This window comes from Methanobacterium sp. (assembly GCA_012838205.1).
Lineage (GTDB): Archaea > Methanobacteriota > Methanobacteria > Methanobacteriales > Methanobacteriaceae > Methanobacterium.
Genome location: DUPR01000033.1, coordinates 1 through 57671, shown reverse-complemented (window position 1 = coordinate 57671; position 57671 = coordinate 1). Strand labels below are relative to the sequence as shown.

General features: G+C 35.9%; 53 protein-coding genes (1 of these 53 running past the window's edge). 30 read left to right on the top strand and 23 right to left on the bottom strand.

Going from position 1 to position 57671, the window contains the following annotated elements; all coding sequences use genetic code 11:
* Nucleotides 1–165, top strand: partial view of a HEAT repeat domain-containing protein gene (locus GXZ72_05215; protein HHT18941.1) — the end only. The gene continues 414 nt to the left of window position 1, outside the view; the window shows 165 of its 579 coding nt (coding positions 415–579); its start codon lies beyond the left edge, outside the window; it ends in the stop codon at nt 163–165.
* A gap of 6 nt (nt 166–171) precedes the next feature.
* On the opposite strand, the gene GXZ72_05210 is transcribed toward GXZ72_05215, so the two are convergent.
* Nucleotides 172–1008 carry a carbon-nitrogen hydrolase family protein gene (locus GXZ72_05210; GenBank protein HHT18940.1) on the bottom strand — a complete coding sequence of 279 codons (837 nt, stop codon included), beginning with the start codon at nt 1006–1008 and terminating at the stop codon, nt 172–174.
* Between the two features lie 362 nt (nt 1009–1370).
* Entirely contained in the window at nt 1371–1967 is a 597-nt protein-coding gene (locus tag GXZ72_05205) for a deacylase (protein ID HHT18939.1), read from the bottom strand.
* An 85-nt stretch (nt 1968–2052) separates the two neighbouring features.
* Between GXZ72_05205 and GXZ72_05200 the strand changes: the two genes are divergently transcribed.
* The 3 genes from GXZ72_05200 (at nt 2053) to GXZ72_05190 (ending at nt 5184) form a co-directional block, all read left to right on the top strand.
* Nucleotides 2053–2325 (top strand): hypothetical protein, encoded by a 273-nt coding sequence (locus GXZ72_05200; protein ID HHT18938.1) that lies wholly within the window; start codon nt 2053–2055, stop codon nt 2323–2325.
* 258 nt (nt 2326–2583) lie between these two features.
* Complete coding sequence (locus tag GXZ72_05195) at nt 2584–2991, top strand: hypothetical protein (GenBank protein HHT18937.1); 408 nt, start codon at nt 2584–2586, stop codon at nt 2989–2991.
* A 231-nt stretch (nt 2992–3222) separates the two neighbouring features.
* Nucleotides 3223–5184 carry a cell surface protein gene (locus GXZ72_05190; protein HHT18936.1) on the top strand — a complete coding sequence of 654 codons (1962 nt, stop codon included), beginning with the start codon at nt 3223–3225 and terminating at the stop codon, nt 5182–5184.
* Nucleotides 5185–5251: 67 nt separating this feature from the next.
* Here GXZ72_05190 and GXZ72_05185 read toward each other — a convergent pair whose 3' ends face one another.
* Both GXZ72_05185 and GXZ72_05180 read right to left on the bottom strand, forming a co-directional pair.
* Nucleotides 5252–5446 carry a hypothetical protein gene (locus GXZ72_05185; protein HHT18935.1) on the bottom strand — a complete coding sequence of 65 codons (195 nt, stop codon included), beginning with the start codon at nt 5444–5446 and terminating at the stop codon, nt 5252–5254.
* A gap of 439 nt (nt 5447–5885) precedes the next feature.
* Nucleotides 5886–6731 (bottom strand): hypothetical protein, encoded by an 846-nt coding sequence (locus tag GXZ72_05180; GenBank protein HHT18934.1) that lies wholly within the window; start codon nt 6729–6731, stop codon nt 5886–5888.
* Between the two features lie 378 nt (nt 6732–7109).
* Here GXZ72_05180 and GXZ72_05175 point away from each other — a divergent pair, with 378 nt between their 5' ends.
* Both GXZ72_05175 and GXZ72_05170 read left to right on the top strand, forming a co-directional pair.
* On the top strand, nt 7110–7985 hold the full coding sequence (locus tag GXZ72_05175) for a MoxR family ATPase (GenBank protein ID HHT18933.1): 876 nt from the start codon (nt 7110–7112) through the stop codon (nt 7983–7985).
* Between the two features lie 61 nt (nt 7986–8046).
* Complete coding sequence (locus tag GXZ72_05170; protein HHT18932.1) at nt 8047–9198, top strand: VWA domain-containing protein; 1152 nt, start codon at nt 8047–8049, stop codon at nt 9196–9198.
* Nucleotides 9199–9472: 274 nt separating this feature from the next.
* Here the strand turns inward: GXZ72_05170 and nucS are convergent, their stop codons facing one another.
* Nucleotides 9473–10240: an endonuclease NucS gene (nucS, locus tag GXZ72_05165; protein ID HHT18931.1), complete on the bottom strand. Its 768-nt coding sequence runs from the start codon at nt 10238–10240 to the stop codon at nt 9473–9475.
* A gap of 292 nt (nt 10241–10532) precedes the next feature.
* Here nucS and GXZ72_05160 point away from each other — a divergent pair, with 292 nt between their 5' ends.
* Nucleotides 10533–11975, top strand: coding sequence for a M48 family metalloprotease (locus tag GXZ72_05160; GenBank protein HHT18930.1), 1443 nt, complete (start codon nt 10533–10535; stop codon nt 11973–11975).
* 94 nt (nt 11976–12069) lie between these two features.
* Nucleotides 12070–12336, top strand: coding sequence for a hypothetical protein (locus GXZ72_05155; protein HHT18929.1), 267 nt, complete (start codon nt 12070–12072; stop codon nt 12334–12336).
* 107 nt (nt 12337–12443) lie between these two features.
* Here the strand turns inward: GXZ72_05155 and GXZ72_05150 are convergent, their stop codons facing one another.
* Nucleotides 12444–12911, bottom strand: coding sequence for a hypothetical protein (locus GXZ72_05150; GenBank protein ID HHT18928.1), 468 nt, complete (start codon nt 12909–12911; stop codon nt 12444–12446).
* A gap of 141 nt (nt 12912–13052) precedes the next feature.
* Complete coding sequence (locus tag GXZ72_05145; GenBank protein HHT18927.1) at nt 13053–14477, bottom strand: MFS transporter; 1425 nt, start codon at nt 14475–14477, stop codon at nt 13053–13055.
* 146 nt (nt 14478–14623) lie between these two features.
* On the opposite strand from GXZ72_05145, the gene GXZ72_05140 reads away from it, so the two are divergent.
* Both GXZ72_05140 and GXZ72_05135 read left to right on the top strand, forming a co-directional pair.
* Nucleotides 14624–15370: a ZIP family metal transporter gene (locus GXZ72_05140; GenBank protein ID HHT18926.1), complete on the top strand. Its 747-nt coding sequence runs from the start codon at nt 14624–14626 to the stop codon at nt 15368–15370.
* Between the two features lie 118 nt (nt 15371–15488).
* Entirely contained in the window at nt 15489–15947 is a 459-nt protein-coding gene (locus tag GXZ72_05135; protein ID HHT18925.1) for an HIT family protein, read from the top strand.
* Nucleotides 15948–16038: 91 nt separating this feature from the next.
* Here the strand turns inward: GXZ72_05135 and GXZ72_05130 are convergent, their stop codons facing one another.
* Both GXZ72_05130 and GXZ72_05125 read right to left on the bottom strand, forming a co-directional pair.
* On the bottom strand, nt 16039–16752 hold the full coding sequence (locus GXZ72_05130; GenBank protein HHT18924.1) for a HEAT repeat domain-containing protein: 714 nt from the start codon (nt 16750–16752) through the stop codon (nt 16039–16041).
* Nucleotides 16753–16808: 56 nt separating this feature from the next.
* Nucleotides 16809–17246: a metal-dependent transcriptional regulator gene (locus tag GXZ72_05125; GenBank protein HHT18923.1), complete on the bottom strand. Its 438-nt coding sequence runs from the start codon at nt 17244–17246 to the stop codon at nt 16809–16811.
* 188 nt (nt 17247–17434) lie between these two features.
* On the opposite strand from GXZ72_05125, the gene GXZ72_05120 reads away from it, so the two are divergent.
* Nucleotides 17435–17911, top strand: coding sequence for a hypothetical protein (locus GXZ72_05120; GenBank protein ID HHT18922.1), 477 nt, complete (start codon nt 17435–17437; stop codon nt 17909–17911).
* A 24-nt stretch (nt 17912–17935) separates the two neighbouring features.
* Complete coding sequence (locus GXZ72_05115) at nt 17936–19138, top strand: GMC family oxidoreductase (GenBank protein HHT18921.1); 1203 nt, start codon at nt 17936–17938, stop codon at nt 19136–19138.
* Nucleotides 19139–19505: 367 nt separating this feature from the next.
* Here GXZ72_05115 and GXZ72_05110 read toward each other — a convergent pair whose 3' ends face one another.
* From GXZ72_05110 to GXZ72_05090, 5 genes are all read right to left on the bottom strand, one after another.
* On the bottom strand, nt 19506–20084 hold the full coding sequence (locus GXZ72_05110; GenBank protein HHT18920.1) for an acetate uptake transporter: 579 nt from the start codon (nt 20082–20084) through the stop codon (nt 19506–19508).
* Nucleotides 20085–20167: 83 nt separating this feature from the next.
* The gene (acs, locus tag GXZ72_05105; protein HHT18919.1) at nt 20168–22072 is read right to left on the bottom strand and encodes an acetate--CoA ligase; all 1905 of its coding nucleotides are present in this window, start codon (nt 22070–22072) and stop codon (nt 20168–20170) included.
* Nucleotides 22073–22234: 162 nt separating this feature from the next.
* Nucleotides 22235–24259 (bottom strand): ferrous iron transport protein B, encoded by a 2025-nt coding sequence (gene feoB / locus GXZ72_05100; protein ID HHT18918.1) that lies wholly within the window; start codon nt 24257–24259, stop codon nt 22235–22237.
* Nucleotides 24252–25025 carry a metal-dependent transcriptional regulator gene (locus GXZ72_05095; GenBank protein ID HHT18917.1) on the bottom strand — a complete coding sequence of 258 codons (774 nt, stop codon included), beginning with the start codon at nt 25023–25025 and terminating at the stop codon, nt 24252–24254. Before GXZ72_05095 ends, feoB begins: the two co-directional genes overlap by 8 nt.
* A 226-nt stretch (nt 25026–25251) precedes the next feature.
* The gene (locus tag GXZ72_05090) at nt 25252–26901 is read right to left on the bottom strand and encodes a thermosome subunit (GenBank protein HHT18916.1); all 1650 of its coding nucleotides are present in this window, start codon (nt 26899–26901) and stop codon (nt 25252–25254) included.
* Nucleotides 26902–27140: 239 nt separating this feature from the next.
* Here GXZ72_05090 and GXZ72_05085 point away from each other — a divergent pair, with 239 nt between their 5' ends.
* Nucleotides 27141–27359: a DUF2188 domain-containing protein gene (locus GXZ72_05085; GenBank protein ID HHT18915.1), complete on the top strand. Its 219-nt coding sequence runs from the start codon at nt 27141–27143 to the stop codon at nt 27357–27359.
* Nucleotides 27360–27488: 129 nt separating this feature from the next.
* Here the strand turns inward: GXZ72_05085 and GXZ72_05080 are convergent, their stop codons facing one another.
* The 3 genes from GXZ72_05080 to GXZ72_05070 all read right to left on the bottom strand — a co-directional run bounded on the left by GXZ72_05080 (nt 27489) and on the right by GXZ72_05070 (nt 29864).
* On the bottom strand, nt 27489–28040 hold the full coding sequence (locus GXZ72_05080) for a hypothetical protein (GenBank protein ID HHT18914.1): 552 nt from the start codon (nt 28038–28040) through the stop codon (nt 27489–27491).
* A 100-nt stretch (nt 28041–28140) separates the two neighbouring features.
* A complete protein-coding gene (locus GXZ72_05075; protein HHT18913.1) occupies nt 28141–29517 on the bottom strand; it encodes a 2,3-diphosphoglycerate synthetase in 1377 nt (458 codons plus the stop codon).
* 23 nt (nt 29518–29540) lie between these two features.
* The gene (locus GXZ72_05070; GenBank protein ID HHT18912.1) at nt 29541–29864 is read right to left on the bottom strand and encodes a UPF0058 family protein; all 324 of its coding nucleotides are present in this window, start codon (nt 29862–29864) and stop codon (nt 29541–29543) included.
* Between the two features lie 258 nt (nt 29865–30122).
* On the opposite strand from GXZ72_05070, the gene hisD reads away from it, so the two are divergent.
* The 3 genes from hisD to GXZ72_05055 all read left to right on the top strand — a co-directional run bounded on the left by hisD (nt 30123) and on the right by GXZ72_05055 (nt 34352).
* Nucleotides 30123–31400: a histidinol dehydrogenase gene (hisD, locus tag GXZ72_05065; GenBank protein HHT18911.1), complete on the top strand. Its 1278-nt coding sequence runs from the start codon at nt 30123–30125 to the stop codon at nt 31398–31400.
* Between the two features lie 232 nt (nt 31401–31632).
* On the top strand, nt 31633–32952 hold the full coding sequence (aspS, locus tag GXZ72_05060; protein ID HHT18910.1) for an aspartate--tRNA(Asn) ligase: 1320 nt from the start codon (nt 31633–31635) through the stop codon (nt 32950–32952).
* Nucleotides 32953–33101: 149 nt separating this feature from the next.
* On the top strand, nt 33102–34352 hold the full coding sequence (locus GXZ72_05055; GenBank protein HHT18909.1) for an NAD(P)/FAD-dependent oxidoreductase: 1251 nt from the start codon (nt 33102–33104) through the stop codon (nt 34350–34352).
* Nucleotides 34353–34394: 42 nt separating this feature from the next.
* Here the strand turns inward: GXZ72_05055 and GXZ72_05050 are convergent, their stop codons facing one another.
* On the bottom strand, nt 34395–35015 hold the full coding sequence (locus GXZ72_05050; GenBank protein HHT18908.1) for a hypothetical protein: 621 nt from the start codon (nt 35013–35015) through the stop codon (nt 34395–34397).
* Nucleotides 35016–35270: 255 nt separating this feature from the next.
* Here GXZ72_05050 and GXZ72_05045 point away from each other — a divergent pair, with 255 nt between their 5' ends.
* From GXZ72_05045 to cca, 5 genes are all read left to right on the top strand, one after another.
* A complete protein-coding gene (locus GXZ72_05045) occupies nt 35271–35810 on the top strand; it encodes a class I SAM-dependent methyltransferase (protein ID HHT18907.1) in 540 nt (179 codons plus the stop codon).
* A 14-nt stretch (nt 35811–35824) separates the two neighbouring features.
* The gene (locus GXZ72_05040) at nt 35825–36619 is read left to right on the top strand and encodes a class I fructose-bisphosphate aldolase family protein (protein HHT18906.1); all 795 of its coding nucleotides are present in this window, start codon (nt 35825–35827) and stop codon (nt 36617–36619) included.
* Nucleotides 36620–36815: 196 nt separating this feature from the next.
* Nucleotides 36816–37940 carry a 3-dehydroquinate synthase II gene (locus GXZ72_05035; GenBank protein HHT18905.1) on the top strand — a complete coding sequence of 375 codons (1125 nt, stop codon included), beginning with the start codon at nt 36816–36818 and terminating at the stop codon, nt 37938–37940.
* Between the two features lie 562 nt (nt 37941–38502).
* Entirely contained in the window at nt 38503–39051 is a 549-nt protein-coding gene (thpR, locus tag GXZ72_05030) for an RNA 2',3'-cyclic phosphodiesterase (protein HHT18904.1), read from the top strand.
* A 123-nt stretch (nt 39052–39174) separates the two neighbouring features.
* Nucleotides 39175–40578, top strand: a complete 1404-nt coding sequence (cca, locus tag GXZ72_05025) for a CCA tRNA nucleotidyltransferase (protein HHT18903.1) — start codon at nt 39175–39177, stop codon at nt 40576–40578.
* 122 nt (nt 40579–40700) lie between these two features.
* Here cca and priS read toward each other — a convergent pair whose 3' ends face one another.
* The 3 genes from priS to GXZ72_05010 form a co-directional block, all read right to left on the bottom strand.
* The gene (priS, locus tag GXZ72_05020) at nt 40701–41666 is read right to left on the bottom strand and encodes a DNA primase catalytic subunit PriS (protein HHT18902.1); all 966 of its coding nucleotides are present in this window, start codon (nt 41664–41666) and stop codon (nt 40701–40703) included.
* A gap of 2 nt (nt 41667–41668) precedes the next feature.
* Nucleotides 41669–43111 carry a DNA primase gene (locus GXZ72_05015; protein ID HHT18901.1) on the bottom strand — a complete coding sequence of 481 codons (1443 nt, stop codon included), beginning with the start codon at nt 43109–43111 and terminating at the stop codon, nt 41669–41671.
* 159 nt (nt 43112–43270) lie between these two features.
* The gene (locus tag GXZ72_05010) at nt 43271–46270 is read right to left on the bottom strand and encodes a PAS domain S-box protein (protein HHT18900.1); all 3000 of its coding nucleotides are present in this window, start codon (nt 46268–46270) and stop codon (nt 43271–43273) included.
* Between the two features lie 327 nt (nt 46271–46597).
* Here GXZ72_05010 and metG point away from each other — a divergent pair, with 327 nt between their 5' ends.
* From metG to GXZ72_04990, 4 genes are read left to right on the top strand one after another with little or no spacing between them, the layout of a single operon-like run.
* Complete coding sequence (gene metG / locus GXZ72_05005; GenBank protein ID HHT18899.1) at nt 46598–48625, top strand: methionine--tRNA ligase; 2028 nt, start codon at nt 46598–46600, stop codon at nt 48623–48625.
* A complete protein-coding gene (locus tag GXZ72_05000) occupies nt 48622–50187 on the top strand; it encodes a DUF530 family protein (protein ID HHT18898.1) in 1566 nt (521 codons plus the stop codon). Before metG ends, GXZ72_05000 begins: the two co-directional genes overlap by 4 nt.
* A 21-nt stretch (nt 50188–50208) precedes the next feature.
* The gene (locus GXZ72_04995) at nt 50209–50667 is read left to right on the top strand and encodes a helix-turn-helix domain-containing protein (GenBank protein ID HHT18897.1); all 459 of its coding nucleotides are present in this window, start codon (nt 50209–50211) and stop codon (nt 50665–50667) included.
* A gap of 6 nt (nt 50668–50673) precedes the next feature.
* On the top strand, nt 50674–51645 hold the full coding sequence (locus tag GXZ72_04990) for a multidrug transporter (GenBank protein ID HHT18896.1): 972 nt from the start codon (nt 50674–50676) through the stop codon (nt 51643–51645).
* Nucleotides 51646–51778: 133 nt separating this feature from the next.
* Here the strand turns inward: GXZ72_04990 and GXZ72_04985 are convergent, their stop codons facing one another.
* Nucleotides 51779–52294 (bottom strand): hypothetical protein, encoded by a 516-nt coding sequence (locus GXZ72_04985; GenBank protein ID HHT18895.1) that lies wholly within the window; start codon nt 52292–52294, stop codon nt 51779–51781.
* 84 nt (nt 52295–52378) lie between these two features.
* Nucleotides 52379–52834: a hypothetical protein gene (locus GXZ72_04980; protein ID HHT18894.1), complete on the bottom strand. Its 456-nt coding sequence runs from the start codon at nt 52832–52834 to the stop codon at nt 52379–52381.
* Nucleotides 52835–52894: 60 nt separating this feature from the next.
* Here GXZ72_04980 and GXZ72_04975 point away from each other — a divergent pair, with 60 nt between their 5' ends.
* From GXZ72_04975 to GXZ72_04955, 5 genes are all read left to right on the top strand, one after another.
* On the top strand, nt 52895–53461 hold the full coding sequence (locus tag GXZ72_04975) for an RNA-binding protein (protein HHT18893.1): 567 nt from the start codon (nt 52895–52897) through the stop codon (nt 53459–53461).
* A 249-nt stretch (nt 53462–53710) separates the two neighbouring features.
* A complete protein-coding gene (locus tag GXZ72_04970; protein ID HHT18892.1) occupies nt 53711–54205 on the top strand; it encodes a methyl CoM reductase subunit C in 495 nt (164 codons plus the stop codon).
* A gap of 122 nt (nt 54206–54327) precedes the next feature.
* On the top strand, nt 54328–54597 hold the full coding sequence (locus GXZ72_04965) for a TIGR00304 family protein (GenBank protein HHT18891.1): 270 nt from the start codon (nt 54328–54330) through the stop codon (nt 54595–54597).
* A gap of 98 nt (nt 54598–54695) precedes the next feature.
* On the top strand, nt 54696–56339 hold the full coding sequence (locus tag GXZ72_04960; GenBank protein ID HHT18890.1) for a hypothetical protein: 1644 nt from the start codon (nt 54696–54698) through the stop codon (nt 56337–56339).
* Nucleotides 56340–56483: 144 nt separating this feature from the next.
* Nucleotides 56484–57602, top strand: coding sequence for a glycosyltransferase family 2 protein (locus GXZ72_04955; protein HHT18889.1), 1119 nt, complete (start codon nt 56484–56486; stop codon nt 57600–57602).
* The last annotated feature ends 69 nt before the right edge of the window (nt 57603–57671 follow it).

Here is a 57671-nt window from a genome sequence, read left to right as displayed (position 1 = left end):
ACTGATGAAGATTGGGGTGTAAGGGTGGCGGCTGTTAAAGCCCTGGGAGATATTGGGGATGAAAAGGGAATCGATCCTATTAAAAAAGCTCGTAGGGCTGCTACTGGTGATAAAGAATTTAAAAAAGCATGCAACAAGGCTTTAAAGAAGATTCAGAAAAAATAATCTGAATCATTTTCCTATTTTTTTATCTAGATGATAAATTTCTTCTCGCCGGTTTTTTAAAAGAGGAAGTTCAACCCTTACTTTTCTAATAAATGAATAATCAATAGTAGCGTATATTATTTCTTCACCAGACCCTGCCTCATTGGTTACTTTCCCCCAAGGATCTGCAACCATTGAATGACCATATGCCACATAGTGTGATTTATCATTTCGTGCTGGTGAAACAGCAGCCACATAAAGCTGGTTATCGACTGCACGAATTTTTATGAGAGGTTTCCAATGAACAGGTCCTGTGGTCATGTTAAATGCTCCTGGAATAATGATTAACTTGGCACCTCGAAGCGCCATTAAACGCAAGAGTTCTGGAAAACGCATATCATAACAGATGCATATCCCGATTTTTCCAAGTTCTGTGTCCACAACAGTGATCTTGTTACCTGCAGTTAGGGTTTGTGACTCTTTGAAGCTGACTGCGTCTGGCACATCAATATCAAATAGATGGATTTTGCGATGCACCCCTATTATCTCACCTTCTGGGTTGAAAAAGAAGCTTGAGTTATAGGTTTTGCCGTTGTGTTTTTCAGGGATAGAACCAGCAACAATATAGGTTTTTTCACTTTTAGCAGCTTGGCTAATTGCCTTAAGAGAGGGGCTGTTTTCTTTTTCTTCAGCATATATTGGGAAAAGTTCAGTTTGATAAGGGCAGTTCCACATCTCTGGTAATATAACTAAATCAGAGTTGGAGGATGCTTCTTTAATCATCTTTAGGGCGTTGGCAATGTTCTTTTTTTTATCATCAACCACTTGCATTTGACACATTGCTAGATTAAAGATATCTTTCATTTAAATAGCCCCTGATAAGATGTTAAAATATAATGAAATATTTGAGTTATTGTTTTAATACATTTAACGCTTTTCAGAGGGTTCTTATGAAATGTTCTTCACGATATATGAAAGAGGTTATTATGATGGATATCTTCATCTTTGAAAGAGGTTATTATGATGGATATCTTCATCTTATAAGCTGTTGAAAACAGGAATAATTGGATGAACCGTTGGTAAAATAGTGGGATAAAAAAATATTGATAAATCTGTTGTTTTCTGGAATTTTAGCTCCAGGATGATGGTTAGAATAAATATTTGATAGATAAATTATAAAAAAGGATGCTTTCCCTTCTATAATTTCTTTTAATTATGTCCATCATTCACTTATTTTTCTTATTGTTTTTACTGTAAACACCTGCGTAGTTTAAAAAGGCTATCATATATTGGTAGGTGAGTTTATCACTACCTGGATGAATTTGATTGTGAGGAGATAATACTTCACAAGTAACTGAAGTGATATTATTACTGTTGCATACTGTAGAAAGAACACCTGAATAATTACCAACTTTGATCAGGGGTGATTTGGTATTATTATAAATATAAAGAGCTAGTTTGAGGCTTTTGGGATTCTTGGGATCGTAGATTATGCAATTTTTCCCTGGAATATCATGGGGCTTGGTGGAATGGCAATCCATAAGTAGTGTGACTTTTTCATTTTTTGCGGTTTGGCTGATTTTGTTAACTGCAGTTCCGGGTATATCAGCCACTCTATTGGGATCCGTGTTATTGTGAATCCTGGTACTGGTTGCTGTATCACGGGGGATTGCGAAGGGAATTATGTAAATTGTACCATTAAATTTTGTACACGTCAAGTGATTTATCAAGTTGGATGCAGCGATTTGTGATGGTAGTTCAGCCCCGTGAACACCAGCAACGATCATGACTCTTGGTTGACTCCCATTGCCCAATCTAATCATTGGGGTTCCATTCTGAGATGCTTGTAATAACTCAGATATTACGGGTGTTTTGTTGATATTATCCATTAAAAGGGTGTTGTTAGTTATGTTTCCACCTGTTGAGTTGTCTATAATGGATATCTTATATTCAAATGAGGCCAATGCAAGAGATTTTTTAAATTGGGGCGTGATTGTAGATTCTGTGTTTCCTGATTTTGTGAAATTTACAAAGAAAAAAATTCCAACAATTAATAGAATCAAGATTATTCCGACCAAAAATCCTCTTTTCATAACTATAATTTTGGGACCAGTCTTTGTTCTTTTTTTAGTACGTAAAGATGGCGGTTTTTTGGTTGAAAAAACAATTCCTCCTACATAATGTAAACCTTTAAACATACACCAGTGTAAATATATGGCACCAAGTATTATAAATTCGATGAACCAACAACCATCAAATTGTCATTTATGTAGTATATTACAATATTAATTCTTACAATATTAATTCAATACTACTACTAATTTGAATGAAAAATTCTATAAATGTATTTCTGTAAAAATCTATTTTTAGGAGAATTGAATTAATAATAACATAAATGATTTTAAATTTAATTGATTACCAGAACAGAAGGGAATTAACATGCTTGAAGATGATCATTTCAACGATTTGAAGAAGTATAATCTGTTTATTAGCCATAATGGTGAAGGAAACGAAGAATATCTTGAATTTATCAGAAGACTTGTGGAAGCACGTGACTTTCAGTGGAAAGATCATGGAATTCCTGGCAAAAACAGTCCTGATGATCTCCGTCAGCAGATGGATAAGGCAGATGTTGTGATCATACTCAGTGGTCTTTATTCCAAACACTATGATTTAATAAAAAATCAGGTGGATTTAGCCTGTCAGTTGAACAAACCAATAATTCTTATACGGCCTTATGGTCTAGAAGAAGTTCCTGCGGAGTTAGAGAAATTGGCAAAAGGTGTAGTTGGATGGAATAAGGTGTGTATTGTAGAACAGATTGAGGAGTCTTTTGTTGATAAATAAATCCATAAATTTTTTTTTCAACACTGATTAGTTTAAACTATTATCATTTTCTCAATTTAGATTTTTTTTAGCCCATATTTTTACATTTTAATTTGTGTAATAACTAATAGAAAGATATATTAGTTTTTTTCTAATATAATAACATATCAGAGTTTTAGATGAATTGGAGGCGAAGGTGACTGTATGGAGAGTAAACTCAAATTATTGTCTTTAAAGATTTTATTGGTAGTTCTGATTTTATTTTTAAATATATGTTGTGTGTCAGCAGCCCAATGGGAAGTTGGAGTTGGACAGACCTATAATAACATTCAAACAGCTATTGATAATGTAAACACAGTTGACGGTGATGTTATCAATGTGCACAGTGGAGTTTATTTTGAAGATGTTACAGTAAATAAAAAACTCACCTTAAAAGCCCACTCTGGCGATAATGTTCATTTACAACCAGTTAATACTGGTTTTACTGTGGTATCCGGAGGTAGTGGAAGCTCCATTGACGGTTTTCACTTAGATAATAGTCCACAGGGAACTGGTATCAATATCAGTGCCAATGGCTGCACAGTTAAAAATAACAATATAAATGGGGGTTCAACTGGAATTAGAGTTTATGGTGCTAACACCACCATATTTAGCAATGCACTCTCCGGACAATCAAAAATAGGCATTATGGCAAATCTCACCGGAGGTTTCTTTGACATCTCTAAAAATAGCGTCACCAATATTAAAGGCTTGGGAACATTGAATGGTATCCTGATAAGTACTAATGGCAGCGTAACTAACGTTAATATCATTAAAAACACTTTTTCACAAATTAACGCATTGGGAATAAACAGTAGTGTCTTTGTAATTCAATTGGGAAAAAGTAAAGGTGCTGATGGTAATCCAGAAGTGGCTGATATCGCTAATTTAAAGGTTACTAAAAATTTAATTATTGATATCAATGCTGCTAGCGCTATTATGGGAATGGAAATAGTTACAAGTAGTGTAGATGCCCTAATTTCAGAAAATAAAATTTCTAATCTTATAGGAACTCTTGGCAGTTCGGTTTATGCGCTTGAAGCAGCAATAGTAGGTAATGGAATTGTTTTGGTTTCAAAAAATAATATATCGGGGATAAGTGCCAGTGAACAAGCTGTGGGAATTGTAACTGTTGCTTTAGGTGATTTAGTATTGATGGATAACCAAGTTTCAAATATTAACAAGGCTAATGCTAGTGCAGGAATCATAGGCCTTGGATTGCTTAATAATGCAAAACTGAAAAATAACATTGTCTTTGATATCACTTCCCCCAGTATAGCTGCTGGAATTGTAGGCACAGCAATGTCACATCTAGATGTTTTATTTAATGATGTGAAGAGAGTGGTTGGAGCTAATGATGTGTCACTGGTTACTGCTGGTTTTAACACCACAACTGTTCAGGGAAACAACATAGAAGGTGATGGATCTGGAATAGGCATTGTGATATGCTCCCCTAATGGAATGATTAATTATAATCGGATTGTAAATTATGATTTTTACATTCAAAACTTCCTATTCTCCTCCTTCGGACCAACTATAGATGAAATGCTCAAACCCATTGATGATGCCATTAAAAAGAACCCCGAATTGGAGCCAATTTTAAAACCCATCAGGGATGAACTAGATAAGCTTTTTCATGAACTCGAAAATAGCAAAACCACTGCAAGCTTCAACTGGTATGGGAATAATAACCCTGATTCTGGCAAATTTTTCATTGGAAATGGAACCCTAATTTATTCCCCGTGGCTTATTTTAACCATTAAAGCAATCCCCTCCACTATATATCAGGGTCAACATTCAATGATCACTGCCGATGTTTACACTGATGTAGCTGGTGGTTATCATCGAGCGGATGCAGATATGTACTTTAGTGGATCCTCGGTTACATTCACCACTAATTTAGGTAGTGTGGGAAGTAAAACTGTCCTTGTCCCATGGCTTAAAGGCCTTGCTAAAGCAATTTTAAGAGCGGATGAAGGCCCTGGCATTGCAACCATTACCGCATCAGATTATGAAACTGTTAAATGTTTTGTAACCATCCTTGGAGCGTCAGTCACCCCCACTTCACTTTATACAGTGCCAATGCAAGAAACTGGAACACCATTAGAAGGATTAGCACTAGCCCTTTTAATCTTATTTAACGGATTCATCTGCACTATAAAAAATAATAAATAAGGGAATGGTGGGCATCCCCCCCCCTTTTTTTGGTCAATGCAGCTTTTTGACTGTCCACTCTTATTGCCTATTTTTTCCTGATAGGTGTGTTAATAAGTACTGCGCAGTTTTTACACTGTTTAGTGGCAATAAAATCGTTTGATGATTTGTGGCTTATATCAGTTGAACCACAATTGGGGCAAGATCTTTCAGAATGCTTGTCATTAACAATAACGACTGGACCGGTAATTGAACAATTTAAAACCAAAAATTTTCCAATCATTTTTACATCCTCCGGTTAATGAAAATATTTTTACTTATTAACAAAAATTATTCTATTTTCACATCCATTTAAACGTTATAGTGAAAACAAGAACAATAAAGAAAAATGTTGGATAATCATTAAAAAAATCATGATTATTCATCAGGCTAAACTTATTATAATGAATTAAACAAGTGTTATTTTTTGTGAAAAATGTGAATTTACTAGTGAAAACAAAAATTCGGCCTAATTGTCATTTTTTTGGAATTGGATTTAAAAAAAAACCATTAAAGTTTTAATAATTTACTAATTTAATAATTTGAAGGCCAATTTAATAAATTCGAGAATCATCAAGATTAAAATAAAAAATAAAAACATTACAAACAATTGTGTAATTTTATCCAGTTTCTTTAAAATTAGTGTCGCCTCCAAAGTCGATCTTCATAATAAACATGTTATTTTAAATTTCCAGGAAACAATTTGAAATAAGTTTTTTACTCTCATCATAGGCTTGAGTGTAAGTAGCCCACTCTGGCATTTCATATACCAATGTAGGAATCCCTAACTTTGCCAAAGGGTAAGAAACCGTGAAAGTGGATGATCCGTGTTCAGAATAAGCAGTGGCCCGGTAGTATATGAATTCTGGTATATTTTTTTCTATTTTCTCAGCCAATGCAACAGAAGGAGTGTCCATTTTTGGAGTAGCAATAAAATATCCTTTACCGTAACCTGGAGCATGGTCATGGCATATTATTACCGCGTCAATATTGGATTTTTTGATATCCGGAATTATGTAGGTTGCTACCAATCCTTCCCCATTAGTACGGCCAACATGAAAATTGTTGGGATTGTTGGTAACGTTAACTCGGTAGTGGATGATTTCGTTATTGGCAGATAAACTGTATTGATGGATTACATCATTCACAGTTTGTATTGAAAGTTTTTCACGGGGATGCATTCCAGTGATAATGGCAATAGTTTTCTTAGCTGATGAAGAAGTATCAGAAGCTGCGAAAACTTCTTTACTAACTGATCCACGATAATCTGAGGCTAATTTTAAGGGTGATCCAGAATCTCCACCAAAATCTGGCATGGTAAATGAAATAAATGCTATAACCACTATCACTGCAGTGAAGAAAAAAGAAACCCAGGCGAATCCTTTTTTACTGCGACGTTTAGGAGTTTGATCAATAGAGTAGGAATAGACCAAATCCCCTCCACATCTACAAGTATCAAAGTCATCAGGGGATTCATCTTCTTCCAGCTTGTAGTAGCCACCACATCTTTGACAAATCAAGTAAGGCATAATAATCAATATATTCTAGGATGAAAGAGTTATTTAAGCTTTTTCCCCATTTGATGATTTAAATCAAGAAAAGAAGGTGTTGAATTTCCATAACAAATTTCCCAGACAGTAATATGAGTTAAATTATTATTTTTTAATTTTATTACAAGTAAATATTATTACTTATATTTATTTTTAAGATTTCAATAATTGTGTTATTTCTAACTTTTATTTCCATTCTTGTGAATTCATGGATGAAACTTTATCCATATAATACAGTATACGAACAGTTCTGGATACAATTTTTAAAGCATTACCACGAAATATATTACTAGAAATAGGTTATGTTAAAGATTAGTACTGGAGTGTTTAACTATCAACCCTAATAAATCGGAGTCTATTAAAAAAGAACACATCGATAAAGAAGAACTAGAACAAGCCTTAATTGAAGCAAATTACATCCCAGATGATAATATATTAATAACCCTTTTTTTATCACTTCAACTGGGAAAACCCATCTTGGTTGAGGGACCACCTGGAACAGGGAAAACAGAACTATCTAAATCTGTTTCCCGAGCGTTGAAGAGGGATTTTTTCCGTGTGCAATGCTATGAAGGAATTACCTTCGAGCAAATGGTGGGTGAATGGAATTACCAGAAACAATTATTGCATTTGGAGATGTCCCGCCTCAAAGAAACAAAAATAGCTAATAACACTGATACTGATGTTTTCAGTGAAAAATTTTTTATAAAAAGACCATTACTCCAAGCGTTCATTAACCCTTCCCCAGCAGTAATGCTTATTGATGAACTTGACAAGGCGGATGAAGAAGTGGAAAGCTTCCTTCTCCAAGCGTTAGGAGAAAAAGAAATAACTGTCAATGACCTTGGAACTTTCAAGCTAAAAAATGACTTACTAGTAGTTTTAACCTCAAATTCTCAGAGGATGCTCCTTGATGAAACTAGAGATCGGTGTCTTTTCCTTTATATTGATTATCCAACACTTGAAAGAGAAATTGAAATTGTGAAATCACTGCTTCCTGAGGCACCTCATCTCTTAGTTGAGAAGGTGGTGGGATTTATACAGAAAATCAGAAAACTTGATCTTCTAAAAAAACCATCTATCAGGGCAACGGTTGACTGGATTAGAACTCTTATAGCCACTGGAGATATGGAAGCTAGCGATGAATCGCTTAAAAGAACAGTTCAAGTGGTCTTAAAGTCTGAAGAAGATCGTAACAAAGTCCAATCCACAATATTCAAATCATCCAAATAAAGATCCAAGTTGTAATTTCACAATAATCATTTATGGGTCATTAAACATGTATGGGAAAAATATGGACAAAATAGTCAACTTTTCCGGTTTATTACGCAAAAATGGGATCCCTGTAAGCATTAGAAGCACTTGCACCAGCCAACAAGTTCTAGAATTAATTGGTGAGAAGGATCCTCACTTTAAGGATGCTCTGGCTTCGGTGTATATCAAAGAAAACAAAGATAGAAACACCTTTAATCGTCTTTATGATGAATTTTTTCAGGACCATCCTGATAATGATGGAAATGAAACTGACAACGAGGAATCCTCAAAAACGTCAACCAAGAGTGTTTGGTCTGCAAAAAGCCAAAAAAAATGGAAAATTTCCTTCCAAGAAGATGAATCTGACTATAAAGCACACGAAATCAAGTCAGATGAGATCAACTACCATCCACCCCTTGACGATTATAGTAAAACTCCAAATGAGGCTGAACTTCTCTCCAGAGATATTAATACCTTAAATTCCTTCGAACCAGAACTTTTCCTATTATGCCAGAAGATGGGTAAAAAGATTGCCATGGTGCGCAGCAGACGCCAGAGACAGGCTCGCATCATGCGCCCTGATATACGCAGAACCATACGTAAGAATCTTCAATACGGTGGTGCTCTGATTGACTTGGTTAAAAGCAAACCAAAGATTAAAAAGAATCATCACTTTTTTTTAAACGATGTCAGTGGTTCCTGTGACTGGATCAGTAACTGGTTTTTCTGCTTGGTATACGCAGCTCAAAATTCTTTCAGAAGAGTGAGAGTTTTCGATTATGATAATAAATCAGTTGAAACAACTGTGGCTATGGATGAACCCAATATGATGGATGCTTTCATCAAAGTAAGAGATATAAGGCAGAAGAATTTGATGATCCATGGTACCAGTAACATGTACCAAGCTTTTGAATCCTTTTTAGATAAGGTACAGCTTAACCACCGAACCACTCTAATGATACTTTCGGATTGTCGGGATTGGGCTGGTCCTAAAGATGATGGGAAGCCCCGGAGTGCTGAGTTAATTGAAAACATGGCCATTAAATGCCGTAAGGTTATGATTTTCAATCCAGAGGATGAGAAAAAATGGGATGTTGTGGATAGTTGTGTTTCAGATTACCGGGATGCTGGGGCAGAGGTCCATGAAGTGAAAAATCTCAACCAATTGGCCATTATGGTGAGGGATATTTAATCATGTACAGACTCGACCCACCCCCTCCTTATTGTGGTGATAACAACTGCAAAAATACTATGCCTTAATTAAATTACCATGTCCTGCAATATTTCAACGAAGTTTTGAAGGTGCTAGTTGTTTCTGTGTGGGTTTCTTTGAAGTAAGTTAAACTAGTGTAGTGCTAATCCATGCTGAAATAATCCCTGACCAAATATTATACTATCACATTCACCAATTTTTTTTTTGAGAATAATTAATTGTTTTTTTTTTGGTTTTATTGTTATCCAAATATTCATGAACTACTGTGGCCTAGAAAGTTTTCCAGTGTGACAATTTTCTGATTTCCTAATTCCCTGGGAGGTTCAAGAGCCTTAAACTCCATTCCCTGTTCTTCCAATAACTCCATTGCATCATCAGTGATTGAAGGTGCAATTAATAATCCCCTTACCTTTTCTTTGTGGTCACAGAAACAGTCTACATAGCGTCTTAACTGTTTAACAGCGTTAGTACCTGCTTTTCTGCTTTTTAACTCTAAAATTGTGATATTTCCATCTAGGTCTTTGCCTAATATATCAATGAATCCTTGAGGTGTATGGTATTCCCTTGATGTTGGTCTGAACCCTTTTTCAATAACCTCCGGATCCTTGAATATGAGATCTCCCATATCTGCCTCATAACCTGCCAGTTGGAGACTTTCTGAATCTTCTCCTATGAAATAAGAAATCATATGAGTTTGTAGTATTTCCACTTCCAATGATTCAGAGGGGGTTCTCCTTACTCCTCTTACTTTAACCATTCCTTGATGAATTCTAGCAGTGACCTTAGTCTTAGGTGGTTGCCAGTTTACTGGTTCCAGGTTGCGATCCTGGTGGATGATAAAAGATCCATCAGATTTTATTATGATAACTCTATCTCCTAATTCCAGACGACTGGTTGCTCTACCATCATAATAAACCCGACAAGACGCCAGAATTGTTATAAAAGCCCTTTTTGATAATCCTTCCGTTAAAATTTCCAATACCCGTTCGGTATCTGGATTTTTTTCTTCAACTAATTTCATAATATGAATTTCAGAGATAACAATAAAAATAATTGACGATTATCATAATTTAAGAACTATATTTAATAATAAACATATGATGGAGGGTGTTTTTACAATTTAGCAGACAGTCCACCTAAAATTTTTTATTTACAAATAGATATTTGCAGAAAAATAATATCAAAAGGCCATAGGAGGATTTAAAGATATAAAATTCTGTTTTTTCTTTGTGGATTAATTTCATTAATTATGGTTTACAAAATATATGTTGAGAACGTTTATTTTTTTCATTATGCCAATATTGGGGAATAAAATGTTACCAAAATATTACACCATAACCACTGAGCTTTCAGATATACATTTGGAGGAAGCTTTAAATTTTATTGAAGAATATTTCCTTAAGCCTCAAGGAAAATACTATCATAATACTAAAAAGACCTTTAAAAATAGTGTGGCACATCTTAATTTCACAGCAATAAATGAAACAGAGAAATGGGAAGTTTTGGTGGAAGTTCAAGCAACAAACCCCTTCAAAGTGAAGATGACACCTGTTAATTGTCCCCATAATATCAATATCACCAAAAAGATGGACTTAATTAAAGAAAAACTCCTCATTACTGTACAATTTTACGAAGACACAATACGCCAAGCCACACTTTACTTTGCTTGGGTTGAAGGGGAAAAAATCATCCCAGAATCACCTCCAACTCGTAGGAAAAAATTTTCATTTCGTATTTTTGGAAGTAACATGATCTTGATCTACATCCTATTTTTCGCGGTTAACATTACACTATTTCTTTCATTAGGAATTGTAATGGGTATTATTGGGATATTAACCATTCAATTAGTTATTATGCTCTTTTCAGACCAGATTTTGTTAGGTACTAGTGATTGGAAGATCACCCCTGAAAACCCCCGGGTTCATATCTTGGAGTACCAACTCCCATTGGAAGAATTTCTTAAATTTCAGGAAAAATTTGGTAAAGATATGATCATTAAGATGAAAGAAAAAATTTACAAAAAAAGCCTTGCTGTGGGCCGGGAACCTACTTGTGAGCTAGGTGAAGATGTTTTCGCAGAATATGGTTTCAAATGCAATGCAAAAATTCGTGTTTCCAAAGTTGTTGATGTTTACAGCATAGTTAAGGAAGCTTCTAACAAATTCAATATTAAGATGCCTAAAGTTGCATTAAGTAATACAATGATTGCCAATGCCGCTGCAACTGGTCCCAGCCCCAACAGGGGTTTGGTGCTTATCACCACCGGGCTTTTAGTTCAGTTGGAAGAAAATGAAATATTGTCAGTTATTGGTCATGAAATGGGCCACTTATCAGGAAGAGATCCTTTCATACTTTTCAGCATCATTTCATTGGAATTCATACTCCGATTTACCATCCTATATCCGATTGTAGTCTTATCTCCTTTGGTATATCTGATTTTGGTAATGGGGCTTATATTTTTCATAGCCAAATTCTTTGAAACCAGGGCAGATCTTCTATCGGCCATGAAAATTGGCGAACCCCATGTTCTGGCCGAGGCACTGCGAAAAATTGGTTATAACCGCCTCCTGGCTGAAAGGATTGCACCAACCCGCTTCCCTAAGTGGATAAATTTCGATCCTCACCCTCCAATATACTTCCGAATCGATCGTCTGGAAAAAATGAAAACTCCCATAAAAGTAAAAAATCCCCTCTTAAGATCAGTTAAAGATGTTTTTCAAGGGTTTAAACGTTCACTAAAAATTAATAAGCCTTAAAAATTCGGTTGAAACAAAATTTGATGATTAAATTGTTGAAACCAAAAATGTCAGTGAAAGCAAGTATTTTTTGGATTGTTATGGAGAAGTTAAGATGCAAATAAATGTTGATTTAGTAAAAGAAATAAATAATGGATGGGAAGTACGCCTTATTGTTAAATTATCTTTGGAAGAACGTTCTAGGCTAAATCAGAACTTAATAAATAATTTTGAAGATTATGACGTTAATTTTGACGGTTCTAACATTTATTTCAACGTTTTTGTAAATACAGAAGAACCGTGGGAAGATGAATCAATAGAAGAACTAATTAATGCTATCAAAATCGAAGCTGAATACCATACTCAATCATTTTTAGAATAAAAACTATTTTTTTTTACAAATATGTATCCATCAAATTTTATGCTGTATTATGTTTATTTTAATCGATTTTAATAGGGATTTTTAGAAAATTAAATAGGGAGTGGAGGTCATTGCCTAGTGATGTTTACAATGAGTTTAAGAACTTCAACTAGACTGGTTATTACTAATACGACCATCGCTCCGAGAAGAATCATTTTAACGATGATGACGTAGGCTGTTTGGCTAAAAATGAATGGAAATATGGTATATAAGGAGTAACAGACATAAAAAGACAGTGCATTTAAAACTATCTGTGTAATGCTGCGGAACCATCCTGGATGATAAGCTAAGAAAATGATATTAACAATAATTGTTGCACCTATTGAAATGTTGAAAATCCATAAAACATCTTGGAAAGAAGATGCGATGAAGCTGATATTCCAAGATAACAAGTTATTTACAATGTAGAGTAGGATTATACTAACGATTATATCCCCTATAAATTCAGATTTCTTGGCCTTTTTTTCTTCAAAAATTTTTTTCAAAAATTTTTTAATCTTCTCCTGATTAACACTGCATCCATTATTTTCAGTCATATTCTCCACCACAATCTTAATCTAAGTTATATAATGTCATTTATTAATTTTGGTTGTATATTCCATTTTTGATTTATTTTTTTATGTATTAAAAACGAGTATAATAGAACTCCGGCCAATTTAGGATTCGATACCATTTTTTTATTTTTTTAATAAAGATTGTGCTTGAAATTTCATTTTTTCTCGAACTATCAGTGAAACCACCACTCCAATAGCACAAGTTGCTGCGAATATTAAAAATGAAAATTGCAATCCTTCCATAAAAACAGGATAAACAGGAGGTAATAATTGAACTGTACCCATATACCTAGTTAATATTGAAAGTAGAACGCCTAAACTAACTGTTTGACCTATAAAAACCATGGTAGACATAGTTGCTGAACCAACACCATAATATTTGCTGGATATGGACTGGAGGAAATTTCGATTGGTAGGGGCGGTGAATAAGCCCATACCACTACCAACCATTAATAAACCAATGGCTAGTTGAATTAAAGATGATTTCTCACCTAAAAATGAAAGTGTGAAAAGACCAGCAGTGGATATGATGGCTCCAATAATATTCACTGCTTTATTATTATTGACATCCACCATACGCCCCACCAATGGTGATAAAACAGCCACTGCTAGTGGTTGTACTGCTAAAATAAGTGCGGTAGTCAGGGGATTCAGTCCCCTTAGTTCTTGTAAGTAGAGGCTGATTAAAGTCCACATGGCGGAAGTGGAAACTGTGACCAGGAAAAGGGCCACCCCAGAAAAACTGGTTATCCTGTTTTTAAATATATTCAAAGGAATTATTGGATTTGAAGAACGTTTTTCAATGATTAAAAAGAGTATGATGCTGGCAAACCCTAGGATGAGAAATGCTTTCCCTAAAACCTCATTCATGGTTGAAATACCATACATTAAAACTGAAAGGGAAAATATATAAATCAGTGAGCCTAACCGGTCGAATTTTTCCCCATCAGCACTTTTCCATTCCCCTCGAAACTTAGTCAGGATTAATGATAACAAGAAAAGGCCAATAGGAACATTGGCCAAGAATATGCTCATCCAACCCAAATTATGTGCCAAGAAGCCCCCTAGAAGAGGGCCTAAAAACAATCCAATATAAACTGCGGTAAGGTAAATTCCTAGAACTTCGCCTCTATGTTTTTTGGGGAAAATGGAAATAAGAAGAGCAACTCCAGTGGCAAAAATCATTGCACAACCCACTCCTTGCAAGAAGCTGAAAAAAATAAGCATCAACCCCGTACTAGAAAAAACAGCTAAAAATGATGCAAGGGTGTAGATGGTTATTCCAAAGGTGAAAACTTTCTTGCGACCGTGAATATCTGCCAATCTACCGAAGGGTAAGACCAGTGCAGCGTTAGCAAGTGTGAATGCTGTGGGAATCCATCCCAGTACTAAAATATCAACAGCAAGATCGTTCTGGATAAGTGGAAGAGCAATGCTAAGGGATGATCCCATGAAAGGAATTAAAAATGAACTGACAGCCACTAAAAACAGACTCAATTTTTGGAGTGATCTAGTTGATGCTGCTGTTTTGACTGTTCCAGTTACCATATTATTCTCCCATCTAATGCTATCCGATGCCTTCACTTAGATATAATTATTTGTTCCAGAAATATAGTATTTGCTGGGAATGAACCAATATTGTTGTTGGTACAATAATACTATACAAGGCAAAATTAAAAAGTTCAAGTGATCTTATGTTTTCGGGTATGTTAATGGCTGCTATATGGGGATGTGTTGCTGGTTCTGCCCTGCTTTTGGGAGCCTTATTAGGCTATTTTATCAAGTTGCCTCAACGCTTGGTAGCCTCAATTATGGCCTTTGGAGCTGGTGTTCTCATGTCTGCTGTGTCTTTCGAACTTTTAGACGATGCTTATACTCTCGGTGGACCAATACATTTAGTGACTGGATTCTTTTTAGGTGCCACTATTTTCACAATTGCCAACATCTACTTGGCACGTAAAGGTGCCAAACACCGTAAAAGATCTGATAAACCTGAAGATGATAATGAAAATAGTAATGCAGTGGCCATAGCTGTTGGTTCAGTTATTGATGGTGTTCCCGAGTCCATAGCTATAGGTTTAACCATGATCAGTGGGGGAATGGTCAGTATAGCGACAGTAATAGCTATATTCCTTTCTAACATACCTGAAGGACTTTCCAGTACAAAGGGAATGAAAAAAACTGGATGGAAACCTATTAAAATCTTTTCGTTATGGTTTTCTATAGTGGTTATAACATCTTTATCTTCACTGGTGGGTTTTTCTGTTTTCAGTCATTTACCAGTGGAATTAACAGCAATAACCTTAGCCGTGGCTGCAGGGGGAATCCTGGCCATGTTAGTGGATACCATGATTCCTGAAGCATTCTCAAAAACCCATAACTTGGCGGGAATGGTTACGGTCATTGGCTTTGCCATCTCTTTCATACTTTCCAAATTATAGGAAATTCAAAAATACGGAATTAAATGAAATAAATGTAGAATGGTACGTTTTTTAAACAAAACTTTGACCATTATTCCAGTAACATCCATTTTACTAATGATTCATGGGAGAAATGATTATGACTATTGAATGTCCTTACTGTGAAAAATTAGAAGATTATAACTTCGGAGACCCAATCTTCCAGACTGAACACTGGATAGTGTATCTGGCCCCCAATCAGAGCAATTTGGCAACATGTGTGGTTGCGTTAAATCGGGACAAAAAGACTTTGTCCGGTCTTAAAGATTCTGAATGGCAAGATTTCATACAACTTCTTGAGCGGATGGAAAAAGCAGTGACAACAGCATTTGATGCTACATTATTTAACTGGGGTTGCCTCATGAATACATTTTACTTGGAAGATACTTTGGATCCTCACTTGCATTGGCATTTTATTCCCAGATACAATCATCCAGTGAAATTTGCTGGTCACACTTTTGAGGATCCTCATTTTGGTTACATGCGCCCCCGTCCACCTAAAAATATATCTGAAGATGTGCGAAATAAAATTGCTGAAAAAATTAGAGAATTTCTTTGAACACATCATGATTAATAATAAAGATAATAGGGAAATTTAAGATTAAACCGCCATCATAATCATTTAAGAAGAGTATAAAAAAATCTAGATCTTATTCCTTTTTTAAACGTTCATTAAGCTCTTGTAAGGCCTCTTCTACTTGCAAGCGAACGTACCATTTTTCATCATCCATAGCTGCTAGGAGAGGCTTAATAGCCCTTTTATCACCAATTTTACCCAGCGCCCCTGCAGCATGCCTTCTAACGCTAACATTATCATCTTGTAATGCCTCAATAAGAGCAGGAACTGCCTTTTCATCGCCAATCATCCCTAGTGCTTCTTCAGCAGCGCTTCGGAAACTGAAGTCTTCATCATTGAGTGATTCCAGTAATTGATCAACTGCTCGATTATCCCCTAAATTGCCAAGTGCAATTGCTACATTGTTTCTAATTTTTTTATCCTTTAATGAATTTAAAAGAGGTAGTAACGCAGTTTCATCACCAATTTCACCCAGTGCCTCGGCAGCATGTTGACGTACATACCATTTTTCATCATGAAGTGTCTTTAGAAGGAATGGTGTAGCCTCAACTGTCCCGATTTTTCCAAGAGAAGTAGCAGAGTTCCATCGAACATCAGGATCTCCATCTTCCAATGCATCAGTTAAGGCTTGACATACCTTTTTTTCCTTGAATCTTCCCAATGCCCTGGCTGCTAAGGCCCGATTTTTCTTATTGCCTTTTTTCAGGGTCTTGATCAGTCCATCAATATCATGTTCAAGTGCGAGTTTATCTACGTCTGGGTTAAAACTTCTATCAAAAATACGCATATACCCCCCTCCACCATTTTTTTTAGCCTACTAAATCAAACAAACCCCATATTTTCTCATTTTTTGGAATATTCTCGATATTGTTCTATGAAATCATAAGCATCGGTATGGGCATCAGTGAATTCAATGAATTTTTTAAACTTATTCAGAGTGGAAACATCCATGACATGTTCCATGGAACAAGCATCCTTTTCAGCAACTTCCTCATCCACTCCCAACAGCATCAGAAAATCTTTAAGAAGTTGATGTCTGCCACTGATAATCTCTCCAATCCTAAATCCCTCATCTTTTAATTTTATGGTACCGTAACGTTCATACGAAACCATGTTCATCTGGGATAGTTTTTTAACTGCTTCAACAACACTGGGCGGTTTGATTCCCAAGTTTTGGGCCACATCTTTCACCCGGATGGTGCCCTTTTCTTGCTCCAGTGAATACATTGTTTCCAAGTAATCTTCCACACTACGAGTGATTTTTGGTGAATTAACAGTCATCATATTATTTCTGGTTTTTTTATTCTATTAAATTTTGTCTTTACAACTAAAATGATAAATCACATTATAATTAATAGTTACAAATGGGATCTATGGAAAATCCTTATAAAGTCTAATATAAATAGAAAACATAAGATTAGTGATTATTGGATAAAATATTGAAAAGTTTCTAGTGAGGAATGTGTTAGATGCCTAACTTTGATGTTGAGCTAGCTGTTTTTTGCAGCATAATTCTTGGTCTCATCTTAGCATTTCTAAATTTTGGAGGAATATTTGCCCTAGTTTTAGTTGGCTTTGTGGCGACATATCTAACCAATGATGAAGATGCAAATTATAAGGTAGGAACAATGGCTGCAGCTGCACTGTACCTCATTTATTTTGTAATATCCATATTCACAACTCCTAATATCCCATACCAACTTCCCAGTCCATTAGTAATCGGTTTAGGCTATGCTATTGAAGGTTTATTCACCCTCATCTTGGGTTTTTTTTTAGGTTTGATGATTTATGGATTGATGGGTGCCATTGGGGGATATTTAGCAGATAAACTTTTTAAACTGCAAGACAAGCCAAAACGACCAAAATCTCGCAAACGCCGTGAAAAAATTGTTAAACGAAAAACCAAACCCCAAAGAAGAACACTTCATAGAAGAAACCTTCAATGAGGGTTAGGTAATGGCTTGAGAAAAATGAAAAATGTGATTGTGGCAGGTTCAGGTGCTGGAGGAGCAACTGTTGCCAGAGAACTTGCATTTAGTGGAATTAATGTAACATTACTGGAAAAAGGAAGTTCTATTCTAACAGAAAATGCTCATCAGTGTTACGACAACGTTGATGCAGGTGTTGAACTCCTGAAAACTACTTGCTTAGGGGGCACTACACTGGTGACTGCAGGTAATGCTGTGAGAACTTGTCAGGATGAGTTGAGATCATTAGGTATTGACTTGGAAAATGAATTTCAGGAACTTGAAAATGAATTAAATGTTGGGCCCCTTCCTGACTCACATTTTGGTGAAGGTACATTAAAAATTATGGATGCTGCCTCTACAATTGGTTTATCCATGGACAAAATGCCTAAATTTATCAACTCACACAAATGCATCCCCTGTGGTAAATGTACTTTTGGATGTCCTAGAAATGCCAAGTGGAGTTCACTTAACTATTTAAATGAGGCTAAAAATTTCGGAGCAGAGATAATAGAAAATTCACCAGTTACCAAAATTGTGACAACTGATGGGGAGATTAGTGGTGTGATAAGCCATGACCAAAAATATATGGCAGATATAGTGATACTGTGTGCTGGTGCTATTGAAACACCACGATTACTCCGTACTGCTGGTTTAGTGGCAGGTGAGCAACTTTTTGTTGATACTTTTGTCACTGTATGTGGAATTCTTCAGGATATCAACTTTCACAAAGAAGTAGCCATGAATGCATTGTATAAAGGGGATGGATTTATATTATCCCCGCACTATTCTGGTTTAATCAATTCTCGGATGAGAAAAAGTGGTTTCCATGAAAAGGACATTCTGGGTCTGATGGTGAAGATTAAAGATGAAACATCAGGTTGTGTTAAAGACAAAAAGGTAATAAAAAATAACACACCTCGTGATATGGGCCTAATTGCGGAAGGATCATCCCTTGCTGGGACCATACTAACCGAAGCCGGAGTTGATCCTAGTAGTCTAGTTTCCACCCCATCTAGGGGTGCTCATCCAGGGGGAACTGCTGCTATTGGTGAAGTTGTAGATGATAACTTGGAAACAGAAATTGATGGTCTTTTTGTTTGTGATGCTAGTGTTCTTCCAAGTGCACCTGGTGCTCCTCCAGTTTTAACTATCTTATCTTTGGCAAAGAGACTTGGAAAATATATAAGCACTAATTTTTCATAAAATATTTCCTCAAATAAAATATTTGGCTGTTTCACCTACTTATTAAATTAAAATGAAATGGACAGTAGCTATAAAATGTTTGCTTGTTAAAATTGAAATTAGAAGAGAAAGAAGTGCAGAATATGAAAAAACCATTTAAAAGGGAGTTCTTGGGTTTTTAATAGATGTTTAATTTACTATCTTTCTTTTGTTACATTAATATAACATGACTATTTGATGAGTATCATCTACGATTATTGGATTATAACAATTGAAAAAAAAGAAAAATAGACTTCCCCCAACATTTGCCAGGAGAAGGATATTATTATTTAAATAGCCTTTTGGGAGGCGGTGCGCTATTTAAATAAATTTGATAACTGATTTCTATTTAGGTGGGTAACACATCCTTGCCATAGGTTTCGTTGAGGACCTGAGCCAGTCCAACATAAACTGCAGCAAATCCAGTGAATATTCCTTCATAACCTGCAATCAAAGCTATGGTGGCATTGCCAGTTACATCACCTATTGCCAAGAGGAAGAATAAAATTGCAAGTGCTCCAAAGATTACTTGCAGTCCCCGGCTGAGTTTTAGTGTTCCAATGAACATTACCAGAGTAAACAATCCCCACATAGTAAGATATGATGCGACTGCCAGATTATCAGGGGCAGCAGCTAAGTTCATTTTGGGAAGTACCAAGAGGAGTACAAAACTCCACCAGAACAGCCCGTATGATCCAAAGGCCACAGTTCCGAAAGTGTTACCTTTTTTATATTCCATGGCACAAGCCATAATCTGAGCAATACCCCCATAGGCTATTCCCATTGCCAGTATCATACTATTCATTGGGAAAAGCCCAGCATTATGTATGTTTAACAACACGGTAGTTAAACCAAACCCTAATAGTCCAAGAGGTGCTGGGTTAGCTGTTAAATCCTCTATTGTGACTAATTTTTTATTTTCTTCCATAATATCATACCCCAAAGGGTTTTATTTACCTCAACTTTACTATATCACTCCTATTTATTCATATTCTAATGGTAGTGTTTTAATTATTCTTCCAGAGTGGATGTGTCACCCAGATCCTCACCCATCTCCTGGGCTCGGAGTATCCTTCTCATGATCTTACCACTCCTAGTTTTAGGGAGTTTATCAACTTGTACTATTTCCCCCAAGACTGCTACTGGTCCCAGTTCATAACGTACATGTTTTTTAAGATCCTCAATGAGTTGGGTCTTGAGTTCATATCCTTCTTTGACGATAATGAAGGCCTTTATGACTTCACCTTTAATTGGATCAGATTTCCCAATTACTGCTGCTTCAGCCACAGCTGGGTGCCCTACAAAGGCAGATTCAACTTCTGCAGAGCCTATACGGTGTCCGGCAATCTTTAAGACATCGTCACTTCGACCCTGTATCCAGAAATATCCGTCTTCATCTTGACGAACCATGTCTCCTGCTTTGTAGATGCAACCAGGGAATTCATTCCAATATGCATCTTTATAGCGTTGTTCGTCTTTGTATAATGTACGGAACATGCCAGGCCATGGTTTTTTGATTACTAAGTATCCTCCTTTGCCTTCAGGTACTGGGTTTCCGTCTTCATCAACCACATCAGCTTCAATTCCAGGGAGTGCTCGGGTTGCAGATCCTGGTTTTAAAGGTGCTACCGGTAGTGGTGATATTAAGTGCATGCCAGTTTCAGTTTGCCACCAAGTATCCATTATCGGGCATCTTTCTTTGCCAACATTTTTGTAATACCACATCCAAGCTTCGGGGTTAATTGGTTCTCCAACTGTTCCCAGGATTCGGAGCGAGTCCAGATTATAAAGGTTTGTGTATCGTGTTCCGAATCGCATGAGGTGACGGATGGCTGTAGGTGCTGTGTAAAATTTGGTAACCCCATATTTTTCTACAATCTTCCACCAGACACCTGGATCAGGATAGTCTGGTGCTCCTTCATAGACTACAGTGGTGGTTCCCAATAAGAGTGGCCCATACAGAACATAACTGTGTCCTGTTATCCAACCTATGTCACCAGTACACCACCAGAGATCATCACTGTGAATGTCAAATACATCTCGGAGGGTGGTAGCCGCACCCACCATGTAACCTGCAGTGGTGTGCATGACTCCTTTGGGTTTTCCCGTACTTCCTGAAGTGTATAGTAGGAATAAAGGATCTTCTGCATCCATTTGTTCAGGTTCACAATATGATGGTTCACCATCCAAAAGTCTATCATAGAATATTTCCCTACCAGATAATTCAGAAATTTCAATTGGTGTTCCAGTGTGATTCACCACAATTATTGTTTCAACAGTAGGACACTGTAATATGGCTTCATCTGCGATTGGTTTTAAATCGATGATTTTACCTCTTCGATAAGTTCCATCAGCAGTGAAGAGTACTTTAGCTTTAGCATCATTGATACGTTCCACAAAGGCCCCTACACTAAGTCCAGAATATATAACACTGTGCACAGCACCGATCTTAATACAAGCTAGTAGAGCTATTAAAAGTTCTGGGCACATTGGCATGTATGTAGAGACAGTGTCTCCTTTTTTAACCCCTAAATTTTTAAGGGCGTTAGCCAGTTTGTTCACTTGGACAAATAGTTCATAATATGTTATTTTTTCCTCTTCCCCTCTTTCATTGATGTAGAGAATTGCTACTTGATTTCTTTTTTCGGTTTTTATCCAACGATCTACAGCATTGTAGGTAAGATTAATCTTCCCCCCTACGAACCATTTGTAAAATGGCTTGTTGGATTCATCTACTACTTGGTCCCATTTTTTGAACCATTCAAACTGTTCTGCTTTCTCAGCCCAGTATTTTTCCACATTTTTGCCCTTTTCGATTTCAGCTTCCCAATCTTTAACATTGGCTCTTTTTTTAATTTCTTCACTTGGTTCGAAAATCCGTCTTTCGTCAAGAAGGACTGTGGTATCACGTACCATTCTTCTCCCGCCTTTTTTAACTATCTAAATTGGTTTTTAATTGTGATGATTACTAAGTACTTCTTAGTATATATATATTACTATTATTAATCATTATAAATTATGATTAATCATTATAAATAGTTTGGTCAATTAAGTAATAATAAAAAAATTAAATTGGATTTATAAGAAAAACCATAATATTTGAGCCACGATCCCCCCAACCAGAAAGGCTGTGAACAAGTTGGCTATAGAAATCACACTGGCTGCCTTTAATCCAAATTCCCTTATTAATATACTAAGAGTAGATAAGCAAGGCAGATACAACATGCCCACCAATGCCAAAACAATAAACTGTGCTGAATTTAGTGCCAAGGAAAGATCAGTACCCACAAAAGATACCAAAGTAACTAAAACAAATTCTTTACGTACAATTCCCACTATAAGTAGCACCCCTGCAAATAGGGGAAGTTTTAACCAACCAACAGTTAAAGGAGCCATGAAATTACTGAGTGGTTCTAATAATCCTAACACGTAAAAAAACTGGATCAAAGCACTTCCTGCAATAAAAACAGGGAAGACCATGTAAGCTAATGATTTAGTGCGGTTCCAAGTGTCTTTAAGAATTACAGAAGATGAAGGAATCCTTAAAGAGTGCATTTCCATAATCAGGCCAGGAGCCTCACCAGGCATGGTCTTAAGAGCAATCTTACCCATTATAAAAATTATTATTAAATCCAAGACATAAAGTGCCAGCGCCCACCAAATACTGACGAACACTGCTACTAAACTCAATATAATTATGGTTCGAGCAGCACATGGAGCAAATGTTATGGCAAAAGCAGCTAATAATCTTTCTCTTTTAGTTTCAAGAATTCTTGTACTGTCAATAGCAGGAACACTACAACCATACCCTAATATAAGGGGAATCAGTGCTTTACCATGCAAACCTATCTTTTGCATAAAACTATCCATCATAAAAGCCACTCTGGTTAAAAGACCGGAGTTTTGGATGTATGCTAATAATATGTAGAATGGAATAACAAATGGAACTATTAAAGTTAAACCAGCAACTAAACCCCCAAAGGCACCATTCCACAATACAGCAGTCACTGGACCTGATAATACAGGATCAACTGGTTGGAAAAAATTCATTGCATTGGTAATTAAATCTGAGATGAAATTTCCTAGAACAAAAGTCCACACTAACAATCCAACTATAACCAAGGCAGAAGTAAAATAGCCATAGATAGGGTGGATGAGAATTTTATCTAATCTTTCCGAAGGAGTCATTTTAAACTTCTTCTGCTTTTGAGCACCAGCTGCGATTTTACTGGCCAATGCATATCTTTCTGAGGCTATTATTGCAAAGGACGGTTCATCATGAATTTTTTCCAATTCATGGGCTAGATGATTGGCATACTGTATAGCTCGGACAGACTCAGATTGTACCATTGAATTGATTTCAGGATCATTTTCCAGGAGTTTAATAGCCACCCATCTAGCGGAATAACCAATATCTATCTTTTCAGATTCAAGAAAAGTTGAAAGGTTTCCAATTGTTTTTTCAACTTCACCCCCATACTCTAAATAAAAATCACGCTTTTTTTGTGTTTTGGCAACTTCAATTGCCTTTCGCACGAGTTTATGTAACCCTTTTCCTGTGACTGCAACAGTAGGAACCACTGGAACACCCAGTGCTTTTTCTAACTTATTGGCGTAAATATGGAAACCTTTCTGTTGGGCAATGTCCATCTGATTAAGGCACACCACCATTGGTACATCCATTTCCATTAACTGTAATGTAAAAAAAAGATTTCTCTCCAGTACTGAGGCATCCAGAACATTAATAACTACATCTGGTTGATCATGAGCTATATATTCTCTAGATACGATTTCTTCCATGGAAAAGGTTGAAAAAGAGTATATTCCGGGCAGATCAATAACGTGGATTTTCTGGCCATGATGATAAAGATTTCCTTCAGCTCGTTTAACCGTTTTTCCAGGCCAATTACCGATTACCTGATCAGAACCAGTTATATGGTTAAAAATAACACTTTTTCCCACGTTTGCATTGCCTGCTAGTGCTATAGTAATATCACAAGTTTCAGAAGAAATTGTCTCATCACATTCTTTCTGAGATGGTATTTTTTCTGAAAGGCTTTTTTCATATTCTTCTTTTTCAATACAAGTTGGAAACCTAACCATATGATAGAACTCCCGTATTTTCAGGGGTATCATCCCTCATGATCTCTACAAACACATTTTTTGCGATGTCTCTTCCTAATGCAAGATTGGATCCACGAACCAGGAGTTTTACCGGCCCATTAAATGGTGCCAGTTCAAGTACACTTATCTGTACTCCAATGGTGATTCCCATGTCCATTAATCGGCGAATAACTTTATAATCCCCTCTAATGAAAGAAACTTTCCCTTTTTCATTTCGTTTCATGTCAATAATAGATACTAAATTCTTATCACGTTTACCAACCTCGTTAACTTCTTCTTGTCTTCTTTTTAGACATTCCTCACAAGATTCGAACTTAAAGTCACAGACTGGTATCAGTTCCTGGTCATCAGGACATTCATCTGGTTGTTCCAGAAGTTGGCATATTGCCCTTTCTGCGTCATCAGAAAGTGCATGTTCCATTTCACAAGCTTGATCATGGACATTTTCCTTTTTTATGTGAAGTACATCATGAAGAAACCTTTCCAGAAGACGATGCTTCCTGGTGATATTCGAAGCAATTGAATAACCTTCTTCAGTGAGAGTGACTCCTTTATAGGGAGAATATTCGAGATAACCTTTGCTTTCAAGTTTTTTTATCATTTGTGTTGCGCTTGCAGGGGTTACGCCTAGTTTTTTAGCTATTTTTGTTGTTTTCACTGGTCGCTCTTTCAGTGATAGTTTGTATAGAACTTCAAGGTATTCTTCTGCGTTTTCGCTTAATGATGTTTCATTTTTAGATGACATTTAGGTTCACCTAAAACTATGTTAATATTATTGGTATTTAAAAGTTAGGCTCCCTGAGATTATATTACCAGATTAGAAAAGAAAATAAGAAGGATTTGAATAAATATTCATAATTAATTGATTATTCGCTTAATTGAATAATTATTTGCAAAATAGAATAATTTCTATAAAAAAAATAGAAGCTAAAAATTAAAATAAAAAAAAAAGATTGTTGTAAGTCAATGACTTACATTGGTGGCATTCCACCAGGCATTCCACCCATTCCTTCCATACCACCCATGTCAGGTTCAGAAGATCCGGTGGAAGCAATCATATCATCAATTCGCAGAATCATCTCAGCGGCTTCAGCTGCTGATAGAATAGCTTGTTTTTTGACCCTGTGTGGCTCTATAACATTAGCATCTTTCATATCAGTAACTTCACCTTCAAAGACATCCAGTCCCATGTAAAAATTACTTTCATGGGCTGCCCGGAGATCTACCAAGGCATCAATCTGGTCAAGTCCAGCATTTTCAGCAAGAGTTTTAGGAACAATTTCCAATGCTTCGGCAAAGGCATTTATTGCCAGTTGTTCTCTGCCACTGATAGTGTCAGCATATTCTTTTAATCCTTTGGCAATGGCTATTTCAGGTGCTCCACCGCCTGCAACAACTTTTCCATCTTCAACCGTTGAAGCAACCACACCGATAGCGTCTTCAACTGCTCTTTCAATTTCTTCGGCTACGTGTCTGGTACTTCCACGGAGAATAAGAGACACTGCTTTTGGTTGGTGGCATTCTTCAACGAAGATCAGTATTTCATCGAAGATTTTCTTCTCATAAACCTTACCGGCTAGTCCAAGGTCTTCTGAGGATAATTCATCAATGTTTGTTACAAGTTGCCCGCCTGTAGCTTTGCCTAAGCGTTCCATATCAGATTTTCTAACCCTTTTAACAGCAATGATTCCTTCACGTGCTAAAAGGTGTAATGCCAAATCATCAATACCTTTCTGGCAGAAAAGAACATTGGCACCGCTTTGGACGATTTTATCAACCATTTCTTTAACCATCTGCTCTTCCTGTTCAATGAAGGCTTGCATTTGAGTTGGGTCGGTGAGTTTGATCTTGGCATCAGTTTCTAGATCTTTAACTTCTATTGGGTACTTCAACAGTGCGATTTTAGCGTTTTCAATGTTTTTTGGCATGGAATTATCAGCCCTGCCCTTGTCAATAACAACCCCATTAACTATCTTGGAGTCGTTGATTGTTGCTCCTTGTATTCTGTGGATATTTATATGATCTTTCTCTACTTTACCATCGTCTTCCACTTGCATCACTGCATTTACCACCAGTTCAGCAAGGGGTTCGCGAGCTTTTTCGGTTCCTTTGCCAGTCATAGCAGTCATAGCAACCATTTTAAGAGTTTCACTATCGTTAGAATCCATGGCAATTTCATTTAAAATTTCATGTGCCTTTGCAGCTGCTCTGCGGTATCCCATTACCAGTGTGGTTGGGTGTATTTCCTGTTCAAGGAGTTCTTCTGCCTTTTTAAGTAGTTCGCCTGAAATTATTACTGCGGTGGTTGTTCCATCTCCCACTTCATCTTCTTGGGTTTTGGCTACTTCCACCAGCATTTTCGCTGCTGGGTGTTCGATGTCCATTTCTTTGAGAATGGTTGCACCGTCATTGGTCACTACAATATCTCCCATACCATCCACTAACATCTTGTCCATTCCTTTAGGACCAAGAGTAGTTCTGATAGTCTCAGCGAGAATCTTTCCAGCCATAATGTTCATTCTTTGAGCATCTCTTCCTAATACTCTTGAAGAACCTTCAGGCATTATAATAATAGGTTGTCCTTGTCCACCTTGTCCGCCTAATTGTGCCACATTAATCATCTCCTTTTTTTTCTCATTTGGTAATTTATCAGTGGGTTAGAGGTTATATAAATATCTTGCTATATCTTAGTTTAAACAACTGATATTGGGAAAAAAATCAATCCGAAAAAATACATGTAATGTTATATAGGCTTCCACAATTGCCAATCAACTCTATAATATTTTAGCAACACTTATTAATTATTAAGTACACTTAATACATATTTCAGTTAAATTATTAAATAAAGGAATGTGATAAAATGGCTGCCAATATCCATGTAATTACAAGTGAACAAGGCGGATGGGATGTTAAAAGAGATGGAGCTATAATAGCCTCTGCAAACTTTGAAAATAAAAAAGATGCAATTGAATATGCAGAAAAAGAAGGAAAACGCTACAATGTTGAAGTGTTCATCCATGGAAAAGATGGTAAAATCCAAAGAAGAGAAGTTTTTGGAACAAAATTAAATCCACTATAAAAACATACCCAATTAAGGGTTTTTTTTAAGATAACATTAAACTAAGCAGTAAATTAACACACAACCAAAGAGTTGCAAGTAAATTTTTAACATTATTCGAAATATTCTTTTATCTGTAAAAATTAATAGTCAATATTCTAGATTGTATTTAAATTCCCAGATAAACTTACCCGTGTGTTCACAACCCGTAAGGTGCTCTATTTCATGAGAAACCCCATATGCTGCTGATCCTTCAAAGTTAATGGGTCCATTTATTCTTTTAAGAGTTATGACCATTGCCTTTGGGTTTAACTCTGCTTGAATAATGTTTTCTGCGTCAAGCTTAACATAAAAGGGTCTTTCCACTAGCTCACGTTCGTTTTTACTACCACATTTTTCCAGTCTCAAGACTTTGCCCTTTGTGGATATAACCTGAGGATTAACAAATAGAGTAACTCTCTCCAGAGTATAACCCTCACATTTTTCCTCATTGTAACGAGTAATTTTCTCCTTAACAGCCATAGCAGCTAAATCTCTCGTTTTAAAACTCCAATCACCCCCAAACTTAAGTGAAAACAAAACAGGGATGAATGCGTCGGGTTGGATGTTTAGCTCTTTAATAACCTTTTTCTCAGCCAAGTTAAATGAAAGCTGTTTTTTTAGTTTATCATAATCAAATTTTTTGTAATCTGAATTTTCCAATAATAATCACCACTTACACCCATAATCATAACTAATTCAACCAAATGAAAAATAGAATAAAAAGAGAATAAGTAAAAAAAAAATAAAATCTTAAAACTATTTATTTACTTTGGAAGTCTAAAATAGCCTTATCCACCACATCAATGATGGCAGGATCAAGTTTATCTTCATCCCTGATTACTAGAGGTATGTTATCACAGTAAACAACTTCTAAACCGGCATTTAATGCATCCTTAGTAGCTACATCAACAGCTGCAGCTTTGAGTTCTGTGAGCATCACATCGGCATCATCAATATATTTTTGGATGTCTTTCTGTAGTAATGGTCGATTGGACAAGTATGGTGTGGTTCCAACAACAGTGCAATTATGTTCTTCTTCCAAATGTTTAATTAAAACATCTTTAATGGAATCCGGTGCCGTGGTTGCAAATAAAACACGTTTACCATCCACAGAATCTAGTGGTTTAGGGCGGAAAACTGTTGGGATTACTGTTGCTTCAGGGTTGACATCTTTAATATATTCTTCGATGCGTTTAACTTTCTCTGGGCTAGCCATGGGTTCTTCGCACATGGTAATAATGGCCAGATCTGCCAGTTTTATTCTGTATGGTCCGAAAAACTTTTCAATATTAATTATGGGCTGGTTTGCCCCTATAAGCACGATATGTCGATTAGTTTTTATAGGAGGTATGGCAGCTCCACTACCTTCCATTATCACAAAATCCGAATCCACTTCGTTGGCTTTCAAAGCACCTTGTTTCATGTTTGTGATAAATACTTGGCCTAACATTCCTCCACCACAACGTCGACATCCAATGGTAAGTATCCGACTCATCAGGGCATCTTCCCAATGGTCGCTGGCAGCATGAACTCCCTTTTCAGATTGTTCCATCAAATACTGGGGTGTGATCTCAATCTGGTCACCTCGAACAATTTCCGGTTCTTCTGGTCCACCACGGCCCATGGCTACTACACATGGATTGTATTGTTTCTGGTGTATGAGACGTGCAGCATATGCAGATACAGCAGTTTTACCAATACGTTTACCTGTTCCCAATATTTTTAGTGAAGGTTTTTCTAAAATATCATGTTGATCCAGAGGTTGGAATGAAAAATCAGGCCCCTCATAACATATTCCCTGCTCCAGAACCAATGATGCTATCTTAAAACGTTGAGAATAATCTACTACTGGTTCATCACTGAGATCCATAACCACATCGGCTTGGTGATCCACAGCAACTTTCACAATAAGATCGTAAGGAATTTTATCATGATCCGTTTCAAAATAAACTTTCAATCCAAGTTGATCACCTAATGATTCAGGTGTAGCATCTCGTAGCTTTTCTGTGCCGCCAATAAAAACAGCAGCAACCAGTTCAATATGTTCAAGACTGTCAAGAGTGTTCAATGCTGATTTAGTAACAGGAAGATAATGTTCACCATCAATTAAACATAGCATCTTCAATAAGGAAGTCATTCTAATCACCAGCCAAGGGATGTTTACATCTTAATTTTTTGTATAGCTAAAGTATCTTCGTTTTGGAACCGTATTAGTTCTTTTTTGGACCTTTTTACTAATTCTGAGAGACCATTAGAAATATTAGAAGAACTTCCCCCATTGTTAGTGGCAATTATCTCAGAAATAGAATTTGACAATACAAAAATAGCATATTTATGTTCGGCTTTGGTGCGGTGAATGTGATGTGGACTTATGTTGAGGCACAAATAATCCTTACATTCGTCCTTCACCTCATATTCATGGTCCAAATGCTTTAAAACGTATACCAAAAATTGGTGTAACTGTATAAGCTCATCTTTGTACATATCTACCAGACACCTACAATTATTTTAACAAACTAATTCGACCAACAGCAATATATAAACTTATGTACTAAAATCTATACCCATGCAACCATAAGCACTAGATATTAAGTATTAATCGAATGCTTGGCATAGTGGGTAAATTAATCTATGCCCGTTGTGGCAAATAAAGGTTTTGACTGATCCACGCTGAAAAAGAAATATCATACTAAAAAAATTATCCCCTTAAATTTAGACAAAATAAAAAATACCGGTAATACAATGAAAATTCTCCAATTAAAAAATCAAAATAGAATAAAATTATTAAAACGTTCCCAAATTGATTCGAACTCAGTTTTAGAGACTGTGCGAGATATTGTTAGTGATGTGGAAAAAAATCAGGACAATGCACTCCGTAAATACACAAAAAAATTCGATGGTGTTGCTTTAAATGATTTTCAAGTAAATGAAGGCGATTTTAAAGAGAGTGTAAAAAAAGTTGACCCAGAATTAATGAGCAGTATAAAAAAGGCAACACTAAACATTAGAAAATTCCATCAAGCCCAATTACCCAATGACTGGTCAATGGATGTGGATAATGGAGTTAATGCTGGGCAGATTGTGCGTCCACTGGAAAAAGTGGGATGTTATATACCTGGAGGAAGAGCCGCATATCCTTCAAGTATTTTGATGACCGTAATCCCAGCCAAAGTAGCGGGAGTGGATGAAATAATCTGTTGCACACCACCGGATAAAAATGGTGGTGTGGATGATGTAATCCTGGCAACAGCATATCTTGCCGGTGCAGATAAAGTGTACAAAGTTGGAGGAGCGCAAGCCATTGCCGCCATGGCTTACGGTACTGAAACCATTGCAAAAGTTGATAAAATTGTTGGACCAGGAAATATCTTCGTAACAGCCGCTAAAAAGATGGTTTACGGACAAGTAGATATTGACTTCCCTGCAGGACCTTCTGAAGTCCTGATTATAGCTGATGAAACTGGAAATCCCCATTATATCGCAATTGATCTGTTGGCTCAAGCAGAACACGACCCTCAATCAGCCTCCGTACTGGTAACCACATCCTCTGAATTAGCAGAAAAAGTTAAACTTAACATTCAGTCAGAACTCCCCCTTATGAAAAGAAAAGACATTATCCGAGAATCTCTTGATAATAATGGCTTAATAGTAGTAGTTGATGATATTCAAGAAGCTATAGATTTTTCTAATGATTATGCCCCAGAACACCTTATGATCATGACATCACATCCTGAAAAAATAGTTCCCGAGATCAGAAATGCTGCTTCAATATTCTTGGGAGATTTAACACCTGTTGCAGCTGGTGATTATGGTTCTGGAACAAACCATGTCTTACCCACCGCTTTCTGCGCCAAGATGTACTCTGGATTATCAACAGAATCTTTCCTGAAAAAACCGACAATACAAAAAATAACAAAGGATGGTTTGAACAGCCTTAAAGATGTTGTGATTCCTTTAGCAGAATATGAAGGATTATACGCCCATGCTGAATCATTCAGAAGACGTTTGGATCACGATTGAATAATTCTATAACAATTTTCATTGGCCCATATTAGGGAATAGTTAATTATATAATAATTATATTAGAATAGTAGTTAGAGCAATTTATTATATTTAATATCAGTTAATTAGGTATGTGTGAATAGAATTTTTGAAAAATTAATGCTTTTCTCACATTACTACTAAATTTTTAGTTTGTAACGTAAAAACTGTAAATAACGAATAAACAATATTTTTTTGAGGAGATTGTAATATGACCGATTCATTAGGAAACTGGAGAAGAACACATTACTCAAAAGAACTAGACGATACAATAGAAGGTGAATCAGTAACTCTCATGGGTTGGGTTCATGAAATACGTGACTTGGGAGGAATTATTTTTGTACTACTCCGGGATAGGGATGGACTAATTCAGATCACTGCACCCAGCAAAAAAATTTCACCAGAACTACTTAATGATATCCGTAAACTAAGAAAAGAATCTGTTCTGGGAGTTAAAGGAATTGTACAAGGTTCATCGAAAGCTCCTGGTGGTGTTGAAGTAATTCCAGAAGAAATTAAGTTGCTTAATAACTCAGAACAACCCTTGCCTCTGGATCCCACTGAAAAGGTAAAAGCAGAAATTGATACTAGACTTGACTCCAGATACATGGATCTCAGGAAACACTCTGTTAGCGCCATTTTCAAGATAAAAAGTACCATGTTACATTCAGTGCGAGTTTACTTGGAAGAAAACGGATTTCTGGAGATTAACACACCTAAACTTGTTGGTTCAGCAACTGAAGGTGGTACCGAACTATTCCCCATCACTTACTTTGAAAGGGAAGCCTTCCTGGGTCAGAGCCCCCAACTTTACAAGCAGATGATGATGGCCACTGGATTGGATAAAGTTTTCGAAATTGCACCTATATTCCGGGCAGAGGAACATGATACTCTACGCCACCTGAACGAAGTAATATCAATTGATGTTGAGGTGGCATTTGCTGATAATGAGGATGTGATGAGCATCTTGGAAAAACTGGTACATAATACCATTAAAGAAGTTAAGAAAAAATGTAAAGCAGAACTGGAAGATATTGATGTTCAGTTAGAAGTTCCAGAACTCCCTTTCCCTCGTCTTGAATACGATGAAGTGATTGATATGGTTAACTCCAAAGGAGTTACTCTCCGTCATGGAGATGACCTTTCTCGAGCAGCTGAAAAGGTACTGGGAGAAATCATGGATGGTTACTACTTTATTACCAATTGGCCCAGTGATATCAAACCATTTTATGTCATGCCCCATCCAGAAGAGCCTGAAAAGAGTTATGCTTTTGACTTGATGTATAAAGATCTGGAGATCTCATCTGGGGCAACTAGAGTCCACCAACACGACCTCTTAGTTGAAAGGATAAAAAAACAGGGACTAAATCCGGATTCATTCCAACGTTACCTTGCTTCATTCGTATACGGGATGCCACCACATGCTGGGTGGGGTTTGGGTGCTGAAAGGTTTACCATGTGCCTCACTGGAATGAAAAATATCCGTGAAACTGTTTTATTCCCAAGGGACAGGCGAAGGTTGGCCCCATAATCCACCTTTTTTAAAAAAAAATAATATATATAAAACGCCTGGTTATTTATAAACAATTTTAAAAAAAAAAGTATTCAAAGATTTTCTTTGGAATCTAATCCGTTCCAACTTCGCTTAAATTTTATTTTTTCTTATGGGAATTGGTATTAATGAAAAAATATGACATTGCTGTGGTCGGAGCCGGACCAGCAGGATGTATGGCAGCCATTCAAGGAGCGCAGCAGGGAAATAAAGTAATCGTCCTGGAAAGAAATGATATGATTGGACGTAAACTCCTTTTAACAGGAAATGGAAGATGTAATCTTACTAATTCCTCATCATTAGAAGTTTTTATTGAGAAATTCGGGAAAAATGGTTCTTTTTTTCGGGATGTCTTCAGTGAATTTTCCAATCAGGATTTGATGAATTTTTTCGAAAAATATGGTCTAAAACTAAAAGAAGAAAAAGATGGACGTGTGTTCCCAGTCACTGAAAAATCCAAATCAGTAGTGGATGTTCTATTAAATGTTTTGAATGAGTATGATGTGGATGTATGCTTCAATTATCGTCTTGAACATCTTCAAAAGGTATCTGATATCTTTAAACTTATATCAACAAAAAAAGAAGTGGTCGCTGCACAATCAGTTATTTTAGCCACTGGTGGAGTTACTTACAAATTTACGGGTTCTACTGGGGATGGTTTTAGAATTGCTGAAACATTCCAACACCAAGTGACCAGTCTGCAACCGGGGGGTGTTCCTTTGCGTGTGGGTGAAGCATGGGTGCATGATCTAAAAGGTGTTACCTTGGAAAATGTTGGGCTGAGCATAGGCTATGGCAATAAAAAGAAATTTTTATCCAGTGGAAACCTTCTTTTAACACATTTTGGTGTTTCAGGACCAGTTATTCTTGATAATAGTAACATGATTGTGGAACTGATTGGCGTGCACGGTGATCTTCAGTTATATATTGATTTTGTACCTGAAATCAGTCTGGAAGCTTTGGGTGTCTGTTTGGTTGAAGACTTCCAGAAACAGAGCAAGAAGAGTTTGAAAACTTACCTGACCAATCACCTCCCTAACAGTATGATCGATCCCATATTAAATAACATGTCCATTGATCCCAAAAAAAAGTTGAACCAAGTAACGAAAAAAGAGAGATTGAGTTTACTGGAAATATTAAAAGGCCTGCCTTTAACACTATGTGGATATCTTTCCATTGATAAAGCCATGGTCACATGTGGTGGAGTATCTCAAAGGGAAATAAATCCCCGGACAATGGAGTCAAAACTTGTTGGGAATTTATTCTTTGCTGGTGAAATAATTGCGGGATGTGGTGGTAGCGGGGGATATAATTTGCAACAAGCATTTTCGACTGGTTATGTTGCTGGAAATAGTGCAGTGAAGTTGAAAAAAAATTAAACGTATGGAAAATCTTTAGTTCCCCAAAAATAACTATCCTAGTTATTCCTTATTCACTTTTTTTATATACTCTTCAATGGGACGGGTGGAGAAGTAAAGCACAATTACGGCACCAATTAACCATGTGAAATTGTTTACAATATGTTGTGCAGAAGTTCCTGATGATGGTTCAATGATTTCGAAGGCAAAAAGGGGAACTAAGGCAAGATAAACTATTATAAGAGATACGGTTATGGCCTTTCTGATTTCGCCAGTGTTGAAGGGTGAAGTTCCGGACATGTAATTAGTAATGAGCATTATGCCGAAAAATGTCACCAGCCCCAAGGAGACAAATAACCATTGCAATGGTATTCCCAGCAAGGTGATTAGTAGTGGAATAACTGCCAGGTCCAGAACACCTAAAACGGAAATCATTTTTAGTGCATTTTTCCAGTTCTTCTCATTGGAATGACGAACCTTTCGAACAAGGTTATCTCTTTCTTTAATTGCTTTTATTCTCTCTTTGTCCATCCAGTCAGATCTTTTTTCAAGTTCTTCGTTTATAGTCTCTAATTTTTGAATTTTAACAAGATTTAGTTGGTTGATATCTTTTTCTAGATTAAGTTTTTCCTGTTGAAGTTCGTGAACGAAATTCTCTAAATCGTTTTTTTCTTCCACTGTCATGATAAAATTCTCCGTGAGGAATAAGATTCAATGGGATTATAATCACCATTATATGTATAAGATATTATTAGTTGATTAATATATTAAATTTTTATATGAAAAAAGATAGTTAAACGGTCATGATTTTTTTTGGTGTTAAATAAGACAAAGAAACATTAAAAAATTTTACGAGAAATAGTTAAACCTATTGCTATGCCTATGAATGATGCTTTCCAATTTCTATTATTAGATGATTAAAAACTAGTGTGAGATTATATGATAAAAATCGTTTACGATATCAAAGTTTATAGGGAAGGTCTAAGAGATATTGTTAAAGAAGATGATGTTGTAGTGGAGTTGGGATGTCATGTGGGAAATTCAACTCGCATAATATCCCAGATGGCACCATATGGTAGAATTATATCTCTTGATAAAAGTTCCCAGTCAGAGGAGAAGATGCAAGAACTTACAAAAGAAGAGGGAAGTTTAATAGAATTTATTAAGGGTGATGTTCGACTCCATGAAGTTTTGGAGGAAGTAGCTGAAAAAGTTAATAAAATAGGGGGTTGTGATGTCCTATCAATTGATCTGGGTGGGGGTTACCATCCGGACACTGCATTTAAAGTTTTCTTCATTTGGTCATCAACTTTAAAACCTCGTGAAACCATAATTAGAAATAGAGGCCTTTTAGATTTCATTCACTCGTCAACAAGCTCTGAGATTATCAATTCCAACTATGGGTGGTTAGAGTCATGTGGCGATGATGGTATCCCCACTAGATTAAAAGAATTAAAACTCTGGTCCCCTAAACTTTAAAAAGGAGGGTGTTCATGATAGGGAAAAAAATCAGGATTGAAAGAATAATCAACCGAAAAACTGGTAGATGTGTTATTGTTCCAATGGACCATGGAGTTTCCGTTGGACCTGTGGAAGGAATAGTAAAAATGGCTGAAACCATTGATGAAGCTGCCAGTGGCGGGGCCAATGCAGTTATAATGCATAAGGGAATGGTTGGTAGTGGTCACCGTGGTTACGGGAGAGATATTGGATTAATTATTCACCTATCTGCCAGCACTGCCCTGGGTCCAGATCCTGATCATAAAGTACTGGTGACTTCTGTTGAGAAAGCAATTCAGATGGGTGCAGATGCAGTATCAGTTCACGTAAACGTGGGATCAGAGATGGAACCTGACATGTTAATGCATCTAGGTAGTATTTCTGAAATCTGTGATGATTGGGGCATGCCCCTAATTGCCATGATGTATCCCAGAGGTAAAAAAATCGATGATGAACACCACCCCGATGTGGTGAAACTAGCATCCCGTGCCGGTGCAGAACTGGGCGCAGATATTATCAAAACAAATTACACTGGAGACCCTGATACATTCAAAGAAGTGATTGATGGATGTCCTGTTCCACTGGTAATTGCAGGAGGACCTCGCGTGGAAACTGACCGTGAGCTTCTGGAAATGGTGAAAAATGCAGTTGATGTTGGTGGAGCTGGAGTAGCAATAGGCAGGAACATTTTCCAAGCACCATCCCCCCATAAAACTACTAAAGCCATTGTTGAGATTGTTCACAATAATTTGGACGTGGACGAAGCACTTAAAATTCTAAATGGATAAATCAATACCATGAAATTACACTATTTAATTCCATTGAACTATAATATTCCCAATTGAATGAATAGAACATAAGGGCTGTTATTATATCAGAATACTCCGTGACTTAATCAAAACAATGATATGACGGCATGATGAATCTGATGAAATAAGTTAATGGAATGATATTATTTAAAATTATGATTAGAAGGTTATAGTTATGAAATTTGCATGGGTAATGGCTGAAGGTAATGTTTGGGATAAAAAAAAGCAATTTATCACCACTGCATTAGAATCAGGTGTAGACCACATCGTAGACTTCACAGATGTGGATAACATACGAAGATTAGGTAATGTGAAAATGATTTCTGACACTGACGGTTCGGACATTGTAATGGTGGGCCGTAACAGTGAAGGAGATGGCACCCTTAAAATACCTGATGATTTATCTGAATCAAAAGATCTTGCTGCTGTGAAAAGATTAAAAAGAATGGATAAAAAGGTATCAGCCTATGTTGAGATCACCAGTAAAAAACATGAACAACTAGCCAGAATATTGGGGCAATATGCTGATTATCTCATTTTGATGGGTCGAGACTGGAAAGTTATTCCCTTAGAAAACATAATAGCCGATCTACAGGGAGAAAAAGTGAAAATTATTGCAGCAGTATCTGACTATGATGAAGCTAAAGTGGCCCTGGAAACTCTGGAACATGGGACTGACGGAGTTTTGCTATGTCCACAAGAAATTAGTCAGATAAAAAAGGTAGCTGAGTTAATTGGGAAATTGCAGAGTGAAAGTTACCAGATGAAAATAGCCACCATTACCCGGGTTGAACCAGTTGGTATCGGTGACCGAGTTTGTGTGGACACATGCTCTATGATGCATTTAGGAGAAGGTATGCTAGTAGGTTCATACTCACAGGGACTGTTCCTGGTGCACAGTGAATCGATGGAAAGTGAATACGTTGCATCACGACCTTTCCGGGTTAACGCTGGGCCAGTTCATGCCTATGTTATGACTCCTGGTAACAAAACCAAATACCTTTCTGAACTGGAAACTGGAGATGAAGTGCTCACCGTGGATCAGGAAGGTACCACCAAAATTGCCATAGTGGGTCGAGTTAAAATTGAGAAAAGGCCACTAATGCTGGTGGAAGCCGAATATGATGGAGTCATCCTGCGCACCTTGCTCCAGAATGCTGAAACCATCCGTCTGGTAACCGAAGATGGCCAACCAAAATCAGTGGCAGAACTAAAATTAGGAGACAAAGTAATGGTCTACTTGGATCCCAATGCACGGCACTTTGGAATGGCCATCAAAGAGAGTATTATTGAAAAATAATAAAAGAAAACCTTTTATATATTTTTTCAACCTTTTAAAATCCCTTAAAACTCCCCTCATACTGCAAAACATTGAATTCAATTAATTTTTTTATCTAAATTACATTATTCAATAAATAATACTGGTTTCCGAATTGACCATAGGATAATTTTCCATTTTTATAATTCCAATCTTGTTTTAATGGCAATCAAGTATCGTTGAAGAGGGTTTGCATGGTGTTGAAATACCAGATACTGGTGGATAAAAAAAGGAACTAAAATTTCAAGGAGATACTTGTTGCATATCTGCCTTTTAACACCAATTTTTAATCCCAAAACAAAATTGGTTAAAACCAAAACTGAATACGAATAAATTAAAAAACATTGGTTAAAAAAAATGTTTCAGGAAACTCATAATATCCATCCTGATTTAACTTACTCTGAAAAGAATAGAAACTCCAGAAGAGAGTGTAGATACAATAAAAAACCTTATTATTTGATAAAAAAAATAATAATAAATTGATAAAAATAAACTGATGAGATTAAATGGGAAGACTTACCTATAATGTGATTATGGTGATAAAGTGAGAGTATTTTTAGCAGTTGATGTAGATCGTCGATTATCATACAAAATACAGAAGATACAAAAAGATTTGATGAAAACTGATGCACCTTTAAAGTTAGTGGATTCTGAAAACCTCCATTTCACCTTCAAATTCTTCGGTGAAATAAATCCAGAACAAATTCAACACATTACTAGTATTACTGAGGAAAAACTAGAAAATTACCAGTCTTTTCCTCTCCATATTAAAGGAACTGGAGTTTTCCCTCATCCCGGCTATATGCGAGTGGTATGGTTGGGAATTGAAGACCCAACGAACTTTTCACAACTTCAGAAAGATTTAGATCAGGAATTTGCCAAAATGGGATTTAAAAAGGAGCGAAGTTATACTCCTCATCTTACTATTGCCCGGGTGAAAGGTTCGCATAACAAAGAACTCCTAGCCAGTAAAATAGAAATGTTACATGATATTGAAATAGGGCAAATGGATGTGGAAAAGTTAGTGTTAAAAAAGAGTGAATTAACTCCTGTAGGCCCTATTTATACAGATATACATGAATTTTTTATTTAACACTTTTCCCTTATTAGGATAAATTCCAATTATTGTAAGGGATAGTACAATTTTATTTGCAAAACGTGAAAAAAGTAGAATAGAAATGATTTAGAAATAAATAATACGATTGAGGTATTATAATTGATTGATTTTAAAACAATTCTAGATGATATAGAGCCTTCTGCAGATAATGAAAAGAAGGTAAAAGAATTATCAAACAAAATAATTGATATTATAAATTCTACCGCCAAAAAAAAGGGTTTTAATGCCGAAGCAGTTCTCCTTGGCTCTGTTGCCAAAAAAACTTGGATTTATTCTGATGATTATGATGACGTAGATATTGATATTTTCATCAAATTCCCACTCAACACTTCTCTAGAGGATCTCAAAGTTCAAGGCATGAAATTAGCATACAACTGCATCGAACAGATAGGTGGAACTTATGAGGAGCGTTACGCATCACATCCCTACTTATCAGGCAATATAGATGGCTACCCCGTTGATTTGGTACCTTGTTATGATATAAGCAAAGCAACACAATTGAAATCCGCAGTTGATCGTACAATACTGCACACTGAATACGTGAAAAAAAGTTTGAAAGTGGGCCAGGAAAAAGAAGTACGACTTTTGAAAAGGTTCATGAAAATGGTTGGCACTTATGGCTCTGAATTCAAGGTTGGTGGATTTTCTGGTTACCTATGTGAGTTACTCATTATCAATTACGGTTCATTTCTAGAAGTACTGCGAAATGTTTGGACTGACTGGAAACCTGGCTACCAAATAGACTTGATGGAATACGGTACATCTAATCTTTTTGATGATCCATTGATTGTGGTGGATCCCACGGATTCGAACCGGAATGTTGCAGCAGCATTGACCCTGCAAAAAATGGCCGAATTCCGAGTTGCAGCTGTTAATTTCCTTGAAAATCCCAAAACAGCATATTTTTACCCTAAAGATATTACGTTGGATAGGCGAGCCTTGAAGGTTGAATTTGATAAAAGAGATACTCATTCTATTGTTATTACTTTTTCAGCTCCGGATATTCCTTCTGATGCTTTGTATCCCCAAATAAAGAAAACAGAAAATTCTCTGGTTAAGATTTTGGAGACTGGGGATTTTAGCGTCTTAGGAAGTGATTGTTGGACTTGTCAAGGTAGTGATGATGGCGAAAATCTGGTTTTTATTCTTTTGGAGATGAACACTTGGCATCTTCCGGGTTTTAGAAAACATTTTGGTCCTAAAGTATGGGATAAAGAAAATGGGAAAAGATTTATTGAAAAACACCCAGAATCATGGGTTGAAGCTGACCAGTGGGTGACACTAATTAGACGTGAACATCAAGATGCAGAGTCACTTATTAAAGGAACTCTCACAAAAAATGGGATCAGAAATTTAAGAGTTGGAAAACATCTGAAAAAGAAAATCCTGGATGATTATCATTTAATGAATGTGGGAGACCTTTTGATTAAGGGCAAATCAGATGAAGAATTGCTGAAATATTTGTACTGCTATCTTCACAAATATGAGTTGTTATTTAGATGAAATGTTTTTTTTAAAATCTAATCACAACTGATTTTTAGGATATTATAAAAAAAATAACTTAATTTCTTTTTTATTCTCGCTGAAAGATTTTATTATTCTTTTAAAAAATCGTTTGTCAATTACTAATTCCTTTCATAAACGAACTGGGGAACTGCATCTTGAAATGGGTCGAATGTCTCTAGATTCTTAATTTCTGTAGCTATCATACTGACACCAGAGTGGATAGAGGTTGGTAGTCTTAATATCCTTTTAAGATCTATAGAAACCTTAGCATCCACCAGGGTGAGATTAAGTGAAGCAATACCTTTAACCAGTTTATTATACCTAATAGGGCCAATATTTTTCCTGAAGATGCCCCACTGATTATCTTTTAATAGGTCCCGGTGTTTTATGACTGCTTTGAGAATATTCTTGTTTACTCCATCAATTTCTGTTTCCAGATTTACTGCTAAAATTGCTTGTTTCATTCGATTGGTGAATACTTGCGGATAACCAAATGGGATGGTAAAGTGTTCCAGATTGTATTTCATCCCGTGGCTGGAGTATTCACTACGTGGAACTTCAGAGCCAACTAAATATTTAACGATCTGGCTGCGTACATCACTGTCTGCACCCATAACCAAATCATCCAGTACCCTTATGTGATATCCTCGGCCAGAATATACAACATGAATATTTGATAGTCCCAAGTCACCTTTTATAGTATCCACCAGACCATGAACAATATCTTTTGCTTGATTTAAACATACTTCACAGACATTACTACAACCACAGGACCTTATGGGTATATCTTTAGCATCAACATCAAAAACTAACTCTGCTTTTATCCACCCATCCCTTCTCCGAGGCTTATGATATAATGCTACTGAGGAATATGCCGCAAATGGTGCACGGTACCTCATAAATTTTCTTAAATAATCTGTGTTTTTAAAGACTCGGTAACGGTCATTTGGCCCCCTTCCCATATGATCAAAACCAAATTCGCGTTGAATGAGTGATTCACGAATATAATCCGGTATGTTTTTAACATCCCATTCTTCCCGATAATACTGGCGACGTTCATTAGGACTAGTAGGCTTTAAATCCATGATCAAACCTCTCTATTATTAGGATCGGCTGCCTTGGGCTTGTTGTGATCAGTTTCCCCTTCTCTAGAAACTCCAGTTTTATTGTGTTTGTCAGCATCTCCCCTATCTGGTGCTTTAGAACCTTCAGGTTTTAAATTTTTAACTTCCCATATCCTGCGGTTATAATAGCTCAGAGGATTGCCGATCTTTTTACAAAGATCGTCTGGTTTACATAGGTGGGGAAGGTGTAATTTAATCTTTTCACAACTCATAGGCGTGTACCAAGTTGTTTCACCTTCATGATCCAACTTAAGCACACTATGCATTCCAAAACCCAACTTAGCATTAATATTAACCTTTTCTTGAGGTTGATCATCAAATAATGGAGGAACACATCGTTGAGCAGCCTCATAAATCAGTGGCAAAACTTCATTTTCAGTTATCTCCAGATTAGGATCCTGATCAGAAACACGTTTGGTGATGTTCATCCTGAAAACATCTGGATAGAGGCGAGCATATGAAACAAATGGAGTCATAAATAGTACAATCCCATCATTTCTGCCCCCAGATTTAATCCCTTCCAAAGCTTTTTTCACACAAGGAGGAAATGCGTGATGATTGAGTGGTCCGGCCTTCAAAGGCCCCCCTCCACCTCCCATGGATCCGTAAGTTTGACTTTGCATTGGTCTAGAAAGAACTTCTGCAACCTCTTCAGCCAAATCCAACAATATAGGATTAGGTTCAACCATTTTTTTAGCCTTTTCATGAACTTGTTTAATGTAATTCTCAGTTTCCTGCATGATAAGCTTGATCATGATGAGTTCTTTAAGTTCATCACCAATTAAAAGCTGGTACATACTCTGAGGATTTCGATGTTTGATTTTTGATCCGAATCTCTCCATAAAATCTTCCTGATCGAGTATTAGCTCCCCTTGATCAAGTATAAGTTCGGTGAGTCTTATTTTACGTGAGCTTAGAAGTTCTTCAAAGAATGTCCAGTGCACTTGATCATCATTCAAGTACATTTGGAGGGATTGCCCTACCAGTTGCCGGCCTTCATCTACATGTAGTTTACCCAATCTCTCCTTAATCAAATCTCCCTGAGACTCCACCATAACTCTGGTTTCGCGAGAGTTCGGGCCAAATTTAACTCCTATAGCTTGACATAATAGATAAAATGAAATAACATCATATTTAGTTATTTGATCATCTGATAAATATGCATAGGCCCTACCATTAAATTCTCGTTCATTTTTTTTCTTAACATACCATTCGATACGTTTTAAAGCAAGTTCCAGAAAATTAGAAGGTATTTCACTATCATCTGCTATTTCCTGTGAGGGGTTGTGAGTGATAATACTCCTTAGCTGAGGAATATCTTCAGATATACCTTCAAAACTACCCAGTTCCCTTACAACATCTTTTCCTTCTGAGGATAGTGGGTTTAAAAAAGAAATGGAAACCATACCATCTATCTATATCCAGGGCATTTTAATAAAATTTACTAATTAATAACATGGCATTTTTTAAAAATTTCAAATAAAAAAAATAGCGGGGTTGATTCTTGGTGAAGGTGACTCAAATTACTTGGATTAATATTTAAAAAAAATTGTCCTAAAAAAAAATTAATCAAAATCTTCCTTGAATTTAATGGTGAAAGTGGTACCATTATCTACTTCCATAGTAATTTTTCCACCGATTTGGTTGGTTAAGGTGTTAACTACTTGTAAACCTAAAGATTCTGTGTTTTTATAATCTAATTCTTGAGGAAACCCTATTCCATTATCACTGACAACTAATTCGAATTGATCATCTTCTTTAGAAAAATCTACAATGATCATGCCAGACATATCTTTAGGAAAGGCATGTTTCATAGCGTTTGAAAGCAATTCATTGACTATTAAGCCCAGTGGGATTGCATTGTTAATATCCACCTTGAGATCATCCATATTTTCCATTTGAAGATCGAGTTTTACGCGATTTTTATCAGTCATATATGTGTTGTAAAGGATATCCGCCAGATTAGTGATGTAGTCACCAAAGTTAATGGTTTTAAAATCTTCAGACTTGTAAAGACGTTCATGGATTAGGGCCATAGATTTAGCTCTGCTCTGACTTTCCCTGAATAGACCTAATGCCTCTTTATCCTTAATATATCGTGATTGAAGGTTTAAAAGGCTGGATATGACCATTAGATTATTTTTGACTCGGTGATGAATCTCTTTAATCAGCAAATCTTTATCTTTAAGGGCTGTTATCAATGAGCTTTCAGCTCGTTTTCGCATTAAAGACTCAGAAATTGCTACAGATAATTTTTCCATAATTTCTTGGTCTTTTAAATTGTATCCATCTTCCTTATTAGCCAGACATATTGCACCAATAACCTTACCACCTTGCTCTAAAGGCACCCCTAAAAAGGAGGTTATGCGAGGATGACTTGGTGATGTTCTTACACTAGATTCATGATGGTGAGGATCATTGGTGAAAAATGATCTACCATCCCTAATCACTTTACCAAAAAGACCATGTTCTTTCGTACCATTGGGAAGAACCCCATTTTTCTTTTCAGTAATAAAATATTCACCCCAACCATGATCCGAACCGGATAAAGTGTTCAGACCTCCTTTAGAATTCAATTCAAGTATCCAACCAAATTTACTGTTGGTTATTTCTTTACAAACGTTGAGGGAACTTTTAGATACTTCGTGCTCATCTTCTGATATCAATGATTCTTCAAATATTTTATTAATTCCTTGCAGTGTTTGATTTTTTATTTTGATTTGCTCTTCTGTATTTTTACGTTTATTAATATTCCTAGTTACTAAAACAATGGATTTAAACGTGCCGTCCACGTCATAAATCGCGTTACAACTTGATTCAACCCAAAGATTAATTCCATCAGATCTTTTGATCCGGTACTCTATATTAACCGATTTTTTATTATCAGGAAGCTTACGAAGTATATCTAATACTTGGTCCACATCTTCAGGATGGATAAAATTTTCAATTCTCTTTTTAATAATTTCCCGGGGATTATATCCACTCAATTGTTTTAATGAAGGACTGACATAAGTTATGATGCAATCCGAATCGATCTGAAAAATAACATCTGTCATTTTCTCTGTTAATAGTCGAAGCTCCTCTTCTCTTTCTTTTGACTCGACTTGGAATAGTTTATATTCTGTAATATCTCTTGAAATGCCTAAAACAAAATTTGTTATGTCATCCTCCTTTATGGGAATCAGTGATGTGTTCAGCCATCGCTCACCAGAAGATAACACGTATTTATGTTCTTCAGAAAAAGGTTCACCTGACTTGAAAACATTTTTAACATTCGTTTTCATGTATTTAACCAATTCAGAAGGGAATGCCACTTCTAATCCTTTGCCAATGATCTCGTCAGGCTTCAAACCAACCATTTTAAGAGCTTGACTATTCAAATAGACATAATGCAGATTTTTATCAAATAAAAATATACTATCTGTTGATGCCTCAGTAAGAGTCCGATACTTATTCTCACTAGTTAATAAGGTTTGACCTATATTCCAATTAATAATCACTTGAGAAGTTGTGTTAGCTAAATCTTCCAGCAGGAATTCTGAATCGGAGTCTAAAACTTCTTTTCGAAATAGTCCCAGAACACCAATTGGTTTTCCATCTTCAGAGCCGAGTACAAAACCATAAAAGTAGTCCAAACCAAGATTTCGTACCCACTCATCATAATTAATTCGAGGATCATGAACTGCGCGGTTGATAACAAAGTTAAAATCATCACTTGCGGCTATTCTCCCAATTTTATAACTTCCCATTGGGATTCGTCTGTGATAACCATTTAGATCTGCATATCGTCCGGAACTGGCCACCAGATGAAAGCATGATGATCTGTTCTTACATTTGTGAGGTTCTTTAGTGATTTTAGCATAAATGCATCCCTCATCACACAGATCTGCATTTTTGAGTAGCCATATTCTGGCAATATCGGCATCAAACATTTCAACTACGTTATCAGTGATGAGTTTCAGTTTTTCTTCCAAAAACATTGATTTTAGTAGCTTTTCTTTTAAATTATTTAAATTTAGGGCCATTTTTTCTTTTTTTCTGAGTTTATTATTTAATTTCCGAAATTCCTCAGTTTGATTTTTTATTGCTTTTTCCGAATTATTCTGGAAGTTTTTATAAATATTTATATCCCTAATTATACTTAAAACCAGTTTTTGACCATTTAATTCAATTATTTTTGATTGGATTTCTACTGGTATTTGAGATCCATCTTTATGATAATGGCAAGTTTCATATTTGGCCTCACCAGTTTCCATTAATTCTTTCAAATATTGATCAATTGATTCAGAATATTCTGGAGCATCCAATTCATGGATGTTCATGTTCATTAACTCTTTTTTTGTAAAACCAAGCGTTTTATAAGCAGATTTATTTACGTAAAGGAAATTACCCTTAAAATCTATAACCCAAATAGAATCTGATGCAAAATCAAGAAGTGAGTTTTTTAGTTCCAAATCAAAAAGGGTGGACTTTTCAACATCCAACGCTCTATTTAGAGCAATATTTTTATTGTCTGACGAAATAGGCCTTTTTTCATTATTTTTATCAATATTATTATTTTTCAATTCAAACCCCTCACCACTCAAACTTATTAATGTAATACTAACAATTATATTCGGCCCCCTATATAAAATTTCCTTTTACCAACAATAATAATATGTGATTACAATATTCGGGAACAGAAAAATTACATAATTTTCATCCAATAAAAAAAATATATGATAAAATCTTATATAGAAATTAAATAAAAACAACTACTATTCTTTATCATTAACTTTGATGAGTTTAAAGCTAAGATACAAAAAATCTATTAAATATATTATATTCATTGATAAACAAGCTATAGAATTCCCATATTACGTTTCACAAGTTTTTTTAAGGAGGAATAGAGTTTGAATAAAAATTCAAGTTCAAGTAAAGTTTTCATTACATGTGCACTGCCATACGCCAATGGGCCATGCCACTTGGGCCATATGCGCTCCACATACATACCAGCAGATATTTACGCCAGATACAACCGTATGAAAGGCAAAGATGTGTTATTCGTATGTGCTACTGATGAACATGGAACACCCATCGCTGTTCAAGCAGAAAAAGAAGGAACATCACCATTTCAGATAGCCAGTAGAAATTATGAATTAATAAAAAAGGACTTAGAGTCTTGTGACATTTCATTTAACAATTTCTCCCGAACATCAGACCCCCTACACTATGAAATATCACAAAATTTCTTTTTGAAGCTCTATGAAAAAGATTACATTTACCCAAAGACCATTGAACAACTTTACTGCCCTGAATGCGACAGATTTCTCCCTGATCGCTATGTGGAGGGTATTTGCCCCCAGTGTAATGCTGAAGGTGCTAGGGGAGACCATTGTGAAACTTGTGGCCGGCACTTAGAACCTGTTCAACTGGTGGAACCTTCCTGCCTCATATGTCAGTCACAACCAGAAGTCAGAAAGTCAAATCAGTACTACTTCCGTTTAACTCACTTCCAAGACCAACTCAAAGCAGTTATAGAAAACAACCATGAACTCCCATCCAATGTTAGAAACTATGCATTACAATGGATCAACGAAGGACTGAAGGATTGGATACTCACCAGGGACATGGATTGGGGCATCCCTGTTCCACTGGACGATGCTGAAGGTAAAATAATATATGTTTGGGGGGAAGCTTTCTTAGGATACATCTCCTCAGCAGTGCAATGGGCTCGCCAAAAAAACACCAAATGGAAACCTTACTGGGATGACCGAGCCGTTCACTTTATTGGTAAAGATATCATTTACCATCATAGCATATTTTGGCAAGCATTTTTGCTAGCATATGGATGTAAACTACCATATAACATAATTGCCGGAGAATATTTATCCTTAGAAGGCCATAAGATGTCTACCAGTAAAAATTGGGTTATTTGGGTTGCTGATTTTGTAGAAAAATTTAACCCAGATATTTTGCGGTATTATTTAGTGGCTAACGCCCCCCTAACACGGGATACCGACTTTTCATGGGATGATTTCCAGCGCAGAGTCAATGATGAACTGGCAGATGTAGTCGGGAACTTCATGCACCGTACATTCTCCTTCACCCACCGATTTTTCAATGGAAAAATACCAAAGCCTGGTTCTCTGAATGAATATGATCAAAAAGTAGAAAAACAAATCAAAAAAACACCAGAAATAGTTGGTCAACATATCGAAAATTTCAATTTCCGAGAAGGTCTCAAGGAAATAGTAAAGTTAGCCAAAACTGGGAACAAATATTTCAATGATCAAGAGCCATGGAAAGCTGTTAAATCAGATCCACAACGAGCTGGAACTTGTATTTATCTATGTAATCAATTGGCAAAAGTCATCAGCATTATTATTACTCCTTACCTCCCTAATAGTGCAACTGAAATGAGAAAAATCTTCCAGTTAAATGATGATGAAGATGACAACAAAGGAACTGTTCCCATGTTTAACTGGGATGAATCGGCAGTGTTTATTGAAGTAGGAACCCCGATTGCTAAAGCAAAACCATTATTTGAAAAAATTGAAGATAAAACCATTCAAAAAGAAAAAGATCTGTTGTATAAGAATTTAGAGGAAAGTGAACCTATGGAAAACCTTATCAGTATTGAAGATTTCGCTAAACTTGACTTGAAAATTGGTAAAATCATTGGCGCAGAAAAAGTGAAAGGATCAGATAAATTACTTAAACTAATCGTTGATGTGAAAGATAAAAAATTGCAAATTGTGGCAGGCCTAGCCACCGAATACTCTCCAGATGAAATTCTCAATCAGAAGGTCATTGTCCTGGCAAATCTTAAACCAGCGAAACTCTTCGGCATTAAATCGGAGGGAATGGTACTGGCAGCTGAGGATAGTCTTTGCCTCCTAACCGCCCCTGATGCAGATATTGGTGAAGGAATAAGATGAATGAATCGGTGCTAATTGGGAGATCAGAACGTTTTCTGGAACAAATAAAGAGAAAAGAAATCTCAATCAATGATGTTCAATATCCAGAGAACTTTCTTGAAATATACAGTTATTTTAAAACTAATTTGGATTCTCTACATGAAATGAGGGAAAATATGGAGATTAAGGGGTACACTGCCCCTTATCGTTCCATAAAGACATATGGACGCCCTCTTTCGGGGGAAATGAAAGCAGAAGACATGTATGACATTAGTAGGCACACTAAATATTTCAGGATGAATGCAGCTGCTAAAAAAAACATTTTAGATCGGGTAAAATCTGCGATTAGTTCTCATAAAATTGCAATCGGACATTTAGAGGAGTTTGCAACCATAGAATGTGATTCTTGTCATCGTGTATATCGAGGTCATGAACTCTCCACCCTCACCAAAAAAGTATGTGAATGTGGAAAAGATAGTTTCATGTTGCACCAAAATGAGGAAGGAGTTTATAGACTGGATATAATCCCCTTTTTACCCCTTTCTGGAGATTATATGGTTAAATTATCTCAGCTCAGCCCCAGAAGTAGGGAAGCTTTTCGGAGTATGGTTCGTATCTTAAAACAGGAGAAAAGGGGAATAGTCAAAACATTGTCGTTAGTTGTTAAAATAATGGAAGATGGTCATTGGGTGCGTAAAAGGGTTACTATTGATGCCGATGATGAAGTAAATTATGATAAAGAAATACGTAAGCAGTATGGTTCCAATGCGCGTATTGAAATGATTCAGTTCCATCGCAAAAAGCCATCAATTATTAATGACAAACAAGTGCAAACTGCACTTTCTCTGGGCTATGTTAAATATGCGGAAAATCAGATTCATCAATTTTTACCAGATTTACTCCAAAAAAAGTTACAAGACAAGAGGAAAGTTGATGATTACCAAGAAGCTCTTGAGCTTGCTCAAAAAAAAGCAAGTATGTTTGAAACTGAAGATGAACTTGAAACCTTTAAAAATGATTTTTTAAAAAAAGAACTCCATGAAAAGGGATTGACAGATGCCAATGGAGTTCTGGATGAAACTGTCCTGCAGGATCTAAATGACAAAGAAACCTTTGAAAAAACGATTTTTCAAGAAATTCCGCGTATATACATACTTTGGGACCTTTTACATTATTATTTAACCACTTCATATGATAGGAGAAGCAAATATTCTGGACCTTTTCCTTATCTTAGACCAAATTTAGATTCAAATCAACTTAAAGCTTTTGATGACTTTAAGCCAGATATTGTAGAGATTATGGATGTTTATCTCGGAGAAAAGATAGAATATATATCGAACATGGGACAGGTATTGTTAAATAAATTTTCAGTGGAAAAAAGAATGAAAGGCCTCCACATGCAAATGGGTGTGGCATTAGGGGCTGCAATACTCTCAATAGAAGGGAATTTGCCTGTTGAGAGAACAGCCGAACTTTTTTCCATAGAACTCAATGAAGTGGAAAAAGAGAAAAAAAATCTTCTAACCCTCCAGAAACCAGTATCCACCAAAGCAAAAAAGTTTATGGAACTGGTTAAAAAATAGTCATCAATGGGGTAGTTTTTCTTGAAAGAAGAAATTTATGTTAATAAACCTTTGTCATTGTCTAGGATTCTGGAAATTCTGGATAAATACCCTAATTTGAAGAAAATAAGTTGTCCTCCCAGTTTATATTCGCGGATTTCTCCAAAATATCTTCAAGCCCTTGATGAATTAAATGTTAAAGTTGAACCAGTGAAAAAGAAAGGGCGTCCTAAAAAGTATCATGACAAAGAATCAGACACAGTGGAATTTCTCTTAAAATCAGGTTATACTCCTCAGGAAATTGCTGAAAAACTCCAATTACCCCTTAAAACCGTTTACTATCTTAAAGATTCTCCATTAAAACCGGGTAGGAAAATAAAATATGACCATCAACAAGTTCAAAAGGTCAAACATCTCTACAAAAATGGTGTTTCTGCAAAAGAAATTGCTAACAATCTCAAAATTCCCCTTAGAACTGTATATTTTTTATTGAAACGGTGACAAAATATGGATCCTAATCTCATTTTAATATATCAAAAAATCCTCTTAACATCAGGTATCTGTGGATTGGTAGCTTTCTTTGTCACTTTTTTGAGCATGCCTCGTCTTATTAAGAAACTGAAAGCTGCCGAAATCGTTGGAAAAGATATTCATAAACCATCAAAGCCACTTATAGCAGAAATGGGCGGTATTGGAATCTTATTCGGTTTTATTATCGGAATATTTCTGGGAATGTATTTTTATCCTAATCTTCAGTTCCAGCTAATCATCACCTTACTGGTTATACTCCTGGTGGGTATGGTGGGTATGGTTGATGATCTGGTGATGCTTTCATCTAAAGAAAAATTGATCCTCCTATGGCTAGCTGGTTTGCCCCTCATCTGGATTGCACCCCCTAATGTTGGAATAATATACATGTTATCAATGCCCATAGCTGTATCCATTGCTGCTAATCTTACTAATATGTTAGCCGGATTGAATGGTATTGAATCTGGGTTGGGTGCAATAGCCATGACCTCCCTTAGTATTGCTTGTGTTATCATGGGCAAATACGATGTGGCTGTGATAAGTATGTGCATGTTAGGTGCTCTTCTTGCTTTCTTATACTACAATCGTCATCCTTCTAATGTTTTTCCTGGGGATGTGGGAACCTTAATAATTGGTGCAACAATTGTGATGGTGGCATTTATTGGTAGAGTTAAAATTATTGCATTAATCGTCTTAATTCCCAATATTGTTGACATGATACTGAAATTTTATAGTGCAGGTGTAATGGAAAGACAAAAACACCAACCTACCCAGGTTAGTGAGGATGGAAAATTAATGGCTCCTGAAACAGGTTTTAACTCGCTTATTCGGTGGATCCTTAAAAAACCCATGTCAGAAAAAAATGTGGTTATCATAGTATGGTTGATTGGAATATTTTTTGGTGCTATTGGTATTTTCATGGCTTATATACTAAAATCCAGCATGTTTTAAGTGAAAATAATGATTTAAACCAAATGATTAAAGCAATGATTCATTCGATAGTTGATCTAATTTTTTGTCATATACATATAACAAGAATGGTGGTGTACAAAATATTCCACTATTAAAACCAATAATTGAAAGATCATTCCCAGCGCACGTCTGTTGTGGTGAACACATAATTATTGGAAAAAGCAGGGTTAAAAAAAGTGTTTGTAAGATTCTCAGTATGGAATGTTTCACATATTTTTTTACGGGCATAAAAATTAATTCGGTCACCCATACAATTTCTATCAGATTTATCAGTGCAATGTGGTGATGAGGCGTGAATTCTCAATTGAATCTTTGTTTTTCGATATTTTTGGCTGAAACCTTGGTTAATATAATCAATTTTTAAAATTTTAACACTGGCAGGATTAAGAAGTCTAACATGGCCCATATTATATTCATTAAAGGCGTCCATAGGGTATATTGCAAGACCATCCGAAATAGAACCATCTAATGCGCCGGTACGAGAAGCTGTCATGGCTTGATTTAACTCATTAGAGTCTGCAAAGCTAATTACTAACGAAATTGTAATGATTAAACTAAAACCAACCACCATCATAAATTCAAAAGGAATCTGTGCTCGAATATCATCAATAATTTGAATTTTTATCATTACATTCCCTTCTTACTATTTTTACAGATAAATCTACCACATCTTTCCAAATATCAATCAAATTAGGAAATTCCAATAACAACATCAACCCTCAGATATGGTCACGGCGTGGGAATTATTATTAACCTTCATATTTCGAATTATGTAACTTTTTTTAGGAAACATGAAAACCGAGGTTTGATTGGTAGTATAACTGGTGATTCTTTTCCTGTAAGAAAAGGAATGACCACGTCTTCCCCCCACCATTACCAAAACGCCTGATTGATTCACTTTAACCAGATAATTAGATCCTTTCACACTGGAAGGCATTTTTATCCTTATTTCATGACCTTCCCCATTAGAATACACTACTTCAATGATATGTGCCACTTTTTCAGAAATTAAACGAGCTTCGGCTAATTGTTCAGTTTTTTCAGTTGTCATTAATCTTCCTTCTGCGATACTGATAATACTGCTGGTTATAATCAACAAAAATAGCATGGATACAAGGAAATCCAAATTAAGACTGGCCAACTGATCATCGATAATAGGATCATTCATATATATAATAACGTATTACTATTATTAATACTTAATTAAACAATATTAGGAGGTATTTAAATGGTTTTAAATAAAACTTTGGAAAATGCAACAGACAATTTAGAAATCGATGCGAATAGTTTTGACCTTATGGTCACGTTTAAGGAAGGTATAGGCGGATATTATCCGGAAATAGAAGGAATGAACGAGTTAGAATTAGCATTAAAAAATATAAAATCATATTATATCAAAGAAACTGAATTTTATGATGTTGTAACTTTAGATATGACTATTGAAGATGCATACAAACTAATCCGTGAATTAAATAAATCACCGTCAGAGTTCATACGAAAAGCAGTTCTTATAGATGCAATTGTTCCATCAACAATGAACCAAATTATTGATACTGCAATTGAAGTCGCATCAATAAAAGTGAGCAAAAAAGAAACATTTTCAGTAAAATGTGAACTAAGAAGCAAACATCTTGAGTCTCTTGGTGAATTGATAAATGAAATCCCAAGTGGAGTATGCAAGAAGTTAAATCTGGAATATGTTAACAAAGATCCGGATTGGATCATCCTCATTGAGGAGTTGGGAATGAAAACAGCAATAGCCATCCAACACCCAGATGAAATCTTTATAAATTAATAAAATTCCAAAAATCTTCTTTTTCTTCTTTTTTTAGCTACTAAATTATTCTAAATGCTTTTATTTATTAACGTATAGGTATTGAAAATGAGATTAAAATGTTTTTCTCCAATTATTTACTTAAAAATATTTCTAATATTATAAATCAATATAGTATAACAAGAAAATGATAATACAAGGAAATTTTATCTACAACTTAAAGGAATCAATTAATCATATTTGTATGTAAAATTATGGTGAGTGTTTTGTATGTACAAAATTTTGCTGTTTAGTGGTGGATTGTATAAATACGATCTCCTGGTTGAACACGTTGATGATGTAGGAGGATTGATTATTCAAAAAGACAGCCTACAAATCTCCCGTAACACTTCATTTCTCAGAGAAGAAATTAAAGTGCTGCTCATCATTCCTTCCAATGAGATTTCCAGTGTTAGATCCCTGGCTAAAGAAATAAAAGGTGAGATAGAGGAATTGGAACTTGAAGAACCAATTCGTGAAAAACTCCTTAAATCTCTAAAAATATATGATATCCTAAGCAAATCAAACTCATGGCTTAATAAAGAATCCATTGAAAACAGGATAGACGAAGAAGAAGAATTAACCAGCAATATAAATGCTAAAAAAAAGGATGATATCCCCAAAGTTGAAGAATGCCTGGAATTAATGTCAACACTTGAAATTGTGCAAAGGCGCCAGAAGAATAATGAATTTGAATATTGTATTGTATTGGAAGAAAAAAAATAGCATACTCCAAAAAAAACTATTCAATTAAAAAAAAAAACAAATTTTTAGGATTTACTTAATACATTCAAAGAATTAACTAATGAATCTACATGTATAAACCATGAATTTGTAAGGAGAATAAGATGATCAAGGGAGAAACCCTGGTTTTTATTGGAATAGCTGTGGTAATTACTGGTATGTTACTTACGTTTATAGGAACTGCCATATTATCATCAGGAAAGAACAATAACCAAGAAAGTAATAACAGCAAAGTTAGTACGGGTGGAGTGATATTGATTGGGCCAATCCCCATCATCTTTGGAAATGATAAGAGTATGATCGCCGTGACTATATTGGGAGCTATAATTTTAATGGTTATAGCCTACTTCTTATTTTATAGAGGAGGTCCTTAAAAATAACCTCTTAAAATGCGTTTGGAGAATAATGATCTACAAATCTTACATAATACTTTTCAACGAATTCAACTAAAGATAATGCGAAATGATCAACCATGAATTTTGAATTTAATATAAGAAAACTTAAGAAAAAATACATTATTGCATTACCGGCTTTAGCAGCACTCTGCATAGCACTCATCCCAACTATGAAATATTACTGGCCTATGGGATGGGATATAATATATCATGTGCAGTACGCTCAGGTTTACACTCAGTATGGATTCACTCTTAGTGATCCTCAACTGAATGCTCCTTATGGGAGGAAGATGGCGTATCTACCCCTTTTCCATCTCATAATAGCGGGTATTGGAAGTTCACTCAACGTGGACTATTTCCAAGTAGCCAGATTCATGCAACCATTGTTAGCAGTTTCAATAGTTTTATCAGTTTCTTACGTTGCAAGCAAATTTTATGGGGAACTGGCGGGGTTGGGGGCAGGGTTTTTGATCTTGTCCAGTTTTCTGGCAGGTAGGATTATTTTGCCCCTCCCAGAAAATTTAGCACTGATTTTCATTCCACTCTCAGTATTCCTTTACTATCGATCTTTAAAAAATGAGAACTTGAAAAACGCATTTTTTGGAGGTATTCTGTTTATAATAGTGATTTTAACCCATCAAGGAGCCACATTATGCCTCCTATTAACAATTGTGGCTATAACAATTTTGGAACTTTTGGTATATCGAAATATTGGGGTTTTAAAGAATTTCACAATATTCTTCTTGGCATTAATATTAACCATAATACTAGGCATAGTTTATCTCCAAATTACCAATCCAGCCCTATTGCATAACTTTGTAGGTCATGGTATAACTAGTGTTACTGGAATGAGCACCTCCCTCCCTATAAATCGGCCTCTGGGACTATTTAGTTATCTGGGAAATTTAGGCATTTTAGTATTGATTTTTTCTCTTATCGGAGGCATGTCAATTCTTAAGAAAATTCAAAAAAAGAATATCAAAAGAAAAGACTTGATAATACTGGTATGGATAGTTACCATGATCCTTCTAAGCAATGCTTATTTGTTCGGGATAAATGTTATTTCATACCGGGTGCTCATATATCTCCTGATCCCCCTTTCAATACTAGGAGGACATGGCCTAAGCATGGTTTATCAAAGAATAAAAAATGATAACAAATTATCATCAAAAAATGTGCACACTATACTGTTAGTGGCTTTTTTATGCCTGTCATTAGTTAGTGGCATTTTAACTGTCAAAAACCCAAAAATTGGAGTTTATGGCGTTAAAAACCAAGCAGGATATGTTCAAATCGCCCCCCCTTCTAATGCTGAGGTTGAACTAGCTAATTGGTTTGAAAACAATGCTGACAGCAGCCGTTATGTTGTTATTTCCAACAGGTTTACTGGCATGTTCCTGGCAGCCGAAACAAACATGTCTTTCCGTGAAGGCTTCCAGTATTTTTCCACCAATAAAAACGTTGTTATAGAAGAAAAATCAGTGAAAAGCAGTACATTTGCAAATTTTAAGAAAGCAAATGTTGGTTATGTGGTTTATGATAAAAGATTGGTAATATCTCCTGAAGAAAACATTCTAGCTCTGCGCTTAATAGATACTGAATTTTTCCCACTGCACTACTTCACTCAAGACATCCATTCCAACATTAATCGTATAAAACCTGAATTTTCAAGAGTAGTCTACGAAAATCAAGATTTTATTGTATGCGAAATTAAGTGGTAATCCATTTTGGTAGTATGGAAACATTATTAAGGGTAAATAAGTTATATTCAATAAATAATATATTTGATTAAGTAATATTTAAGCCAGTGACCTATTAATGAACTAAGTAAAATAAGATTTAAGTTTATACAAAATGTGATTATAATGAAAGTTTCTGTGGTTATTCCTGCTCTTAATGAAGAAGGAATTGTTGGAAAAACTGTTAAATTAGTGCCTAAAGAAAAATTAAAAGATGCAGGATTTGAAACCGAAATAATAGTGGTTGACAACGCATCTGAAGATAATACTGCTAATGAAGCAAAAGCAGCAGGTGCAAAAGTTGTTTATGAAGGAAACAGGGGATATGGGAATGCATATCTTAAAGGATTTAGTGAAGCATCTGGTGATATTATTGTAATGGGAGATGCCGATGGAACCTATCCCTTCGATGAAATGACTGAATTCATCCAACCCATTGTAACCGAAAATGCAGATTTTGTCATGGGCTCAAGATTAAAGGGTGACATTCGAAAAGGAGCCATGCCCGCATTACATAAGTACATTGGTAATCCTTTCCTGACTTGGGTGTTGAATGCTTTATTTTCTACAGGAATATCTGACGCTCACTGTGGTATGAGGGCCATGACGAAAGAAACATGGAATAAATTAAACCTCCACACTTCTGGAATGGAATTTGCTTCTGAAATGGTTATAGAAGCATCAAGGTTGGATATAAAAATCGTGGAAGTACCCATAACTTATTATCCTCGTGAGGGCGAATCAAAACTTAGCTCGTTCTCTGATGGTTGGAGACACCTCCGTTTCATGATGCTTTACAGGCCAAGTCCTTTTCTCCTAATACCCGGCGTCATTGCATTCGTATTAGGTATTAGTTTAACTACAATTGTCTGGTTGATGGGACAGTCACGAATGCATTCCCTGATCTTGGGTGGTTTGATGCTTTTGGTTGGATACCAGTTGCTACTATCCTGGATATACTTCTCAGCATTCGGAGCCACCTATGGATTTTCCAGTAAATCAAACATTATAAATAAAATCATGAACTATCACTCTTTAGAAAAAGAACTTATTCTAGGAGTTTTTTTCCTGGTAATAGGAATAATACTTGGTTTAAATGTTTTAAACAGTTGGAGTACAGTTGGATTTGGAGCGTTGTTTGAAATTCAGAATGCCATCTTAGCTATGATCTTATCGATTTTAGGTATTCAAACCATTTTTTCAGGAATGTTCTTGAGTCTGTTGTTACTGGAAAAATCAAAATAAGAAGCCAAATTAAGGTTTTATTTTTATCAAATTTTTGTTTTGATATAAGTCCTTAAATTAAGCCCACAT

What these genes read in the sequence shown, in the direction of transcription:
- GXZ72_05210 (HHT18940.1), bottom strand. Translation starts at nt 1,008, where the DNA reads ATGAAAGATATCTTTAATCTAGCAATGTGTCAAATGCAAGTGGTTGAT.
- GXZ72_05205 (HHT18939.1), bottom strand. Translation starts at nt 1,967, where the DNA reads ATGATTAGATTGGGCAATGGGAGTCAACCAAGAGTCATGATCGTTGCT.
- GXZ72_05200 (HHT18938.1), top strand. Translation starts at nt 2,053, where the DNA reads ATGTTTCCACCTGTTGAGTTGTCTATAATGGATATCTTATATTCAAAT.
- GXZ72_05195 (HHT18937.1), top strand. Translation starts at nt 2,584, where the DNA reads ATGCTTGAAGATGATCATTTCAACGATTTGAAGAAGTATAATCTGTTT.
- GXZ72_05185 (HHT18935.1), bottom strand. Translation starts at nt 5,446, where the DNA reads ATGATTGGAAAATTTTTGGTTTTAAATTGTTCAATTACCGGTCCAGTC.
- GXZ72_05180 (HHT18934.1), bottom strand. Translation starts at nt 6,731, where the DNA reads ATGCCTTACTTGATTTGTCAAAGATGTGGTGGCTACTACAAGCTGGAA.
- GXZ72_05170 (HHT18932.1), top strand. Translation starts at nt 8,047, where the DNA reads ATGGACAAAATAGTCAACTTTTCCGGTTTATTACGCAAAAATGGGATC.
- nucS (HHT18931.1), bottom strand. Translation starts at nt 10,240, where the DNA reads ATGAAATTAGTTGAAGAAAAAAATCCAGATACCGAACGGGTATTGGAA.
- GXZ72_05160 (HHT18930.1), top strand. Translation starts at nt 10,533, where the DNA reads ATGTTACCAAAATATTACACCATAACCACTGAGCTTTCAGATATACAT.
- GXZ72_05155 (HHT18929.1), top strand. Translation starts at nt 12,070, where the DNA reads ATGCAAATAAATGTTGATTTAGTAAAAGAAATAAATAATGGATGGGAA.
- GXZ72_05150 (HHT18928.1), bottom strand. Translation starts at nt 12,911, where the DNA reads ATGACTGAAAATAATGGATGCAGTGTTAATCAGGAGAAGATTAAAAAA.
- GXZ72_05145 (HHT18927.1), bottom strand. Translation starts at nt 14,477, where the DNA reads ATGGTAACTGGAACAGTCAAAACAGCAGCATCAACTAGATCACTCCAA.
- GXZ72_05140 (HHT18926.1), top strand. Translation starts at nt 14,624, where the DNA reads ATGTTTTCGGGTATGTTAATGGCTGCTATATGGGGATGTGTTGCTGGT.
- GXZ72_05135 (HHT18925.1), top strand. Translation starts at nt 15,489, where the DNA reads ATGACTATTGAATGTCCTTACTGTGAAAAATTAGAAGATTATAACTTC.
- GXZ72_05130 (HHT18924.1), bottom strand. Translation starts at nt 16,752, where the DNA reads ATGCGTATTTTTGATAGAAGTTTTAACCCAGACGTAGATAAACTCGCA.
- GXZ72_05125 (HHT18923.1), bottom strand. Translation starts at nt 17,246, where the DNA reads ATGACTGTTAATTCACCAAAAATCACTCGTAGTGTGGAAGATTACTTG.
- GXZ72_05120 (HHT18922.1), top strand. Translation starts at nt 17,435, where the DNA reads ATGCCTAACTTTGATGTTGAGCTAGCTGTTTTTTGCAGCATAATTCTT.
- GXZ72_05115 (HHT18921.1), top strand. Translation starts at nt 17,936, where the DNA reads ATGAAAAATGTGATTGTGGCAGGTTCAGGTGCTGGAGGAGCAACTGTT.
- GXZ72_05110 (HHT18920.1), bottom strand. Translation starts at nt 20,084, where the DNA reads ATGGAAGAAAATAAAAAATTAGTCACAATAGAGGATTTAACAGCTAAC.
- acs (HHT18919.1), bottom strand. Translation starts at nt 22,072, where the DNA reads ATGGTACGTGATACCACAGTCCTTCTTGACGAAAGACGGATTTTCGAA.
- feoB (HHT18918.1), bottom strand. Translation starts at nt 24,259, where the DNA reads ATGGTTAGGTTTCCAACTTGTATTGAAAAAGAAGAATATGAAAAAAGC.
- GXZ72_05095 (HHT18917.1), bottom strand. Translation starts at nt 25,025, where the DNA reads ATGTCATCTAAAAATGAAACATCATTAAGCGAAAACGCAGAAGAATAC.
- GXZ72_05090 (HHT18916.1), bottom strand. Translation starts at nt 26,901, where the DNA reads ATGATTAATGTGGCACAATTAGGCGGACAAGGTGGACAAGGACAACCT.
- GXZ72_05085 (HHT18915.1), top strand. Translation starts at nt 27,141, where the DNA reads ATGGCTGCCAATATCCATGTAATTACAAGTGAACAAGGCGGATGGGAT.
- GXZ72_05075 (HHT18913.1), bottom strand. Translation starts at nt 29,517, where the DNA reads ATGACTTCCTTATTGAAGATGCTATGTTTAATTGATGGTGAACATTAT.
- GXZ72_05070 (HHT18912.1), bottom strand. Translation starts at nt 29,864, where the DNA reads ATGTACAAAGATGAGCTTATACAGTTACACCAATTTTTGGTATACGTT.
- hisD (HHT18911.1), top strand. Translation starts at nt 30,123, where the DNA reads ATGAAAATTCTCCAATTAAAAAATCAAAATAGAATAAAATTATTAAAA.
- aspS (HHT18910.1), top strand. Translation starts at nt 31,633, where the DNA reads ATGACCGATTCATTAGGAAACTGGAGAAGAACACATTACTCAAAAGAA.
- GXZ72_05055 (HHT18909.1), top strand. Translation starts at nt 33,102, where the DNA reads ATGAAAAAATATGACATTGCTGTGGTCGGAGCCGGACCAGCAGGATGT.
- GXZ72_05050 (HHT18908.1), bottom strand. Translation starts at nt 35,015, where the DNA reads ATGACAGTGGAAGAAAAAAACGATTTAGAGAATTTCGTTCACGAACTT.
- GXZ72_05045 (HHT18907.1), top strand. Translation starts at nt 35,271, where the DNA reads ATGATAAAAATCGTTTACGATATCAAAGTTTATAGGGAAGGTCTAAGA.
- GXZ72_05040 (HHT18906.1), top strand. Translation starts at nt 35,825, where the DNA reads ATGATAGGGAAAAAAATCAGGATTGAAAGAATAATCAACCGAAAAACT.
- GXZ72_05035 (HHT18905.1), top strand. Translation starts at nt 36,816, where the DNA reads ATGAAATTTGCATGGGTAATGGCTGAAGGTAATGTTTGGGATAAAAAA.
- priS (HHT18902.1), bottom strand. Translation starts at nt 41,666, where the DNA reads ATGGATTTAAAGCCTACTAGTCCTAATGAACGTCGCCAGTATTATCGG.
- GXZ72_05015 (HHT18901.1), bottom strand. Translation starts at nt 43,111, where the DNA reads ATGGTTTCCATTTCTTTTTTAAACCCACTATCCTCAGAAGGAAAAGAT.
- GXZ72_05000 (HHT18898.1), top strand. Translation starts at nt 48,622, where the DNA reads ATGAATGAATCGGTGCTAATTGGGAGATCAGAACGTTTTCTGGAACAA.
- GXZ72_04990 (HHT18896.1), top strand. Translation starts at nt 50,674, where the DNA reads ATGGATCCTAATCTCATTTTAATATATCAAAAAATCCTCTTAACATCA.
- GXZ72_04985 (HHT18895.1), bottom strand. Translation starts at nt 52,294, where the DNA reads ATGATAAAAATTCAAATTATTGATGATATTCGAGCACAGATTCCTTTT.
- GXZ72_04980 (HHT18894.1), bottom strand. Translation starts at nt 52,834, where the DNA reads ATGAATGATCCTATTATCGATGATCAGTTGGCCAGTCTTAATTTGGAT.
- GXZ72_04975 (HHT18893.1), top strand. Translation starts at nt 52,895, where the DNA reads ATGGTTTTAAATAAAACTTTGGAAAATGCAACAGACAATTTAGAAATC.
- GXZ72_04970 (HHT18892.1), top strand. Translation starts at nt 53,711, where the DNA reads ATGTACAAAATTTTGCTGTTTAGTGGTGGATTGTATAAATACGATCTC.
- GXZ72_04965 (HHT18891.1), top strand. Translation starts at nt 54,328, where the DNA reads ATGATCAAGGGAGAAACCCTGGTTTTTATTGGAATAGCTGTGGTAATT.
- GXZ72_04960 (HHT18890.1), top strand. Translation starts at nt 54,696, where the DNA reads ATGAATTTTGAATTTAATATAAGAAAACTTAAGAAAAAATACATTATT.
- GXZ72_04955 (HHT18889.1), top strand. Translation starts at nt 56,484, where the DNA reads ATGAAAGTTTCTGTGGTTATTCCTGCTCTTAATGAAGAAGGAATTGTT.